This is a genomic window from Streptomyces sirii, assembly GCF_045690365.1.
In the GTDB taxonomy this organism is placed as follows: domain Bacteria; phylum Actinomycetota; class Actinomycetes; order Streptomycetales; family Streptomycetaceae; genus Streptomyces; species Streptomyces sirii.
The window spans coordinates 8,213,874-8,270,852 of sequence record NZ_CP147982.1 but is presented as its reverse complement, the minus strand read 5'-3'; the positions used below and the strand labels follow the sequence as shown (position 1 = coordinate 8,270,852).

The 56,979-nt window shown below is 71.6% G+C and carries 49 protein-coding genes and 1 pseudogene (2 of these 50 running past the window's edge); 21 read left to right on the top strand and 29 right to left on the bottom strand.

The genetic code is table 11. The features are described 5' to 3' along the window. Positions 1–427, top strand: the end of a protein-coding gene (locus WAB15_RS36680) for a GNAT family N-acetyltransferase (protein WP_407288944.1). Its footprint begins 1,004 nt before the window's first position; only the last 427 of its 1,431 coding nucleotides appear in the window; its start codon lies beyond the left edge, outside the window; its stop codon occupies positions 425–427. A gap of 65 nt (positions 428–492) precedes the next feature. Here WAB15_RS36680 and WAB15_RS36675 read toward each other — a convergent pair whose 3' ends face one another. Next, complete coding sequence (locus WAB15_RS36675; RefSeq protein WP_407288943.1) at positions 493–975, bottom strand: rhodanese-like domain-containing protein; 483 nt, start codon at positions 973–975, stop codon at positions 493–495. Positions 976–1,069: 94 nt separating this feature from the next. Between WAB15_RS36675 and WAB15_RS36670 the strand changes: the two genes are divergently transcribed. Continuing rightward, complete coding sequence (locus tag WAB15_RS36670; protein ID WP_384435717.1) at positions 1,070–1,516, top strand: Lrp/AsnC family transcriptional regulator; 447 nt, start codon at positions 1,070–1,072, stop codon at positions 1,514–1,516. 33 nt (positions 1,517–1,549) lie between these two features. Here the strand turns inward: WAB15_RS36670 and WAB15_RS36665 are convergent, their stop codons facing one another. The 4 genes from WAB15_RS36665 to WAB15_RS36650 form a co-directional block, all read right to left on the bottom strand. Next, the gene (locus WAB15_RS36665) at positions 1,550–4,702 is read right to left on the bottom strand and encodes an AAA family ATPase (RefSeq protein WP_407288942.1); all 3,153 of its coding nucleotides are present in this window, start codon (positions 4,700–4,702) and stop codon (positions 1,550–1,552) included. Next, positions 4,699–5,865 (bottom strand): exonuclease SbcCD subunit D, encoded by a 1,167-nt coding sequence (locus tag WAB15_RS36660; RefSeq protein ID WP_407288941.1) that lies wholly within the window; start codon positions 5,863–5,865, stop codon positions 4,699–4,701. Before WAB15_RS36660 ends, WAB15_RS36665 begins: the two co-directional genes overlap by 4 nt. A gap of 242 nt (positions 5,866–6,107) precedes the next feature. Further along, on the bottom strand, positions 6,108–6,905 hold the full coding sequence (locus WAB15_RS36655) for a hypothetical protein (protein ID WP_399147292.1): 798 nt from the start codon (positions 6,903–6,905) through the stop codon (positions 6,108–6,110). 198 nt (positions 6,906–7,103) lie between these two features. Further along, on the bottom strand, positions 7,104–7,463 hold the full coding sequence (locus WAB15_RS36650) for a hypothetical protein (RefSeq protein WP_399147293.1): 360 nt from the start codon (positions 7,461–7,463) through the stop codon (positions 7,104–7,106). Positions 7,464–7,862: 399 nt separating this feature from the next. On the opposite strand from WAB15_RS36650, the gene WAB15_RS36645 reads away from it, so the two are divergent. Further along, positions 7,863–9,446: an alpha/beta hydrolase gene (locus WAB15_RS36645; RefSeq protein ID WP_407288940.1), complete on the top strand. Its 1,584-nt coding sequence runs from the start codon at positions 7,863–7,865 to the stop codon at positions 9,444–9,446. A gap of 139 nt (positions 9,447–9,585) precedes the next feature. Here the strand turns inward: WAB15_RS36645 and WAB15_RS36640 are convergent, their stop codons facing one another. Then, positions 9,586–10,614: an SMP-30/gluconolactonase/LRE family protein gene (locus tag WAB15_RS36640; RefSeq protein WP_407288939.1), complete on the bottom strand. Its 1,029-nt coding sequence runs from the start codon at positions 10,612–10,614 to the stop codon at positions 9,586–9,588. A gap of 238 nt (positions 10,615–10,852) precedes the next feature. On the opposite strand from WAB15_RS36640, the gene WAB15_RS36635 reads away from it, so the two are divergent. Continuing rightward, a complete protein-coding gene (locus WAB15_RS36635; protein WP_399147296.1) occupies positions 10,853–11,293 on the top strand; it encodes a MarR family winged helix-turn-helix transcriptional regulator in 441 nt (146 codons plus the stop codon). Positions 11,294–11,840: 547 nt separating this feature from the next. Here the strand turns inward: WAB15_RS36635 and WAB15_RS36630 are convergent. The 3 genes from WAB15_RS36630 to WAB15_RS36620 all read right to left on the bottom strand — a co-directional run bounded on the left by WAB15_RS36630 (position 11,841) and on the right by WAB15_RS36620 (position 16,085). Next, positions 11,841–12,857: a hypothetical protein gene (locus tag WAB15_RS36630; RefSeq protein ID WP_407288938.1), complete on the bottom strand. Its 1,017-nt coding sequence runs from the start codon at positions 12,855–12,857 to the stop codon at positions 11,841–11,843. 405 nt (positions 12,858–13,262) lie between these two features. Beyond that, positions 13,263–14,585, bottom strand: a complete 1,323-nt coding sequence (locus WAB15_RS36625; protein WP_407288937.1) for an MFS transporter — start codon at positions 14,583–14,585, stop codon at positions 13,263–13,265. Between the two features lie 96 nt (positions 14,586–14,681). Continuing rightward, positions 14,682–16,085: a M20 family metallopeptidase gene (locus WAB15_RS36620; protein ID WP_407288936.1), complete on the bottom strand. Its 1,404-nt coding sequence runs from the start codon at positions 16,083–16,085 to the stop codon at positions 14,682–14,684. A 175-nt stretch (positions 16,086–16,260) separates the two neighbouring features. Here WAB15_RS36620 and WAB15_RS36615 point away from each other — a divergent pair, with 175 nt between their 5' ends. Continuing rightward, positions 16,261–17,169, top strand: coding sequence for a LysR family transcriptional regulator (locus WAB15_RS36615; RefSeq protein ID WP_399147300.1), 909 nt, complete (start codon positions 16,261–16,263; stop codon positions 17,167–17,169). A 109-nt stretch (positions 17,170–17,278) separates the two neighbouring features. On the opposite strand, the gene WAB15_RS36610 is transcribed toward WAB15_RS36615, so the two are convergent. Next, positions 17,279–18,967, bottom strand: a complete 1,689-nt coding sequence (locus tag WAB15_RS36610) for a mycolysin (protein WP_407288935.1) — start codon at positions 18,965–18,967, stop codon at positions 17,279–17,281. Positions 18,968–19,507: 540 nt separating this feature from the next. Here WAB15_RS36610 and WAB15_RS36605 point away from each other — a divergent pair. The 4 genes from WAB15_RS36605 (at position 19,508) to WAB15_RS36590 (ending at position 25,628) form a co-directional block, all read left to right on the top strand. Further along, positions 19,508–21,265: a sensor histidine kinase gene (locus WAB15_RS36605; RefSeq protein ID WP_407288934.1), complete on the top strand. Its 1,758-nt coding sequence runs from the start codon at positions 19,508–19,510 to the stop codon at positions 21,263–21,265. Then, entirely contained in the window at positions 21,258–21,956 is a 699-nt protein-coding gene (locus WAB15_RS36600) for a response regulator (protein ID WP_407288933.1), read from the top strand. The genes WAB15_RS36605 and WAB15_RS36600 overlap by 8 nt, the downstream gene beginning before the upstream one ends. A gap of 192 nt (positions 21,957–22,148) precedes the next feature. Then, complete coding sequence (locus WAB15_RS36595; RefSeq protein WP_407288932.1) at positions 22,149–22,937, top strand: ABC transporter ATP-binding protein; 789 nt, start codon at positions 22,149–22,151, stop codon at positions 22,935–22,937. A gap of 99 nt (positions 22,938–23,036) precedes the next feature. Next, a complete protein-coding gene (locus tag WAB15_RS36590) occupies positions 23,037–25,628 on the top strand; it encodes an ABC transporter permease (protein ID WP_407288931.1) in 2,592 nt (863 codons plus the stop codon). A gap of 28 nt (positions 25,629–25,656) precedes the next feature. On the opposite strand, the gene WAB15_RS36585 is transcribed toward WAB15_RS36590, so the two are convergent. From WAB15_RS36585 to WAB15_RS36575, 3 genes are read right to left on the bottom strand one after another with little or no spacing between them, the layout of a single operon-like run. Further along, positions 25,657–26,145 carry a hypothetical protein gene (locus WAB15_RS36585; RefSeq protein WP_407288930.1) on the bottom strand — a complete coding sequence of 163 codons (489 nt, stop codon included), beginning with the start codon at positions 26,143–26,145 and terminating at the stop codon, positions 25,657–25,659. Between the two features lie 18 nt (positions 26,146–26,163). Further along, positions 26,164–26,370, bottom strand: coding sequence for a hypothetical protein (locus tag WAB15_RS36580; RefSeq protein WP_407288929.1), 207 nt, complete (start codon positions 26,368–26,370; stop codon positions 26,164–26,166). Beyond that, positions 26,367–28,325 carry a terpene synthase family protein gene (locus WAB15_RS36575; protein ID WP_407288928.1) on the bottom strand — a complete coding sequence of 653 codons (1,959 nt, stop codon included), beginning with the start codon at positions 28,323–28,325 and terminating at the stop codon, positions 26,367–26,369. Before WAB15_RS36575 ends, WAB15_RS36580 begins: the two co-directional genes overlap by 4 nt. A gap of 488 nt (positions 28,326–28,813) precedes the next feature. On the opposite strand from WAB15_RS36575, the pseudogene WAB15_RS36570 reads away from it, so the two are divergent. Continuing rightward, positions 28,814–29,026, top strand: a pseudogene (locus WAB15_RS36570) (GNAT family N-acetyltransferase); the annotation flags it as partial. 139 nt (positions 29,027–29,165) lie between these two features. On the opposite strand, the gene WAB15_RS36565 reads toward WAB15_RS36570, so the two are convergent. The 3 genes from WAB15_RS36565 to WAB15_RS36555 form a co-directional block, all read right to left on the bottom strand. Continuing rightward, entirely contained in the window at positions 29,166–31,634 is a 2,469-nt protein-coding gene (locus WAB15_RS36565) for a SpoIIE family protein phosphatase (RefSeq protein ID WP_407288927.1), read from the bottom strand. Positions 31,635–31,970: 336 nt separating this feature from the next. Further along, positions 31,971–33,479, bottom strand: a complete 1,509-nt coding sequence (locus WAB15_RS36560; protein ID WP_399147309.1) for an APC family permease — start codon at positions 33,477–33,479, stop codon at positions 31,971–31,973. Between the two features lie 220 nt (positions 33,480–33,699). After that, positions 33,700–34,326 carry a YigZ family protein gene (locus WAB15_RS36555; RefSeq protein ID WP_407288926.1) on the bottom strand — a complete coding sequence of 209 codons (627 nt, stop codon included), beginning with the start codon at positions 34,324–34,326 and terminating at the stop codon, positions 33,700–33,702. Positions 34,327–34,587: 261 nt separating this feature from the next. On the opposite strand from WAB15_RS36555, the gene WAB15_RS36550 reads away from it, so the two are divergent. The 3 genes from WAB15_RS36550 to WAB15_RS36540 all read left to right on the top strand — a co-directional run bounded on the left by WAB15_RS36550 (position 34,588) and on the right by WAB15_RS36540 (position 36,427). Beyond that, a complete protein-coding gene (locus tag WAB15_RS36550) occupies positions 34,588–35,376 on the top strand; it encodes a type VII secretion system-associated protein (protein WP_407288925.1) in 789 nt (262 codons plus the stop codon). Positions 35,377–35,502: 126 nt separating this feature from the next. Then, positions 35,503–35,910, top strand: coding sequence for a CoA-binding protein (locus WAB15_RS36545; protein ID WP_407288924.1), 408 nt, complete (start codon positions 35,503–35,505; stop codon positions 35,908–35,910). Positions 35,911–35,935: 25 nt separating this feature from the next. Further along, the gene (locus WAB15_RS36540) at positions 35,936–36,427 is read left to right on the top strand and encodes a GNAT family N-acetyltransferase (protein ID WP_399147313.1); all 492 of its coding nucleotides are present in this window, start codon (positions 35,936–35,938) and stop codon (positions 36,425–36,427) included. Here WAB15_RS36540 and WAB15_RS36535 read toward each other — a convergent pair. The 3 genes from WAB15_RS36535 to WAB15_RS36525 form a co-directional block, all read right to left on the bottom strand. Next, entirely contained in the window at positions 36,392–36,727 is a 336-nt protein-coding gene (locus WAB15_RS36535; protein ID WP_407288923.1) for a barstar family protein, read from the bottom strand. The two genes, WAB15_RS36540 and WAB15_RS36535, sit on opposite strands and share 36 nt — an antisense overlap. Before the next feature lie 64 nt (positions 36,728–36,791). Beyond that, positions 36,792–37,349: a YbaK/EbsC family protein gene (locus WAB15_RS36530; protein WP_399147315.1), complete on the bottom strand. Its 558-nt coding sequence runs from the start codon at positions 37,347–37,349 to the stop codon at positions 36,792–36,794. 43 nt (positions 37,350–37,392) lie between these two features. Then, on the bottom strand, positions 37,393–37,965 hold the full coding sequence (locus tag WAB15_RS36525; protein WP_399147316.1) for an XRE family transcriptional regulator: 573 nt from the start codon (positions 37,963–37,965) through the stop codon (positions 37,393–37,395). 106 nt (positions 37,966–38,071) lie between these two features. Here WAB15_RS36525 and WAB15_RS36520 point away from each other — a divergent pair, with 106 nt between their 5' ends. Continuing rightward, positions 38,072–38,941 (top strand): EamA family transporter, encoded by an 870-nt coding sequence (locus WAB15_RS36520; protein WP_399147317.1) that lies wholly within the window; start codon positions 38,072–38,074, stop codon positions 38,939–38,941. Positions 38,942–39,025: 84 nt separating this feature from the next. Here the strand turns inward: WAB15_RS36520 and WAB15_RS36515 are convergent, their stop codons facing one another. Further along, positions 39,026–39,778, bottom strand: a complete 753-nt coding sequence (locus WAB15_RS36515) for an acyltransferase (RefSeq protein WP_407288922.1) — start codon at positions 39,776–39,778, stop codon at positions 39,026–39,028. A 145-nt stretch (positions 39,779–39,923) separates the two neighbouring features. Here WAB15_RS36515 and WAB15_RS36510 point away from each other — a divergent pair, with 145 nt between their 5' ends. Beyond that, the gene (locus WAB15_RS36510) at positions 39,924–40,463 is read left to right on the top strand and encodes a gamma carbonic anhydrase family protein (RefSeq protein ID WP_399147319.1); all 540 of its coding nucleotides are present in this window, start codon (positions 39,924–39,926) and stop codon (positions 40,461–40,463) included. A 163-nt stretch (positions 40,464–40,626) separates the two neighbouring features. Here the strand turns inward: WAB15_RS36510 and WAB15_RS36505 are convergent, their stop codons facing one another. Beyond that, complete coding sequence (locus WAB15_RS36505; RefSeq protein WP_407289354.1) at positions 40,627–41,622, bottom strand: alpha/beta hydrolase; 996 nt, start codon at positions 41,620–41,622, stop codon at positions 40,627–40,629. Between the two features lie 295 nt (positions 41,623–41,917). Between WAB15_RS36505 and WAB15_RS36500 the strand changes: the two genes are divergently transcribed. After that, positions 41,918–43,975 (top strand): ATP-binding protein, encoded by a 2,058-nt coding sequence (locus WAB15_RS36500; protein WP_407288921.1) that lies wholly within the window; start codon positions 41,918–41,920, stop codon positions 43,973–43,975. Positions 43,976–44,116: 141 nt separating this feature from the next. Further along, a complete protein-coding gene (locus WAB15_RS36495; protein ID WP_393490684.1) occupies positions 44,117–44,326 on the top strand; it encodes a hypothetical protein in 210 nt (69 codons plus the stop codon). 28 nt (positions 44,327–44,354) lie between these two features. Here WAB15_RS36495 and WAB15_RS36490 read toward each other — a convergent pair whose 3' ends face one another. Both WAB15_RS36490 and WAB15_RS36485 read right to left on the bottom strand, forming a co-directional pair. After that, the gene (locus tag WAB15_RS36490; protein WP_399147321.1) at positions 44,355–45,005 is read right to left on the bottom strand and encodes a DedA family protein; all 651 of its coding nucleotides are present in this window, start codon (positions 45,003–45,005) and stop codon (positions 44,355–44,357) included. 215 nt (positions 45,006–45,220) lie between these two features. After that, complete coding sequence (locus tag WAB15_RS36485; RefSeq protein WP_399147322.1) at positions 45,221–45,676, bottom strand: DUF4442 domain-containing protein; 456 nt, start codon at positions 45,674–45,676, stop codon at positions 45,221–45,223. Between the two features lie 127 nt (positions 45,677–45,803). Between WAB15_RS36485 and WAB15_RS36480 the strand changes: the two genes are divergently transcribed. After that, positions 45,804–47,177, top strand: a complete 1,374-nt coding sequence (locus WAB15_RS36480; protein WP_407288920.1) for an MFS transporter — start codon at positions 45,804–45,806, stop codon at positions 47,175–47,177. A 70-nt stretch (positions 47,178–47,247) separates the two neighbouring features. On the opposite strand, the gene WAB15_RS36475 is transcribed toward WAB15_RS36480, so the two are convergent. From WAB15_RS36475 to tuf, 3 genes are all read right to left on the bottom strand, one after another. Continuing rightward, positions 47,248–48,102, bottom strand: coding sequence for a spermidine synthase (locus WAB15_RS36475; protein ID WP_399147511.1), 855 nt, complete (start codon positions 48,100–48,102; stop codon positions 47,248–47,250). A 164-nt stretch (positions 48,103–48,266) separates the two neighbouring features. Then, positions 48,267–49,118, bottom strand: a complete 852-nt coding sequence (locus WAB15_RS36470; RefSeq protein WP_407288919.1) for a patatin-like phospholipase family protein — start codon at positions 49,116–49,118, stop codon at positions 48,267–48,269. Between the two features lie 228 nt (positions 49,119–49,346). Continuing rightward, complete coding sequence (gene tuf, locus WAB15_RS36465; RefSeq protein WP_407288918.1) at positions 49,347–50,519, bottom strand: elongation factor Tu; 1,173 nt, start codon at positions 50,517–50,519, stop codon at positions 49,347–49,349. A 412-nt stretch (positions 50,520–50,931) separates the two neighbouring features. On the opposite strand from tuf, the gene WAB15_RS36460 reads away from it, so the two are divergent. The 3 genes from WAB15_RS36460 to WAB15_RS36450 all read left to right on the top strand — a co-directional run bounded on the left by WAB15_RS36460 (position 50,932) and on the right by WAB15_RS36450 (position 53,348). Next, on the top strand, positions 50,932–51,708 hold the full coding sequence (locus tag WAB15_RS36460; protein ID WP_399147326.1) for a TVP38/TMEM64 family protein: 777 nt from the start codon (positions 50,932–50,934) through the stop codon (positions 51,706–51,708). Between the two features lie 222 nt (positions 51,709–51,930). Next, complete coding sequence (locus WAB15_RS36455) at positions 51,931–52,803, top strand: undecaprenyl-diphosphate phosphatase (protein WP_399147327.1); 873 nt, start codon at positions 51,931–51,933, stop codon at positions 52,801–52,803. A gap of 257 nt (positions 52,804–53,060) precedes the next feature. Beyond that, complete coding sequence (locus WAB15_RS36450; protein ID WP_399147328.1) at positions 53,061–53,348, top strand: peptidoglycan-binding protein; 288 nt, start codon at positions 53,061–53,063, stop codon at positions 53,346–53,348. A gap of 133 nt (positions 53,349–53,481) precedes the next feature. On the opposite strand, the gene WAB15_RS36445 is transcribed toward WAB15_RS36450, so the two are convergent. From WAB15_RS36445 to WAB15_RS36435, 3 genes are all read right to left on the bottom strand, one after another. Further along, a complete protein-coding gene (locus WAB15_RS36445) occupies positions 53,482–55,077 on the bottom strand; it encodes an FAD-dependent monooxygenase (RefSeq protein ID WP_407288917.1) in 1,596 nt (531 codons plus the stop codon). Positions 55,078–55,312: 235 nt separating this feature from the next. Beyond that, positions 55,313–56,164, bottom strand: coding sequence for a serine hydrolase (locus tag WAB15_RS36440; protein WP_407288916.1), 852 nt, complete (start codon positions 56,162–56,164; stop codon positions 55,313–55,315). A gap of 428 nt (positions 56,165–56,592) precedes the next feature. Next, a protein-coding gene (locus tag WAB15_RS36435; protein ID WP_407288915.1) for a VanZ family protein crosses the window boundary here: on the bottom strand, positions 56,593–56,979 show its 3' end. 1,020 nt of this gene lie beyond the right edge of the window; the window shows 387 of its 1,407 coding nt (coding positions 1,021–1,407); its start codon lies beyond the right edge, outside the window; the stop codon is at positions 56,593–56,595.

Here is a 56,979-nt window from a genome sequence, read left to right as displayed (position 1 = left end):
GATCGACACCGCCCCGCCCCCGACCACCTCCAGCGGCGCCGAGATCGCCGTACGGGCCGCCGCCTCCGGTGGCTACCGCCCCGGCTGGGGCGTCTTCGTGCTCACCGACACGGCGAGCGGCACGGCGCTGGGCAGCATCGGCTTCCACGGCCCGCCGGACGACACCGGCTTCGTGGAGATCGGCTACGACCTCTCCCCGTCCGCACGCGGCGCCGGATGGGCCACCGAAGCGGCCCGGCTGCTGGCCGGCTGGGCGGCCGCCCGGCCCGAGGTACGGACGGTGTGCGCCCTGACCGAGCCGGAGAACACCCCCTCGCAGCGCGTGCTGGAGCGGGCCGGCTTCCGTTTCGTCGGGGAGCGGGAGGGACTGCGCGCCTACGAGATCGACGCGTCCGCCGAAGCACCCCAGGCCGCCCTCAACGCCTGAGGCCGCCCGCGGAGTTGACGGCCTCGACGGTGAGGCGGCAGGGGGTGGCTGCAGAGTCGGGAGGCTCAGCAGCCGCAGTCCTCGGCCCCGACCGGTGCCGTCAGCGGGTCGGCCGGGCGGCGTTCCGTGCCCTGCCAGGTCTCGACCTCGTACCCCTCGCGGATCCAGTACTCGATGCCGCCGAGCATCTCCTTGACGCGGTAGCCGAGCCGCGCCAGCGCCAGCGCGGCGCGGGTGGCGCCGTCGCACCCGGGGCCCCAGCAGTACACGACGACCGGGACCGCCGGGTCCAGCAGCTTCCCCGCGTCCTCGGCGATGCGGGCGGTGGGCAGATGTACCGCGCCGGGGACGTGCCCCTGGTCCCAGGCCGCGGGGCTGCGGGAGTCGAGGACGACGAAATCGGCGGCGCCGGCCGCGAGCGCGCCATGGACGTCGGCGACGTCGGTGTGGAAGGCGAGGCGGGCGGCGAAGTACGCGGCGGCGTCGGCGGGCGCGGCCGGCGGGGTGGCGAGTACGGCGCTGGTGGGCTGCGGCTTCTGTGTGATCATGACCGTTAATCTATGGTTCGCCGCTCCGGCCGGAAAGCGATGATCACCGGCAGAACCCTTGATCTGCCGGTGATTCCACTGCTAGACAGCCCGGATGACCGGTTATTCCCCTGACGCCACCGACTGGCGCATCCTCGACGTCCTGCAGCACAACGGCCGCGCGGGCTACGCCGAGCTGGCCCGCGCCGTGAGCATGTCCGCCAGCGCGGTCACCGAACGGGTCCGCCGCCTGGAGGAGGCCGGGGTGATCTCGGGATACGCGGCGGTGATCGACCCGGAGCGGATCGGGCTGCCGGTCCTGGCCTTCGTCCGGCTGCGGTATCCGAACGGCAATTACAAGCCGTTCCACGATCTGCTGGAGACCACGCCCGAGATCCTGGAGGCGCACCACGTCACGGGCGACGACTGCTTCGTCCTCAAGGTCGCCGCCCGCTCCATGCGGCACCTGGAGGAGGTGTCGGGCCGGATCGGCGCGCTCGGCTCGGTGACGACCAGCGTCGTCTACTCCTCACCGCTCCCCCGCCGCCCGGTCAGCCAGTGACGGGCGGCCCACCGCCGTCCGCCACGGGCCGGCTCAGCCGGGCACCCGGTGGCGGACCGTGGAGCCCGACCGGGCCTTGACGACCTCCAGCTGGGCCGGGATGCGCGTCTTGAGGTCCGCGACATGGCTGACGATGCCGACGCTGCGGTCGCGTTCGCGCAGCGAGTCCAGGACGTCCAGCACCTCGTCGAGAGTCTGCTCGTCCAGGCTGCCGAAGCCCTCGTCGATGAAGAGGGTGTCCAGCCGGGTGCCACCGGCCTCGTCGGTGACGACATCGGCGAGGCCGAGCGCCAGGGCGAGCGAGGCGAAGAAGGTCTCGCCGCCGGAGAGACTGGCGGTGTCGCGCTCATGGCCGGTCCAGGCGTCGATGACGTGCAGGCCGAGGCCCGATCGGCGCGCGCCGCCGGCGCGTTCGTCGGAGTGGACGAGGGTGTAGCGGCCGGCCGACATCCGGTGCAGCCGCGCGCTGGCGGCGGCCGCGACCTGTTCGAGCCGCGCGGCCAGGACGTACGACTCCAGGCGCATCCGGCGCTCGTTCTCGGCGGAGGTGCCCGAGGCGAGCGCCGCGAGCCGGGCGATGCGGTCGTGATCGGCGCGCAGCGGGGCCAGTCGGCGGGCGTCGGCCTCCGCGCGGGCAGAGAGCCGGTCGAGTTCGGCGCTGCGTTCCCGGGCCGTCGCCAGGGCCGTCGAGGCGCTGCGCAGCCGCGCGGCGGCGTCCTGGTGCGCCGCCTGCGCGGCGTCCGGGGCGGCGGGCGGCAGCTCGGCGGCGGCGCGGGCCGCGGGGTCCGCCAGCTCGGCCTCCACGGCGGCCGTTTCGCGCTGCCAGTCGTCGAGCCGCTGCTGCAGCGCGCGCCACTCCTCGTCCCGTAGCAGCGCTTCGGCGGCGGCCTGCGGGGTGTCGAATCCGGCCCGGAAGGCGGCGTCCGACGCGCCGGCATCGGCTTCCTTGATCCGCTCGGCGCAGGAACGCGCCGTACCGGACGCCTCCGCCGCGGCGGCGAGCAGCGCCACCTGCCGCTCCAGCCGCCCGGCCCGCTCGGTGACGCTGGCGCACTCGCCCCGGGCCCGGGTCAGCTCCTCGTCGAGGGCGGTCCGCTCGCGCTCCAGCGCCTCACGGTGGGAGGTACGGGCGGCCGCCCGGCGCTCGGCCTGCTGCTGCTCGGTCCGGCGCCGCTCGTACTCCCGCTCGGCGCGTCCGAGCGCCTCGCGGGCGGCGTGCAGGTCTGCGCCGCGCGCATGGTCGCGGGCGTGCTCGGCGCGCAACTCCTCGGCCTGTGCGGCCAGTTCGGCGGTCGGGGTGTCGCCCGCCGCGGCGGTCGCGGCGGCCAGTGCCTCGTTGACGGACCGGCCGTGCGCCTCCGCCTGCTGCCGGGTGTCCTCGGCCCGGCGGTGGGCCGCCAGCGCGGCCTCCTCGGCCGCCCGGTCGACATGGCCGGCGCCCGCCCGGGCCGGCCGGGGGTGCTCGGTCGCGCCGCACACCGCGCACGCCCGGCCCTGGCTGAGCTGCTCCGCGAGCTCGGCGGCGATGCCACGCAACCGCCGGTCCTTGAGGTCGAGCCAGTGCTCATGGGCGGCCGCGGACCGCTCCCTGGCGGCGAGCAGCTCCCTGTCCGCGGCGGCCGCCTCGTCGCGGAGCCGGTCGCGTCGGCGGGCCGCGGCGAGCCGTTCGGCGGCCGGTTCGATCCGGGCGCCGAGCTGTTCGGCCCGGGTCGCGGCCTCCTGAGCGGTCTCGATGCGCTGCTGGTGGGCGCGCCGGGCACCGTCCCAGGAGGCGAGCCATTCGGCGGCGTCCAGCAGCGTCTGCTCGTCGGCGCGCGCCTCACGGTCGAGGGCGGACCGCTCCTGGGCGATGTCCTCGGCCCGGCGCTCGGCCCGGCGAGCCGCCGTGAGGGCCCCCAGCTCCTCCCGCAACGTCCGTTCCATTGCGGCGAGTTGGTCGGGGCCGGCGTCCGCGAGGTCGGGCGGCAGCGGGGCCCGGCGCTCGCGCTCGGCGCGCTGTGCCGCGTCCAGGTCGCGCCAGGCGGCGTCGCGCAGCGCGAGCGCGGGCGCGACCTCGGCGGCCGCGCGGGCCCGTGCCAGCCGGTCGCGGGTGCGCTCCCCCTCCTCGGCGTACACGTCGAGCCGGGCGGCCCGGCGCCGGGCGTCGGCGTACCGCTGCTGGAGCCGGTCGCGCTCGCGGGCCTGCTCCAGCCGCCGGGCCGCCGACTGCTCGGCGGCCTCGGCGGCACCTGCCGCGGCCTGGGCGACGGTCAGCCGCTCCCGTGCGCCTACCCGGGCGACGGCGGCCCTGACCAGCACCGCGTCCGCGAATCCCGGGTCCCCGGGGCCGGGTGCGGGCGAGTCCTGCGCGGCCGCGGCGGCCGGCCGGCCGCGCCCGCCGCGCCGGGCGGCACCGGTCTGCGCCGGTACGGCCGCGGTCGCCGCCGGGGCCCGGCCCTGCGCCGGCACCGGCAGGGCGGCCAGGTCGGCGAGCCCGCTCAGCTCGTTGAGGTCCGCGCTCTCCCCGGCCGCCTGCGCCATCCGGTGCGCCAGCGCCAGCAGCCGCTCGTCGCCGGCCGCGACCTGGTCGGCCGCGCTCTTGCGGCGCGCGTTGAGCTGCTCTTCGAGCGCGGCGAACCGCCGGGTGTCGAAGAGCCGTCCCAGCAGCCGGGCCCGGGCTTCCGCGTCGGCCCGCAGGAAGCGCGCGAAGTCCCCCTGCGGCAGCAGTACAACCTGGCAGAACTGCTCCTTGCTCATGCCGAGCAGCTGCCCGATCTCCTCGCCGATCTCCTGATGGGAGCGGCTCAGCGCCTTCCACTGCCCCTCGGCCCCGGTGCCGGCGGGCACGAACTCCCGCAGCCTGCTCTGCGCCTTCTCCTTCGTCGTGCCGCTGCCCCGCTTCTTGGGACGCGGCTGCTCGGGCAGCCGGGTGATCTCCAACCGCCGTTCGCCCACGGTCAGTTCGAGGGTGACCTCGGTGAGGGTCGGCGGGTCCGCCAGGTCGCTGCGCAGCGCCTGGCCGCCCTGTCGCGCCCCGGGCACCGAGCCGTAGAGCGCGAAGCACACCGCGTCCAGGACCGAGGTCTTGCCCGCGCCCGTCGGCCCGTGCAGCAGGAACAGGCCGTCGCGGGTGAGCCGGTCGAAGTCGATGGTCTGGGTACCGCCGAACGGCCCGAAGGCGGTGACGGTGAGCCGGTGCAGCCTCATCGGGCCACCTCGGCGACCATGTCGTCGACGCGCACCTCGTCGATCGCCGAGCGCAGTTCGGCCCGCTCGTGCTCGTCGGCGCCGCGGCCGGACCGTACGTGCTCCACGAAGTCCTCGGCGATCTCCTGGTCGCTGCGGCCGCGCAGCCGCTGCGCGTACGACGCCAGCGAGCGGTCGGGCCCCTCGTCGGGGTCGAAGACGAGGCTGACGAGGTGCCCGAAGCGCTTGGCGAGACGCGCCATCGGCTCGTGGGGGCGGGCGGAGTCCGTGAGCGTCGCCTCCACCCAGGAGTCCTCGTGCCGGGCCAGCGCCGGATCGTCCAGCAGCCGCTCCAGCGGTCCGCGGATCCGGGCCAGCGGACGTGGCACCGGAGCGTCCACCCGCTCCGCGCGCACGGCGCCGTCCGCGTCGAGGTCGACGAGCCAGGACGACTTGCGGTGGTCGGCCTCGGAGAAGGAGTACGCGAGCGGCGATCCGGAGTAGCGGACCCGTTCGGTGAGGGTCTGGCAGCCGTGCAGATGCCCGAGCGCGGCGTAGTCGACGCCGTCGAACACCGCCGCGGGCACGGAGGCCACCCCGCCGACGGTGATATCGCGCTCGCTGTCGCTGACCGTGCCGCCGGTGACGAAGGCGTGCGCGAGGACCACCGAGCGGGTCCCCGCGGGGCGGTCCGCCAGATCGGCCCGGACGCGGTCCATGGCCGCGCCGAGCACCGCGGCGTGGTCGGCCCGGGGCGCGCCGAGGGCGTCGCGCACCATGGCGGGTTCGAGATACGGCAGTCCGTAGAGCGCCACCGGGCCATGCGCGTCGGTGAGGAGCACGGGCGTGCCGCAGCCGACGGGATCGGTGCGCAGATGGATACCGGCCCGCTCCATCAGTCCGGCGCCGACGCCCAGGCGGCGGGCGGAGTCGTGGTTGCCGGAGATCATGACGGTGGGCACGCCCAGCTCCGCGAGCCGGTGCAGCGCCTCGTCGAAGAGCTCGACGGCGGCGAGCGGCGGCACGGCCCGGTCGTAGACATCGCCCGCGACCAGCACCGCTTCGACGCCCCGGGCCCGCACCGTCTCGACGAGGTGGTCGAGGTAGGCGCGCTGGGCGCCGAGCAGGTTCACACGGTGGAAGGACCGCCCCAAATGCCAGTCGGAAGTGTGCAGAAGCCTCACGACACCGCTCCGACCTGCATGTTCTCCCTCTCCGTTGGCTTCGAGTCAGCACCGAACCGGCACGAGTCTACGAGTCGTCACGAGTCACGTGGGTCGTGGCAAACACCCCGTCCGTCACGGGCCTCATTCTCGCACCCGCGCCTGGAGCCAAGTGACCGTAGCGCTACTGGCAAAGCGGAGATGACCAGGTGCTCACCGTCGCCCAGACCGAGCCAGCCGGGCAGCAGGTCGAGGCTGCGGGTCTACCGAGGCGACGACAGGACCTGGATCACGTCGCGCAGCGGCTCCGGAGATGTCGAGAACTCACCCAGGAAGGGATACGACAGTTCCGTGACGAGGAACAGGTTGGCGGCTACGAGGACGCTGACCGCCCCGACCATCCCGTAGTGGATCAGGGCACGCTCGGAGCCGAAAACGACGGAGAACCCGAGGATCAGTCCACTGGTCAAGAGGACCGCCATCCACAACGACGAGGGCGGACCGATGTTGGTGCGCGCCTGGAGCAGCCGTTCCGTGCGTGCGCCGCTCATTTCCCTCAACGACGACAGCGAGCTGGCGAGAAAGGCGCGCTGGGCGTCGTTGCGGGGCCTGATGGTCCCGTAGGTGCTGTGCAGGCGGTCCAGTGCCTGCTCGGCCTCGGGCGCGGTACGGCCGGCCGCGGCGCCGTACCACTCGGCCTCCGCCGCGCGCCCGTACGCCAACAAGCCCTGCCGGATCCGTGCACCCTCTTCCTTGCCGAACACCTCGAGGCCCCTGGCCATCTGCACCGCCATCGCGCCCTCGGTCCGCGTCGTCTGGTCCGCCGTGTTCACCTGGCCCCAGAGCGCCAGGACGATGAAGCCGACGAGGAACCCGTAGACGACCGCGACCACGGGGAACAGGAACGTCGCGATCTCGTTCTGCTCACCCCGCCTGAGGCCGGGGAAACGGTGCCGAACCCACGCCTGGACGGCTGCCGTCCCGCCTGCGACACCGACGACGAGCCCTACCAGCAGCAACCAGGAAGGCACGTGGATCACGATCCAGCGAGTCACGGTCACTGACTCACAGTAACATCAGTCATACCAGGAGTAGTGGTCGGGTCAGGGCGCCGGACCGGCCCACAAGGCCGCTTGCCCCTCTGCGCTGACGCGGTCCACGGTGGGCGTGCCGCGGCGGGAGGTGACCGGAGCCGGGGCTCGGTGCCGCGCCCATCCCCTCCCTCCGTTCCCGCCGTGGACCGCGGCGCCGGCGGAGGCTCAGCAGGTGACGACCTTGCCGTAGGAGCCCCTCCCCCAGTGCCAGGTCCAGGCCTCGCCGTTCTGGTAGGTCAGACACCGCGAGTCGGGCCCCCAGTCGATGACCACCTTCAGATGCATGGCCCGGCCACAGTCGTTCCCCACCGTCACCTTCTTCTCGTGCTTGATGACGTCCCGCCGGACACAGGCCGGGGCGGTGCCCAGGATGCCCGCGCCCTCCGTGGCCTCGGTGGCGGTGCGGTCGCCGGGACCCACCTGTGCGGGCGCGGCCACCGCGGACCCGGCCGGCAGGGCGAGCCCACCGCCGAGCGCCGCCGCGGCGGCGGCCAGTGCGAGACGCTTACGGAGCGCGTTCCTCATGACGCGGAGTCCTTTCCTCTGGTGCTCTGGCGTTCCCTGATGTGAGGGAGGGCGGCGGGCCACGCCGCCCGAGCTACGCCATCGAGCGTGCGAGTCAGACCACCGCGATGGCCATCCCCGCCGTCGAACTGCCGCACTCCTGGGACGACCCACCCGCTGACCAGCGCGAACAGCCTCAGCCGGGACGCCGACGTGGGACGCCGCGGGACCATCCGCTCCATCCGGTCCGCCGTGCCCCACCCAGCTCTTGCCACTGCCGGCCCCCCCCCGGTTGATCGCGCTGCGCGTTTGCCCGACGGCGCCGCGTATACCTCACACCACGACTGTGACGGAGCCGATAGCGGGCTGGTCTCGCCCAGGCGCATGCTTCCCAGGGAGAGCGAGAGAGCGAGAACGGTGATGCCCATCCCCCGCAAGTCCATACCCCTGACCGCCGGTGCGGCACTGGCAGCCGCCACGCTGGTGGTGACGGTCTGCGGTGTCGGCGGCGTCGCCGCGTCCCAGCCCGACGACGTCAAGGGCATGAAGACGTCCGTCCCGGCGCTGCCCGCGCACTTCGCGCAGCAGAAGGTCCAGTGGACGGCCTGTGGCGCGGACGTCACCCCCGACGCAGCGCCCGGCGCGCAGTGCGGCTGGGTGAAGGTACCCGTCGACTACGCCGCCCCGAACGGGGAGACCGTCAAGCTGCGGGTGTCGCGGGTTCCGGCCAAGGACCACGGTCGTCGGTTGGGGTCACTGCTCTTCAACCCCGGCGGGCCGGGCGCGGGCGGTGCGGCCGACGTGGCCAACGGGAACTGGCAGGCCGGCGGACAGGCTCGCGCCCGCTACGACCTGGTCGGCTTCGACCCACGAGGCATAGCCGGTTCCGGGCAGATCAAGTGTCCCGACGGCGTGGCGCAGGGGCCCGAGAACCCGCCGCGCACCGTACCGGAGGCGGAGAAGACGTACGCCGATGCGACCAGGCGTGCCCAGGCCTGCCGGAAGGCGAGCGGCGCCGTCCTCGCGCACATGGACAGCGTGAGCGTCGCACGCGACCTGGATGTACTGCGTACGGTCCTGGGGGACGCCAAGTTGAACTACACCGGCGTCTCCTACGGCACCTTCATCGGCCAGCAGTACATGAAGCTGTTCCCCGGCAAGGTGGGCCGGATGGTGCTCGACGGTGTCGTCAACCCCGCCGCCGACATGCGGCAGGTCGCCCGGCTCGACGTCAAGACCGCCGATGACGCGATGCGGCGATACGCCCAGGACCTCGTCACCCGCGGAGACGACCGCCTGGGAGCCACGGCCGGGGAGATTCTGCGGAGGCTCACCGAACTCGGCCGGAAACTGGAGCGGGAGCCGCTGCGCGGGACCGACGGCGAGGAATTCACCGACGCCACCTTGTCCGCGTATCTGGCGACGGCCGTGACGGCCGAGGAGAGCTGGAAGGACCTGACCAAGGCGCTGGTGGCCGCCCTGAAGGGGGACGCGGCCGCCTTCGAGCGCCTTGGGGCCGAGATGACCGGCGAGAGCGGTGGTCAGAAGCTGACACCGCAGGAGGAGCAGGCCGAGGAGAACGTGTCCTTGAGCATGCCGGCGGTCTTGTGCCTGGACTCCCCGTCCGCGCCGAAGTCCCCGAAGGAGATGCTCGACACCGCCGACGCGTTCGCCAGGCAGTCGCCGCTCTTCGGACGCTACTACGCCTGGCAGATGATCGACTGCGCGACGTGGCCGATCGCCCCCACCGGTGCGGTCGAGCCGATCAAGGCATCCGGGGCGGCACCGGTGCTGCTGGTGTCGTACACCGACGATCCACTGACTCCGCTGGCGAACGCGCGGGCGGTGCACCGACAGTTGGACAACAGCTCGCTGCTGGTACGCAAGGGCCAGGGACACGGGGCGTACGCCGCGGAGGACCCGTCCACGTGCACCGACCGTGCCGTCGACACGTATCTCGTCGAGGGAAGGCTGCCCGACCAGGCCGCCGACTGCCCGCGCTGACATGTGACGGCCGGCCGAACCGCAGGCCGAGGCCGTCCTTCTCCGACCAGGCGGTGATCCGTTCGGCCAGGGTGGCTCGGTCGGCTGCGGGGCGCACCACCTTGAACGGCGAGAACCGGCGTTTTGAGCCGTACCGACGTCAGATCCCGTCCACGGCCGCGACGGAGAACGGTGTCTGCGGGGTGCCGGGGCCCATGGGGCCGCCCTTGTCGAACTGGGAGCGGACCACCAGGGTGCGGCCGTGCTGCCGTACGAGGGTGGTGGGGACCTGGAGGGCGGCGTCGGTGACCTGACGCTCCATACGGGCGGCGGTGCCGTCGGCGAGGAGGCGCCAACGGCTCACCGTGTTCCGGGTGTTGTGAGCCGCCCACAGGGTGCCGTGGCGCAGATCGAGCCCGTCGGCCAGGAGCATGCTGCCGCCGTGGAGGGCGAGGCGCCGAATGGCGCCGGAGGAGAGCCCGATGCGGTAGAGATCGCCGCCGTTCGAGTCGACCACCAGCAAGAAGCGGCCGGCGGGGTCGGCGACGATGCCGTTGAGGGTGTAGCCGTCGGGGGCGTGCGGGGAGAGGACGCCGGAGAGGTCGGCGTACCGGGTGAGCGTGCCGCGGCCCGTGCCCGCCGTGACGCGCGCGAGCCGGTCCGGGGTGACACGGTAGATCACGGCGCGGGCGCTGTCGGTGAGGTAGGCGCTGCCGTCCGGGGCGATGGCCAGGTCGTTGACGAAGGTCCGGGCGTCGCCGGGGACGGCAAAGCGGGCGAGGAGGAGGTGCCGGCGCAGGTCGTACACGGCGACGCCGGCGGTGGAGTCGATCACCCACAGGCGCCCCGCTCGGTCCACCTTCAGGCCGTTGGCCGTGTGGCGGCCGTCCGCACCGGCGGGCAGGAAGACCTTCGCGGCGCGGTGGCCGGGGGTGATCCGGTAGACGGCCCCGCTGGCGTACGAGCCCACGTAGAGGTCTCCGGTCCGCCGGTCCTCGGCGATGCCTTCCGGGTAGGCGCGGTCGTCAGGCAGGTCGTGGACGGCGTGGACCCGGGGGTGGGGGCCGCTCCGGGGGCCGTGCCCCGCCGCGTCGGCCACGGCACCTGAGGTCGCGGTGGCCGGCACGGCGGTGGTGAGTGTGAGGGTGAGCGCGGCGAGGGCGGTGAGGCGGCGTCGCAGGCGAGGCATCGTGGGCCTTTCTCCTGGGACCGACGGAGCGTCGGCGGCTGTGTGGTGAGGGCCGTCGGTGGCGTGCAGCGGATCGCGGATCGTGGGCCACCGGCGGCTGAGCGCCACCATAGGTTAGAGCTCTAATAGTCGTCAATGAACTAACTAAAGCTAGGGAGCTAATGATGAGTAGTGGGCTCATCTCGTCGGGGCGCACGCGCCATCGCTGCCTGTCCGGCCGGCTCGTTACGATGCGGGGATGACCTCCATGCCCGCCGACGAGCGTCTCGGATCGCATATCAAGCGCGCCGAACAGGCCCTCAATGCGACCAAGTACGCGGTGCTCAGACCGGCCGGCCTGACCGTCGCGCAGTACGCCGCGCTGCTGTTCCTCACGGAGCAGCCGGGGATCTCGGCCGCGGCGCTGGCCAGGGCGTGCGGGGTCACGCCCCCGACCATGAACACCGTGCTGAAGAACCTCCAGGAGCGCGGGCTGATCGAACGCACTCCGCACCAATGGCACAAGAACGTCCTGGAGACCCGCCTCACCGACGAGGGCAGAACGGTCATGGCCGACGCGGACGCCCGCGCCATCCGGGTCGAGCGGGCCCTCGCGGCGGAGTTCAGCGACGCGGAGCGGGAATCGCTCGTCGCGCTCCTGGGCCGGTGCGTGGATCTCCTGGAGTCCGTCCGGCCCTAGATCCCGTCGTCACGCACCCCCCTCACCGCTTCCGCGCCGGTCGCCCCCGTGTCTTTCCAGTCGCCAAGTCGCTTACAGGGAAGCCGCGCTGTTCCACTGGCCCTCCTCGTCTTCGCCCGTGTGACACCCGTAGTGCGCAGCACGTTTCGTTGTTTCGGGAAAATCGAAATGATCTAGGGGATGGCCGTGCCGGTGCTCGCCACCCTTGCCCGCGTCCGCGTACGCCCCAGAACGTCCCCGCTGTGTACTGCTGAGACAACCAGGTACCGGCGTGGAAGGGAGCGTGAGCGCCTTCGGCCCGTAGCCTCCGTCGGTCGCGACTGCCACGACGGCGGATTCACCCCGGCAGATCATCGGAGCGGGGTGCGGCTCCAGGAACCGCACCCCGCGCGTCAGCGGCTCGCTGCTCACCGAACTCGGCGCAGGGCCGATGTACGTCGGCCCTGCCCTCGTCGGGTATCAGTGCGGATCCGACACCGCACTCTGCGGGTCGCCCCTCCGGGGCATCTCGGATGTGCCGGTGGCCGCACCGGGCTGGGCCGGCCTGCTACGCGGCGGTGAGCCGCTTGACCCAGGTGACCGAGCTGCTGCTGCCAGGGGCCTGGATGAAGACCCGTGCGGGAATGGCCACGACGTGCTCCTGGTTGCTGCTGTCAAGGTCGCGGACGACGATGTAGCCGGTGTAGGTGGCGCCGTTGGCCCGGCCCTCCAGATATCCCTTGTTGCCCTGCGGCACGCTGATCTCGACGTCCGACTCCCGGGTGTTCTGGACCTTGGTGGTGGAGGTGGAGCTGTAGCTGTAGGTGAAGCTGGCCTCGCCGCCGACCGAGGCGCCGTCGCCGCTGATCGTCGGCGTGATCTTGCCGCCCACCTGCCAGCCTTCGGTCGTGCTCTGCTCGTCGGCGACGGACGCCGTGACCTTGTAGGTGAGCTTGCCCTCGCCCGTGAGACCGTCACTGGCGCCCCGCTGCGGGTACTTCTCGTCGACCTTCCCGACGAACATGCAGGGCGCCGCCTGGCCGTAGGACGGGCTCTGCGAGTCGGTGTTGGTCATGTTGCAGTACTGCTCGGCGCTCTGCCCGCCGGACAGCGCGTTGTCCTTGGTGTTCTGGCGGATCTCGGTGCCGCCGGGCTTGGTCGCATCGGACCATCCGTCGGCCAGGTGCTTGGCGCTCTCCCGCAGTGGAGCGGAGTGCTTCTCGTCGGCGGCGTACTGCGTCGCCGCCGTCTGGGCGTCCTTGACGGCCTGTTCGGGGTCGTACTTGCTCTGCACGTCCGCCAGGGTGAACACCTTGACGTTGCCGTCCTTGTCCTTGTCCAGCCCGGCCGGATAACCCATGGAGGATTCCGAGGCGTTGACCGGATCGGTCTTCTCCATCGCGGCGAGGACATCCTGGTCGGACTCGTAGGTGCCATCGGCGACCTTCGCAGGCTGACCGTCGTCGGCGAAGGCGGGGGTGCCGATCAGGGATATGCCGGTGAGGAACGCGGTGGCGAGTGCCCCGGCCACCACACTGCTCTTGCGCCGGCCCGAAACGAGCTCGGTCTGCAGTTGCGTTGACACACGGTCTCCTATCAGTTGGGCATCGGCCGCTTGGGGCCGCGCCGATTCGTGGGGGGAGTGCGGCGCACCGGGTTCGACGCAGCTCGCCAGGCCTGATTCCTGATTCCCAGAGCGGGAAGCCCAGGGCCTGTCGATATGTGCGGTGAAACAACGGAGTTGGCGTTCCGAATGGGGTGGTCGCGGCAAGAACCTAGAAAGCTACTATTGCGTTCATCCGTAACATTTGTAACAGCCGTTGCTCATTCGCACCGCGGGTCGCATATGCGGGCTGCGCCATGCGTCGCCTTCAGGCGTCGGTCATACGTGGGTTGACCCGGCGTCACGCAGTTCCGGTCGCGGTGCCGGATCCGCGCGAGCCATGGAGACTGGGCGGATTCCTTCGGGCACCCACCTGCGAAGGACCGCTCAGCGGATACCGCGGATCCGGTACCCGCCCACCAGTGCGGCGATGCTCAGGGCCCCGACGGCCATCAGGTAGTAGCTCGGTGAGACGGCGGAGCCGGTCGCCGTGACCAGTGCCGCGGCGATGGTGGGGGTGAAGCCGCCGAAGAGGGCGACCGTGGTGTTGTAGCTGAACGCGAGCCCGGTCGCGCGGGCCTCCACCGGGAAGACGTCGGACATCACCGATGGCAGCGCGCCGAAGTACGCCGCTTTCAGGAGGCCGAGCACCGTCATGCACAGCGCGAGCACCGGGAAGGACGGTGCCTTGGTGAGCCAGAGGAACAACGGGAGGGCGCTCAGGCCGATGAGGGCGGCGGCCGGCACCATGATCCGCAGCCGCCCGAAGCGGTCGGCGAGCAGACCCACGACCGGAGTACCGAAGGTGAGGATGACGCCGGTGATGAGCAGGGCGGTGAACGACAGCGAGTCGTCCAGGCCGAGTTCCTTGATCGCGAAGGTGGGCAGGTACTGCAGGGTGTAGTTGAGGGCGGTGGAGACCATCAGTGCCCCGCCGGCGATCAGGAGGCCGCTCCAGTGGCGGCGGAACACCGAGCGGACCGGTGAAGACGTCTCCCCGCGCTCCCGCACCGTCGCCGGTCGCTGCGCCATTGCGGGCGACTCCTCGACACAGCGGCGTATGACGTAGCCGGCCGGGCCGACCAGGAGGCCGAAGACGAACGGTATCCGCCAGCCCCAGGCCGTCATCTGGGCGTCGGACAGCGTCGCGGTCAGGCCCGTGGCGAATACGGAGGCCATCACGGTGGCGAGCCCCTGGCTGGCGAACTGGAAGCTGCCGAAGAAGCCCTTGCGCCGGCTGTCCTGCTCGACCAGGAAGGAAGTGGCGGCGCCGAATTCGCCACCGGCCGCGAAGCCCTGGATCAGCCGCGCAAGCACGATGCCGAGCGGCGCGAGGAACCCGAGCGTGGCGTAGCCGGGCATGAACGCCATCAGCGCGGTGCCGAGCACCATCAGCCGGATCGACAGCATCAGCGCCTTCTTGCGCCCCCGCCGGTCGGCGTACGAGCCGAGCAGCAGGCCGCCGACCGGGCGGACGAGATAGGTGATGCCGAACACGACGTAGGTCTGGATGAGCTGGATGCCGGGGTTGTCGTCGGGGAAGAAGGTCTCGCCGATGTACGTCGCCATCAGGGCGTACAGGGCGAGGTCGAAGAACTCCAGGGCGTTGCCGATCGTCGCCGCCGCTATCGCGCGCTTGGCGGGCGCGCGTCTCGGGGGCGTGGCCGGGGTCGTCCCCGGCCGGGTGGGTTGAGGGGAGGCTTCGGTCATCGCGGATCCTTCCGGCGGGCGCCGGGCTGACGGTCATCAGGCCGAGCGGGGTACGGGGAGCGGGAGGTGGCCGGGGCACGTACGGGGAGTGGAGGGTCAGCCGTTGCGTGGGGGGAGCGGGAGGCCGGCCGGGGCGTGGCCGAGGGCGTGGAAGAGCGTGGCCGCCAGCACGATGCCCTCGCGGGCGATCGTGCCGAGCAGGTGCTCGTCGGGCGCGTGCTGCAGGCAGCCGGGGTAGGAGTGCGGCAGCCACAGGGTGGGCAGGCCGAGGATGTCGGTGAAGACGTGGTTGGGCAGTGAACCGCCGATGTTGGGCAGGACGGCGACAGCGCTGCCGGTGACCTGCTCCAGCGTGGCTTTGGCCCAGCGCACCCACGGGTCGTCGAGCGGCGTACGGCTGGCGGGAAAGCTGTTGTGGAGGGTCACGTCGACCATCGGGTAGCCGTGGGCGGCGAGGTGCTCGGTAATGGCTTCCCGCACCCGGCCCACCTCGGTGCCGGCGACGTACCGCAGCTGCAGCAGAGCCCGGGCCCGGCCGGGGATCGCGTTGACCGGGCGGTCGATGTCGGCCGAGCCGAGCGAGAGGACCTCAAGGGTGTTCCAGCCGTAGAGCCGCTCGGCGAGGGTCAGGCCGGGCTCGCCCCACCCCTCGTCGGGGCCCGGGTCGCCGGAACCGCCCCCGACCGCGACGCCGGTGAGCGCCTCCCGCACCTGATCCGGGAGGCCGGGCGGCAGCAGTGCGGGGACTTGGATGCGGCCGTGCCCGTCGACCAGGCTCGCGATGGCGCCGGCCAGGGTGGTGGCGGGATTGCGCAGGACGCCGCCCCAGTTGCCGGAGTGGTACGAGTCCGGCCGCAGATCGACGTCGAGCACAAGCCTGACGCCCCCGCGCGCCCCGAGGAAGAGCGTCGGTGTCGTGGCGTCCAGGCGCGGCCCGTCCGAGGCGATCAGGACGTCGGCGCGTAGCTCCTCGCGGTGCGCGGCGGCGAAGGTGGCAAGGCCCGGTGAGCCGATCTCCTCACCGGTCTCGAACAGGAAGGTCAGGTTGAAGCCGAGCGACCCCTGCTCGGCCAGCAGCAGCCGCAGCGCCGCGAGGTTGACCAGGTGCTGTCCCTTGTTGTCGGCCGCCCCGCGGCCGTACCACCGGTCGCCGTCGGCGGTCAGGGTCCATGGGTCACGACCGTTGCTCCACTTGCCTGCGTGGCCGTCCACCACGTCGGCGTGCCCGTAACACAGCAGCGTCGGGAGCTCGGGGGACTCGACGCGGGTGCCGACGAGGAACGGGCCGCCGGAGGAGTCCGGGTTGGCGTATTGGGCTACGGAACATCCGAGGTCGGTCAGCGCGGGAGCGAGCACCTCCTCCAGGTATGCCTTAACGGCAAGGTAACTTTGCGGTCGGGCGCTCTCCGTCGGATACGCGACCATGGTGCCCAGATCGGCGAAGAAGGCGCCGGAGTCGACGTACTCCTCGGCCCGCCGGACGAGATTTTCGGGGATCACTGGCGATTGCTCCTGAGCGTGGTGCAGGTACGGGTGCACGGCACGCGCCGTGTTGACTCAGCAGCGTAAGGGCGCCTCTCCACCCTGACTATTGCCGTTTGTGCTGGCCGGCGTTCTCATTTCGGCAAACCGGCGTCCGTGTCAGACGGCACGCCGTCCAGTCCCAGGAGGTCCTATGCAGCTCATGCCGGTGAGCCTGGCGTACTTTCTCGAAGTCGCCCGTACGGGGGCGGTGAGTGAGGCCGCCCAGAGCCTGCGGGTCGCCCCCTCGGCGATCAGCCGGCAGATCGCCAAGCTCGAATCCGGGGTCGGCGTCCCTCTGTTCGTCCGGCATCCGCGCGGGATGACCCTGACGGACGCCGGGTCGCGCCTGCTGGCCCATGCCCGCCGCAGCGAGGCCGAGTCCTCCGCGCTCCTCACCGAACTGCGCACGGGCAGCGGCGCGGACGCCCGCAACGTCACCGTGGCCTGTTCGGAGGGATTCGCACGCCGCCTCATCCCACGCGCGATGGCGGCCTTCCGGCGCGACCACCCGGACGTGACGTTCCAACTCGACCGCGTGCCCCACCAGGAGGCGACCCGCAGGGTCGCCGAGGGAATCGCCGACATCGCCGCCACCTACGCGATGGGCCCGCGGCATGACGTGCGGGTGGAGTGCTCCGTCGCGGTGCCGATGGCCGCCATCGTCCCACCCGGCCATCGACTCGCCGGCCGGGAACGGGTCGGCCTGGCCGAAGTGTGCGAGCACCCGCTCGCCCTGGCCCCGGCCGGAACCACCCAGCGCGACCTCTTCGACATCGGCGTGCAACTGGAGGACCTGGCCGTCCGGCCGGCGTTGGTCTGCGACGCCATGGCGACGAAGTACGAGTTCGTCCGCTCCGGCGGCGGCATCGCGCTCGTCGGCAACCTGGGCGCCCCGGACCCGGTCGACGAAGGCGTCGTCTACGTACCGCTCGACCACCCGGTCTTCCGCCGCCGCGAGGCCCAGGTGCAGACGATGCTCGGCCGTCGACTCCCCTGGGCGGCAACCCAGTTCACCGGGTTGCTGGTCTCACTGCTGCACTCCTCAGGACCCGCGTCCTGACCGTCCGGGGTCTCGTCCTGCCGCCGCCTGGCCGGTACACCCTTACGCGCATGGACCGGGCCGACGGTCGGCCCGGTCCATGGCGCTGTCCCGCTGACAGCAGTCGGTATCAGTACTGGATGGTGTGGTTGTAGAGGATGTTCCGGGCCGTCGAACCGCTGTCCAGGCCGTAGTCGGGCCGGTCGGTGACGAAGTACTCGCGGAAGCTGGACTGCCTGGTCTTGGTCATCATGGTGTTGCTCTTCAGCCAGCCGCCGTCGACCTGGGACCACAGGTCGACCAGCGCGGTGGCGACGCGGGCCTCGCAGGCGTCGCCCGGGTCGATGCCGGTCGTGGAGCGGTCGTTGGCGAGGTTCTGGGAGCTGCCGTTGCCCCAGTAGTAGGTGGTGTCGTTGAACGTGTGGAACGCCACCGCGTTGGCGAAGCCCTCGGTCCAGCCGCAGCTGGTGGAGGAGGTGCGGCTGACGTAGTGGGGCGAGCAGTTGCTCACGTTCGGCCACCAGCCCTTGTAGAGCTTGCCCATGAGAGCGTGGCCCGCCTCGTGGACGACGGTGTGCTCGGCGTCGGGGTCGTTGTCCGCGAGGTGGATCTTGTCCTCGTTGACGGTCCAGTAGGTGCCGTCGGTGGAGCCGGGGTACCACTGGACGGTGATCGGCGTGCAGTGGCCGTCCTGCTGGCTTCCGGACCAGCAGTTGTTGGTGGAACCGCGGTTCCACCAGAGCTTGTTGAGGGTGTCGAGGGCGTGCCAGGCACGACTCTGCCCGTCATTGGCGTACACGTTGCCCAGGCTGGTGCTGCCCGAGACGTTGTCCTGCGAGTAGGTGGCGGTGGTGTAGGGGCGGCCGTTGCCGTCGACCACGGACCACGACTGGCCCGCTCGGGTCTGAAACTCCACCCAGACCTTGGAGGTGACGGAGGTGGTGGGGGTGTAGCAGAGGTTGAAGCTGCCGTTGTTGTTGCCGGTCATCCCCGTGGCGAGCTTCTGCGTACCGCTGTTGGCGGTGGGCCGGCCCCACAGGGTGACGTTGGCGTTGTGGACCGGCTCGTCCCGGTTGGCCTTGCCGTTCCAGCTGCCGCCCTCGGAGGACTGGAAACGGTTGCGGTAGGTGCCGCTGATGCAGATCTGACCGTCAGCCCTGGCCGGGCCGGCGGCGCGCGGGGCGGCCGGGCCGGAGGCGGCCGGGGCGGGGGCGGGCGCCTTGGGAGCGACCGGGCGTGCCTTGCGAGTGCCGGGCGCGGGATGGTGGACCGGGGCCGGGCGGGCCTTGGTGACCGACATGCCCTTGTCGGAGGAGCCGTTGGTCTTGCCGACGGTGAGCTCGACCGAGTCGTGTCCGGCGCGGCGCGGGTCGGGGTGGTCGATGTCGCTGATGTCCGCCTGGATCTGGGCGGGCCCGGCGGCGACCGCCTTGACCTTGAGCTTGACCGTCCGGGTGCCGGGGGTGAGGGCAAGCGTGCGGCTGGTGCGCTGGCCGAAGGTGTCCGTGGTGGGCGCGGCGAGGCCGGCGCCTGCGCCGTCGGATATCCGGAGTGCGGGCGGCAGTTGGAGGGACAGTCCGGCGCGCTTGACGTCGGTCTGCGCCTTGACGTCCACGGTGAGGGTGGCCTGCTCGCCGACGGCGGGGAGGTGGTCGAGGGAAGCCGTGACGCCGAGACAGCTCAGCGGTGCCTCGGAGTTCTTCTCCGCAGGGCGGATCGTGCAGGTGCCCGCCGGTGCGGGGCTGCCGGCCTGAGGGGAGCCACCCGCGAACGCGGACGGCACCACGACGGCTGCCAGGCAGACGCCCGCGCCTGCCATGGCGGTCAGAGCGGCAGATCTGGGAACCCGTTTCCGGGACCGTATTCGGGACATGGGCATGCCTTCCTGCGGCGTGCACAGCCGACTTCGGCGCACGCCGACAAAGCGTGAGGGGGGTAAGGCACCAACCCTGGGCGCTACGGCCGGCCATCAAGCATTGGCCATAGCTGCACCGTGGGTGACGGTGGCCGGAACGATATACCTCACGGCTCGCACATGTCACTGCCATCGGAGAAGAGAACGAGGCACGGGATGCGCGGGGTTGGCAGATGCCGGCTGCCGCCGGACTCATCCGACCGCAGCGCGACGTACGGAGAACTCCTGCGCGTCGATGCCGGCGAGCTGAGGCGATCTGCCCTTGCAGCACGGCCCGTTGACGGTCGGCGATGCCCGTTGCCTGGGACCTGCCAGCGCCACTTCACCACCGCAGACACCTGGTGGGCCGGGCGGGGCCGCCGGCCGTGCCTCTGCCTTCCGGTAGAGGGAGCGTCGTCCGTAGGTCGCAGGGGGGCGGCCCAGGTGGGACCCATAATCGGCGGTATGTCGTCCAGTGCTCCGCCAGCCTCCGCGCCCCGTCCGGCCGCCCGGGGCCCCTTCGCCGGGCCCGGAGAGGAGGGGCCGCGGTTGCGGCGGGCGGCGGGGGAGGCGGTCCTCGCCGGGCTGTTGGTGCTGCTCGCCTACGTGGCGCTGGACTGGTACCGGGGTGTCCCGTCGATGCTCGGCATGACGCTCGACGGCGGGGTCATGGTGGTGCTGGCGCTCGCCGGAACCGGGCTGGTGCTGGTGCGGCGCCGGTTTCCGGCGGGGAGTGTGCTGGGGCTGTCCGCGCTGATGGGCCTGTTCCCTGCCACGGGGCTGCTGACCGCGGTGGCCGCCTACACCGCGGCCCGGCAGACCGAGGCGCGGCGGCGGCGTGCCACCCTGCTGCTCGCGGGCCTTGCACTGGCCCCGCTGGTCTGCTTCGCGTCGGCGCCCGTCACCGGGCTGGGCGGCAGGCCGTACGGGCTGGTGCTGGGTGCGGTGCTGGCTGCGACCACGGTCCTGGTGCCGGGCTTGGTAGGCACCGCGGGTGGGCAGCAGGATCGGCTGGTGCGGGCGTTGCGGGAGCGTACGGCCGCCGCCGAGGAGGCACGGCGGCTGGCCGACAGTGTGGCGCGGATGCATGAGCGCTCGCGTATCGCGGCGGAGATGCACGACCTGGTCGGGCACCGGCTCAGTCTGATCTCGCTGCACGCGGGTGGCCTGGAGATGGCCCTGCGGGCGCAGTCCCCCGAGTTGCGGGAGGAGGCGGCGCTGGTGCGCTGCGCCACCCGCGATGCGATGCGGGAACTGCGCGAGGCGCTGGGGGTGTTGGGCCCGCTGGGGCGGGACACCGGAACCGACGCGCTGACCGACGCGACCGGCACCCGCGCGGACATCGAGGCGCTGGTGGCGGAGTCACGCAGCGGCGGCATCCCCGTCGAGTTCTCCTGGGAGGGGGACGATCTGGATGCGCGGCCGGCCCGCGTGCGGCGGGCGGCGCACCGCGTGGTGCGCGAGACGCTCACCAACGTCCACCGGTACGCGACCGGGGCCCAGGTGACCGTCGCCGTCACCCACACCGGGCAGCGGGTGGAGATCCAGGTGCGCAACGGCGCTCCGCCCGTGCCGCCCGCCGCCTCCACCGGACTCGGCTCCGGGCGCGGGCTGACCGGTCTGCGGGAGCGGGTGGCCCTGCTCGGCGGCACCTTCGAGGCGGGCGGGAGACCGGGCGGCGGATTCAGCGTGACGGCCGGTATCCCCGCCGACCCGGCGGACACCGCGGGCTCGGCTCCCGGGGCGCGGGCTGCGGACGCGGCTCCAGCAGAGGAAGGGCCGTCGGGCACCGGCGACCAGCCCAAGCCGAGCCGGCGGCTGGGGCACTTTCAGCGGGGCCTGACGAGCACGGCCACCGGGCTGCTGGGCCTGGTGGGTGTGGGGGCGATGATGCTGTTCGGGGTCGTCTTGGTGGACAAGGCGAAGCCCACCCCCGCTTACCACCCCTTCGAGCCCCGGGTGGGGATGACGTGGGAGCAGCTGCGACGCGTGGGGATCTCCGACTACGACGTGACGCGTGCGGCCGCCGCCGGTCGGGAGCCGCGGCGCCCTCGGTCCGCCACGGACTGCATGTACCCGTGGGTGGACGACACGGCCAAAGGCGGGCGGCTTCAGATCGTCCGTTACTGTTTCCGCTCCGACGTCGTGATCTCGATCGACCGTTTCACCGTGCCTGTAGTCACCGAACCGCAACCGCCACGTGGGAGTCGCGCACATGACTGACCGGGCCGACACCGCGGATGCCACCGCCGGCTCCGCGATCCGGGTGTTGCTCGCCGACGACGAGCAGATGATCCGGCACGGCGTCCACCTGATCCTCCGGCACGCCGAGGGCATCGAGGTGGTGGGCGAGGCCGCCAACGGGGCCGAGGCCCTGCGGCTCACCGCCGAGCACCGGCCCGATGTCGTACTGCTCGACATCCGCATGCCGGTCCTCGACGGGCTCGCCGCCATCGACCGGCTCCTCATGCTCGACCCCGTGCCACAGGTCGTCATGCTCACCACCTTCGGTGACGAGGAGAACGTCCTGCGGGCCCTGGTGGCCGGGGCCACCGGCTTCCTGCTCAAGGACGAGGGGCCGGAAGAGTTGATCAGGGCGGTACGGGCGGCGGCCGCCGGGGACGCGGTCCTCTCCCCCGGTGTCACCGGGACCGTCATCCAGAGGATGCTGAGCGGTGGCGCAGCCGGTGGCGGGTCCGCCGCACCGGACCAGCGGCTGGCCGGCCTGACGGCCCGGGAGCGCGAGGTGCTGGCCATGCTGGGGGAAGGGCTGTCCAATCTGGAGATCGGCAAGCGGCTGGGCATCGGGGTCGGAACGGTCAAGACCCACGTCCGATCCATCCTGGAGAAGACGGGCTCGGACAGCCGGGTACAGGCCGCACTGCTCGCGCACCAGACGGGCCTGGTGAGCTGACGAGTGGGCGCGCCCGGACCGCGGAGTCTTCCTTTGGGCAGAGGCGCTCTGTTCCTCGGGACATAGGACCGGCCGAGGGCTCTGCCGTTGGGCAGGCCGCCGATCCACGACCTGAGGGCGACGGATCGGACCACCTGCGCGACCACGATGGAAGCGAGTCGAGAACCCCTTCCATCAGTCCCCGGAGTCCCCATGTCGCAGGCAGCAATCCACCCCACGACCCCCCAGGCCCCGGCCCCCGCCGAGGCCGCCGCGCGCGCCACCGGACTGAGCAGGGTCTACGGCGAGGGCGAGACCCGCGTCGTGGCCCTGGACTCGGTCTGCGTGGACTTCGGGCGCGGCCGGTTCACCGCCATCATGGGTCCGTCCGGCTCCGGCAAGTCGACCCTGATGCACTGCATGGCGGGGCTCGACACCATCTCCGGTGGCTCCGCCCGGATCGGTGACACCGAGCTCTCCCGTCTGAACGACCGACAGCTCACCAGGCTCCGCCGGGACAAGATCGGCTTCATCTTCCAGGCGTTCAACCTGCTGCCCACGCTGACCGCCCTCGAGAACATCACGCTGCCGATGGACATCGCCGGCCGCAAACCCGACCAGCAGTGGCTGGACCTGGTCGTACAGACCGTCGGCCTGGCCGGTCGGCTCCGGCACCGTCCCTCGCAGCTGTCCGGAGGCCAGCAGCAGCGGGTCGCCGTGGCCCGCGCACTGGCGAGCCGACCGGAGATCATCTTCGCGGACGAGCCGACCGGCAACCTCGACTCCCGCTCCGGCTCGGAAGTCCTGGGCTTTCTCCGGGACTCCGTAAGGGAGTTGGGGCAGACGGTGGTGATGGTCACCCACGACCCGATGGCCGCCTCCTACGCCGACCGCGTCATCTTCCTCGCCGACGGACGCATCACCGACGAACTGCCCACCCCCACCGCCGAAGACGTCCTCGACCGGATGCGGCACTTCGATGCCAAGGGCCGTACGAGCTGACACCCGCGCCCGCGCAACCACTCTCACGCATCCGCTCTCACGCAACCCACCACCGCGTACCCCGGTCTCCCGCCGCGTACCTTCAGGACTGACACCACCATGCTGCGTACCGCCCTGCGCAACGTCCTTGCGCACAAAGCCCGATTGATCATGACCGCGCTCGCGATCCTGCTCGGCGTCGCCTTCGTCTCCGGCACCCTCGTCTTCGGCGACACCACCGCGAGCGCCTTCCGCAACGCGTCCGCCCAGAGCCTCAAGGACGTCGCCGTCTCCGTCCGGGACGAGCAGGCGTCCGAGGCCGACCCCGCCGCCGTCGGCCCGACGAACCCCAGCGGCGACCGGCCGACCATGCTGGACACCAGGCTCGCGAACAAGATCCGCGCGCTGCCCGGCGCCGCCTCGATACGCGCCACAGTCAACGGCCAGGCCACCCTGGCCGGCAAAGACGGCCGCCCCGTCAACGCCGACAGCAGCTGGCAGAACCTGGCCACCAACTACCTGCCGGGCAAGGACGGCAAGGACAGTCACTTCCCGCTGAAGGAAGGCCGTGCCCCGGCCGCCGGCGGCGAGCTGGCCCTGGACGCGAAGACCGCGCGGACGGCCGGCTACCGGATCGGCGACACCGTCCGCTTCGCCACCGACGGACCCGCGCTGACCAAGAAGCTGGTCGGCATCGTCACCACCGACGACCCGCGCATCACCGCCGGCGGCACCCTCACGCTCTTCGACACCACCACCGCGCAGAAGCTGTTCCACACCCCCGGCCACTTCCACGAGATCGCCGTCGCCGCACGGCCCGGCACCGACGAGCGCGCACTGACCGCCCAGGTGCAGACCCTGCTCCCCGAGAAAGGCGCCATGGCCACCAGCGGCGCCGACCTGGCCGCCCAGCAGTCGAAGCGGATCGCCGAGAACACCACCCGGCTGACCAAGACGCTGCTGGCCTTCGCGGGCATCGCCCTGTTCGTCGGCGTGTTCCTCATCGCCAACACCTTCACCATGCTCATCGCCCAGCGCAGCCGCGAGATCGCACTGCTGCGCGCGGTGGGCGCCTCCCGCCGCCAGGTCGTCCGCTCCGTCCTCATCGAGGCCGCCCTCGTCGGACTCGCCGCCTCCGCCGCCGGCTTCGCCCTCGGCCTGGGCATCGCCACCGCCCTGCGCCCCCTGCTCAACACCACGGGATCCGAACTGCCCGACGGCCCCCTGGTCATCTCGCCCACGGCCCCGCTGGCATCGCTGGCGGTCGGCGTCGTGGTCACCGTCCTGGCCGCCTGGCTACCGTCCCGCAAGGCCGCCAAGATCGCGCCGGTCGCGGTGCTCAGCAGCGCCGGCCTGGCACCGCCCGCCCGCTCCCTGAAGGTCCGCACCGTCCTCGGCACCCTCCTGACCGGACTCGGTGTGGCGGTCATGCTGTACGTCTCCACGCTGAAGGCCAGCAAGGAGTCGAACCTGATGATCGCCATGCTCGGCTCCGCCCTCACCCTCCTCGGCATGATCGTCCTGGCCCCGCTGCTCTCCCGGCCACTGATCACCCTGGCCGGGAAGCTCACCACCCGACTCTTCGGCGTCAGCGGCAAGCTCGCCAAGGAGAACGCCCTGCGCAATCCGCGGCGCACCGCCGCCACCGCCTCGGCCCTGATGATCGGCCTCACCCTGATCACCGGCCTCACCGTCGGCGGGTACTCCACCCAGCGGGCCATGGACCAAGAGGCGACCCAGGGCCTGGCCGCCGACTACAAGGTCTCCAACAGCTCCCTCCACGGCCTCGACACGGCCGCGTCCGACAAGATCGCCAAGCTCCCCGGGGTCGCCGCGGCCGCCCCCGTCGCCTCGTCGAGCCTCGAATCCCGGGGCGCCTTCGCCACGATCACGGGCACCGACCCGAAGGCGTTCGGCAAGACGGCGGAGCTGACATTCCAGGCCGGGTCACTACACGCCGTCGGCCCCGGCAAGGTCGCCGTCTCCGACACGTTCGCGCAGCAGGCCGGGCTGCAGGTCGGCGACATGATCGACGCCGACATGAGCACCGGCCAGGGCGACAGGACCAGGAAGAAGCTGGCGGTGGTCGGCATCTACGCCAAGACCCGCGCCGTATACGACGTGTTGGGCACCGTGGCCGACGTCCTCCCCTCCACCGACACCCACACGCTCGACGACGTCCTGGTCAAGGCCGAACCCGGCAAGGCCGCGGGACTGGAGCCGCAGATCCGCAAGGCCCTCGGCAACAGCCCCCTGCTGAAGGTCCAGAACCAGGAACAGCTCATCACAGCGGACAGCGGATCCCTCACCACCGTCCTCAACATGATGTACGGACTGCTCGCCATGGCCGTCGTCATCGCCGCCCTCGGCGTCGTCAACACCCTCGCCATGTCCGTCTTCGAACGCACCCGGGAGATCGGGATGCTGCGGGCCGTCGGCCTCGACCGCGTCGGCATCAAGCAGATGGTCCGGCTCGAATCAGTCGTCATCTCCCTCTTCGGCGCGCTGCTCGGCATCGGCACGGGCATCTTCCTCGCCTGGGCGGCAGGCGGCATGACGACGTCCGCGATGCCGCTGTACCAAACGGCCCTGCCCTGGCCCAAGCTCGGGCTCTTCCTCGCACTGGCGCTGCTGATCGGCATCCTGGCAGCCATCTGGCCGGCCCACAGGGCCGCACGCCTGAACATGCTCCGGGCGATCCAGGCCCACTGAGAACCACACAGGCCGCAATCGGGAAGGCCTATCCACGCGTTCTGACGGTGCGGAGGCGGAACAACAGCAGTCGGGTCTCCACCGCGTGGGCTCGCCATGCGCGGAAGAACTTGCCGTGGGCGAGGGCCGAGCTGGTGAGGCGTTCGCGTGGTGTGTGCGGTCCGGGGTCGTCGAGTTCCATCGTCGACCAGGCCATGCTCTGTACCCAGAACTCCGCCACACGGTCGGTGAGGTCCTCGTCGTGTTCCAGGACGAAGCCGGCGGCCTCCGCGGCGCGGGTGTATTCGGAGACCGTGCCCAGGTGCGTCTTGTAGTAGTCGTCGATGAAGGGACCCCACGAGGCGTCGACCAGGAAGTGTTCCTCGATCCCGAACCAGCCTTCGGGGCGCAGGGAGGCCGCGACGGCCCGGAAGAGTCGGTCGCGGTCCATGTAGCCGCTGCTCTCCAGGGCCACTGCCGCATCGTGGAGCGGTGGGGTGTCGAGGACGTGGATGTCGGTGTGGAGCGTGGTGACCATGTCCGATACGCCGACATGTCAGGCGAGGTTACGGATGACGGGAACGTGCGGTTGCTGGTGCAGGTCGAAGAGTCCCAGATGGAAGTGGATCCGGGGCCCGGGGCCGTACTTGCGCACGATGTCGGCCGTCTTCCCGGTGTAGTAGGCGTGCACGTCGCCGTCGTCGAACGCGTCGCCCGCACCCATGTGGGCGCGTTCCCGGTCGGGAGCGTGGGCCTTGGTCATGACGCTCCTACCAGTCGAGGGTGGTTGTGCCCGCGTTGTGCCACCGGCGTTCCGGCGTCGGCGTGGCGGGCGGTGCGCAGCGACCACCCCAGGTCGCCCGCCATGAATGCCTTGAGGGCGTCGACGTAGGCGCTGACGCCCTCGCGGGTGGCCTCGGTGGCGTCGAGGGCGTCGAGGGTGACGGGAAGTCGCTCGGCGAGGGAAGCGAAGGTGCGCAGTCGTTGCGAGACGAGTTCGTTGATGTGCTCCACGGCGGTCTGGAGGTCGTATCCGAAGGTGTGTTGGGCGATGACCAGGCTGTTGGTGAGTTCGCCTTCGTAGGCGATCTCCTGGTGGTAGGAGAAGATGTCGTTGCGCAGCAACGCGCTGTCGATGACCGCGTCGGCGATGCCTCGCAGGTGCTCCGTGTCCAGGAGCGAGGCGGGCACGGCGTCGCCTCCGGCGTAGCGGGCCAGGGTGACGAAGAATGCCCCGCCTCCCGTCCTACGACGTGTGTCGATGTACTCGATCGGGTCGGGGATCCGTTGGTGTTCGGCGTTCGCCAGTTCCCACGTCCAGCTGTTCACCATGTCGAGCGTGGCTTGGTAGAACCGGTCGCGTAGGGGCTGGGCAAGGGCTCGGGCACTGCGGGGGAAGAGGTCCGCCAGTCCTCGTTCCACGCAGTTATAGGGGTGGAAGTCCCTGGTCGGGGAGGCGAACAGGGAGGTGACGCGGTCGATCAGGCGGTACGCGCCGTCGAGGTCGTGGCCGTGCTTGAAGGTCTTGGCTATGAGGTCGTCGAAGTGGAAACCCCACACGTACCAGTCCGTGATGAGGTCGAGTTCGTCCCTCGATGCCTGGGGATGGGTCATGGCAGTGAACAGAGGGAAGTTGATCGCGTCATATCGGGACTCGCTCCAGGCCGGCGGTGCCCCCGGGGCGAGCCCATCGGTGAACAGGCCCATCCGTCGCGCCCATGCCCTGGTGTGCTCGGCCGTCGCATCCAGGTGGGGGTTTTCCCGCTCGGGGTACGGCATGAGGAACTCGGGCACGGTGAACGTGCCGAAGGCCGTGGGCCCCAGGGGACGGACGGACAGGCCCTGGGCGCGCGGGGCGGGTGCGGGCGGTTCGTGCCGGCCACGCCATCGGGTGTCGGCGTCCAGAAACACCCGCAAGCCCTCGGCGTAGCGGTGGAAGCCTTCACAGCCTCGCCGTGGTCCCTCGGTGCCGTGTGGGGCGCGCGGTGGCGTCTCGGCGATGTGGGCGAAGTACTGAAGGCGGGAGTCGAGTACGCGAGTGAGGAGCTCGGCGTGGCGGGGGGAGGGACGGAGTGGGAGCGGGGCGCCGCGGCTCAATGCCTGGCGCAGTCCCAGCACGTCGGCGAACGCCTCGGTCAGCGATTCGACCGGCTCGTCGAAGGCCGGGTCCGCCGAAACGTCGATCCCCAGGGCGTGCTCGACCAGGCGGGCGGCTACTTCGCCGCCGCCGGCCGCTCGCTGTCGCCGCAGGTACTCGATCGGGTCGGGGAACTCCCCCGCCGCGGCATCGCGGCATTGCAGGACCAGGGCCCGGTACTGGTTCGCCAGGGCCTCGGCGAACTGATCCGCCCAGGCGGTCGATCGGAACGCGACGGTGCGTGGCCACAGCTCGGCGATGCCACGACGCAGTGGATCGCTCGTGTCCACCGAGCCGCAGGAGGCCCGCGCCGAGGTGGCTGTGAACGCGCTGAGCCAGGGTATGGGCTCTCGCGCCTCCGCGGAATCGATGCCGGACGCGATCCGTCGGCGGATCTCTCGGTCCAGGTGCCATGACCACCTGTACCAGCCCACCTGCAGGTCGAGTTCGTGAGCGGAAACGGCGGGGTGGACGGTCCGCGCTGCTGGGATGAGGTCCGCCGACGGCGCGACAGGACCGATCCCGGCGCGCTGGTGAGCGTCAACATCCTGGAGCCGGTGGTGCGGGAAGTGAGATGCCACGGTTGTCTCCTCCGAGCGGGACGACACCGCGTACGCGGTATCGGAACAGCGGGACGGTGGGGCGCTCGTGCATCGATGCGAGGTAATGCCGGATGTCAGTGGCGCAAGTTCTTCCGGGCCGCGCTGATCGGTCGCCTCGAAGTTCCCTGGTCGCTGCCTCCACACCGAAGGATCCTCGAACAACGAGAGCAACCGCGAACAACCACCCACGTCACCAGAGTCACCCGTTCGTGCGCAACGGCGCGCGGTGGCGACGACGATACTTCCACCAGACCACGTGCCCTCCAAGTGCCGCACACGCGTCATCTCGCGCTCTACCCATGCGGCGACACACTGTCCCCGAGTGCCGGCGATCCGGATCGGCCTCGTCCGGGCTCGCGGCGGACCACCCACATTCATGCCGCGCGCCCGGCAGAGCCCGTATCGAGGCCTCGCCGCAGCCGCCGACGCACCGGACTTGAGGTCAAGACGATCCGGTCCCAGTACTGGGCCACGTGGTCCTCAAGATCGATGCCCCTGACACCTCGTCCGCCGAGGTCGGCTACTGGACCGCGGCGCATGCGCGCGGCCGAGGAGTGGCTCCCCGCGCGCTACAGAAATTGACCGACTGGGCCTTCACTACCTTCGCTGGTGATGGATTGACGCGCCGGGAACTCCTGCACCAGGTGGACAACGCGGCCTCGTGCCGTGTCGCCCAGAAGGCACCAACCCAGCACGGGACCGGTGATCACGGGTACTGAGGGGCAGATCCAGGTCGGCACCGAGTCCGCGTGTCGGCGCGGCCCGCCGTGGGTAGCCGCCGGCCCTCCGCCCGGCACCGGCCTCGTGCGCGCCCGCGGCTCAGGACGCGGCCGCGGTGAGGGCCTGCTCCGTCCAAAGGACCTTGCCCCCGGTGGTGTAGCGGGTGCCCCAGCGCTCGGTGAACTGGGAGATCAGGAAGAGTCCGCGGCCGCCCTCGTCGGTCGTACGGGGGTGGCGCAGGTACGGCGAGGTGCTGCTGCCGTCGGACACCTCGCAGATCAGCGACTGGCCCAGGATCAGCCGCAGCTGGATCGGGCCGGTCGCGTAGCGGATCGCGTTGGTGACCAGCTCGCTGACCACCAGTTCCGTGGTGAAGGCCAGCTCCTCAAGGCCCCACAGCTCCAGCTGCCCGGCGGCGTCGGCGCGGGCCTCGGCGACGATCGCGGGGTCGGCGGGCAGGTCCCAGAAGGCGCAGCGGTCCGCGTCCAGTGCACGGGTCTCGGCCAGCAGCAGCGCCACGTCGTCCTGGGGCTGTGTGGAGACCAGCCCGTCGATGACATGGGCGCAGAGCCCGTCGAGCGTCAGGCCCGGTGCGGCGAGAGCGCTTTGCAGGCGCTCCTTGCCGCTGTGCCCGCCGAGGCCGGAAGCGGAACCGGACAGCAGGCCGTCGGTGTACAGCGCGAGCACGCTGCCCTCGGGCACCGCCAGTTCGAACGATTCGAAGGGCAGACCGCCGACGCCCAGCCGCGGGCCCACGGGCAGTTCGACGAAGCCGACGGTGCGGTCGGGGGCGACCACGGCGGGTGCGGGGTGCCCTGCGCTGGCCATGGTGCAGGTGCGGCGGACCGGGTCGTAGACGGCGTACAGGCAACTGCTGCCGCGGGTCCCGGGCCCCGGCCGGCTGTCGTCCCTCTCCTCCCGCACGACCCGGCCGACGACGTCGTCGAGGTGGGCCAGCAGCTCCTCGGGGCGAAGGTCGAGGGCGGCGAGGGTCTGTACGGCGGTGCGCAGCCGGCCCATGGTCGCGACGGCGTCGATGCCATGGCCCGTCACATCGCCGACCACCAGTGCCACCCGGGCCCCGGAGAGCGCGATGACGTCGAACCAGTCGCCGCCCACGTCGCCCAGCTCGTTCGCCGGGCGGTAGGCGGAGGCCACGCGTACCGCGTCCTGCTCGGGGGAGCTCTGCGGCAGCAGGCTGCGCTGGAGGGCGAGCGCCGCCTCGCGCTCCCGGGTGTAGCGGCGGGCGTTGTCCATGCACACCGCGGCCCGCGCGACGAACTCCTCGGCCAGCCGCAGATCGTCCTCGGTGAAGGACTCGTCGCCCTGGCTGCGGAAGAAGGTGGCGACGCCCATGGTGATGCCGCGGGCGCGGATCGGGATCACCATCGAGGTGTGCAGCCCCAGTTCCATGCGGTGCGGGTGGCGTCCGCCCGGGGGGTCGGCCGCCCACTGCGGAGCCAGCGGGTCCAGCCGCTCCGACCGCCACGATCCGCCGCCGGCCAGACAGCGGACGGGCGGCGACCAGGCGTGGTAGCTGACCAGGCCGCCGGTCTCGGGGGCGGCGCCGGGTGCACCGTCGCGCAGCGACCGCAGCCCGCCCCGGCGCAGCGGCACCATGTCCGCGTCGCTGAGCGGTCCGGGCAGCGGTTCCTCCCCTCTGACCACGGAGTCCAGCAGATCCACGGCGACGAGGTCGGCCAGCTCCGGCACCGCCACGTCCGCCAGGTCCTGCGCGGTCTGCAGGACGTCCAGCGTGCGCCCGATGTACTCGCCGGCCCGGTCCAGCAGGGCCATCTGCCGCCGTGAGCGGTAGCGCTCGGTGACGTCGATGACCGTGTAGCACACGCCCAGCGGCCGGCCTTCCGGGTCGTCCAGGCGGACGAAGGACATGGCCTGGGCGCGCTCGTGGTAGGGGTCGGACACCACGCGGCCGCTGTGCTCATAGCCGGTCACGGGGATGCCGCTGCGCAGTACGCGCCGCATCTGCGCCTCCAGCGCCTCCGCGTCCAGGCCGGGCTGGATCTCGCCCAGCCGCCGCCCGATGCGCTTGAGCGCGGGCGCGCCGCCGAACTGCTCCAGCGCCGTATTGGACCAGACGTAGCGCAGATCGGTGTCCACGATGGCCATGCCCACCGGCGACTCCGCCACGATCCGCTCCAGCACCGGCCGGCTCATCTCCCAGCCCGGCACCGGTGGCACGTCGGCCGCCAGGACCAGCCAGTGCCCGCGCCCGGAGCCGTCGGTCACCGGCGCCACCTGCACCTGGACGGCGATGCGGTGGCCGCCGGTGCGCCGCGCCGACACCAGCCCGGACCAGCCGCCCCGTGCCTGGCACTCCGCGGCGAGGCCGGGTAGCCGCGCCGCGTCGTCGGGGGCGAGCAGCTCGCCGACGGGGTGGCCGACGGCGTCGACGGCGAAGTGTCCGAGCAGTCGTTCGGCCGCCACGGGCCAGCTCTCGATCCTGCCGTGAGCGTCGAGCAGCAGCACGACGGCGTCCGCAACGTCGAACGCCGCCTGCCGTCCGGTAAGGCCGTCCGTCGGGCCGCCGGCCCTGTCCGCTGCCATGTCCGCTTCCGTCCCTGTCAGCCGTCTCACATACCGTATCGCTCAGATTCACTCGCTTCTGCCATTATTTGACCAATCAAGCGCAGTATGTGCCTGTTAGCGCGCAGTCGGTCGCACCTGGCCGTCCACCAGGTCGTCGACGGCGGCGCACGGAAGTCCGCACGGGCCGAGGGCGCTCTTCATGGGCGAGGGAGTTTCCCGCCGTTCGGACCCGGGAGCCGACGGCCGAACGGCTCGGCCACGATGTGCCGTTGTCCGCTGTTGTCTGCCGAAGTCCGCGGACGCATCCGGCCGGGCGCTCGGCCGGGGCCGGGGCCGGGCCGGTGCCGCGGCCGTTCAGCCGGGCGACCCGACCGTGCCCTCGGTGCCCTCGGCGGCTCCCCTGGCCGCCTCCCCGTGCGCCCGCTCGGTCCCCGGATGCGCGCCGTGCAGGTACTCCTCGCTGATCCGCTTCGGCCCGAACGGCCACTCCTTCTCGTGGCGGGCCCACAGCAGAAAGGCGACGACGCCCACCGCGACCCAGGCCAGGGACCATTCGATGGGGTGCCTGCCGGGCGAGTTCTCGTCCGCGTAGCCGTAGATCACCAGCCAGCCGACCAGCGCCACGATGCTCGGCAGCGGGTAGAGCCACATCCGGTAGGGGCGGCGCAGCCCCGGCTGGCGGCGGCGCAGCACCGTGACCGCGGCGACCTGGGCCAGCGCCTGCACGATCACCATGACGGTCGTCAGCAGCTGGATGACGGTGGCCAGGTCGGTGTGCCGCCCGATGAGGAACCCCGCCGCCATCAGGGCTCCCATGGTGAGCAGCCCCAGTACGGGGAAGCGGTGGCGCGGGTGGAGTCTGCCGTACGGACGGAAGAAGACCCGGTCGCGGGCGGCGTCGCAGGGCACCCGGGAGCCGCCGAGGAGTCCGGTGACGACGGAGGCGACGGCGGTGATCAGGATGAGCACGGTGACCGTGTCGGCCGCTCCCCTGCCCCACGCCTTCTCCAGCACCGCCGAGGCGACGGACGACGACGCCGTGGAGTGCGGATCGAGCATGTCCCGCCAGTCGACGACGCCCAGGGTGCCGATCTGCAGCAGCAGGTAGATCGTCATGATGCCGAGGATCGAGGTGATGACGGCGCGCGGGATGGTGCGGCCGGGCTGTCTGATCTCGGCGCCCATGTACGCGATGGTGTTGTAGCCGAGGTAGTCGTAGATGCCGATGGTCAGGCCGGCCGCGAAGCCGACCCAGAAGTGACCTGACGTCAGCTCGAAGGCGCGCGCGGGATAGCTGAAGGCGCGCTCGGCGCTGAAGTGGGTGAAGGCCGCGACGACGACCAGGGTCACGGAGGCGATCATCACCGTCCACAGCACGACGGTGAGCCGGGCGACGTTCTCCACCCGCCGCCACAGCAGCGTGATGACGCCCGCCGTGACGACGAGTCCGACCAGGTCGCCCTGCCCCTGACTCATCCCCGGCCACAGATAGCCCAGGTACTGCACGAATCCGATCACGCCCGTGGACATCCCGAGCGGGATGAACAGCATGGCCGTCCAGACGAACAGAAACGGCATCAGCTTGCCGGTGCGGTACTGGAAGGCCTGCCGCAGGTAGACATAGCTGCCGCCCGCGCCGGGCAGCGAGGCGCCCAGCTCGGCCCAGATCAGCCCGTCCGCGAGCGCCAGGACCGCGCCCGCGAGGAATCCGATGACGGCCTGCGGCCCCCCGAAGGCGGCGACCATCAGCGGGATGGTCACGAAGGGGCCGATCCCGCACATCTGGCTCATGTTGATGGCGGTGGCCTGGAACAGGCCGATCCGACGGACGAATCCCACCCGCTCGTCGAGGAGTTCAGGCACGGCCCGCCCCTTCTCGTGCCGGCCCGCGCACCGGGCCGGCGGCCCTTTGCCGCCGCGCCTCAGGCTGGCACGATCGCCGCGCCGGCGCACCGGTCCGGGCGGTACTTTCCGGGGGGGGGCGGCCGACGCGCCTGCCTGGAGTGCGGCCGGCAGACGGGCGGACCGTCCCACGGCGATCCGGCTCGGGCGATCCGGCTCGGGCGGGCCGGGCCCCCGCCGGTCACAGCTCCCCGTACGCCTCCCCGCCGAGCTCCAGCCGCGCCGTACCGGCCGTCGTGTCCGCGAGCCAGGCGCGGAAGGCGTCCAGATCGGCCTCCGGAAGCCCGACCTCGATGCGCACCTCCGCTCCGTACGTCACCTCGCGCACCGCCCGTCCCGTCGTCCGCAGGTCGTTCTCGACCCGGCCCGCCCGTTGGTGGTCGACGGTGACGGTCACCAACCGGAAGCGCTGCCGGGTGACCGTGCCCAGCACATCCAGCGCCTCGCCGACGACGCCGCCGTAGGCACGGATCAGGCCGCCGGCACCGAGCTTGACTCCACCGAAGTAGCGGGTGACGACGGCGACGACGTAGCGCATCTCGCGGCGCACCAGCATCTGCAGCATCGGCACGCCCGCGGTGCCGCCCGGCTCGCCGTCGTCGCTGGCCTTCTGGACGCCGCCGTCGGCGCCGAGGACGTAGGCGAAGCAGTGGTGGCGGGCGGTCGGATGCTCCTTGCGGACGCGGGCGACGAAGTCCTGCGCCTCGGCCTCGGTCGCGACGGGCGCGAGCGCGCAGAGGAAGCGGGACTTGTTGATCTCGATCTCGTGGACGCCCTCGCGCGCGAGCGTGCGGTACTGCTCCTGCATCCGACCAGCCTATGCGGCCGCACCGACAGGCCGACCGCCGGCCGTCGGCGGCCCGCGCCGCGCTGGGCTGTCCGCCGAACGGGCGCGGGTGCCCGCCGTACGGGCGCGGTCCGCACGGCCAGGCGGCGTACCCGCACCGTCCGCACGGTGCGTCGGGGCGACGTCGGCGCCGCCCGTGGGCACTGTGAGGCCAGTGCGAGAGCCTCGTGTTTCCGGGGCCCCGCTCGTAGATCAGGTACCGGCGGGTTGGCGGAGGGCTGCATGGAAGAGAGCACACAGTCGGAGACGACGGCGGGCGTTCCCGTGACGGGCGAGGAGATGCCCGAGCCCCCGCCCGAGGTCGTCGAGGCGGCACGCAACGCGCCCGACCACTGGCTGGCCATGGTGGATCTGACCTGGCAGGGCGAGGGGCAGCCGCCCCTGTGGGCGCTGATCGGGCAGTGGCGGTCGGGCCCGACGGGCGAGATCGAGGAGTGGCGCGACAATCCGGAATACCGTCCGTCACCGCAGATGCTGGACTGGCCCGAGCCGACCGACCCGGTCGACCACGCGCTGCAGCTGGCCGCGACCGGCTACGGTCCGGGCCACGAGGTCTCCGAGGCGCTGGCGCACGCGGAGGTCGCGGTCCTGGTCACCGCGACCGGCACCCCGCTGGCCGCCGCCTCACCCGAGGGAACCCCGGTCATCCCCGTCTACACCTCGGAGAACTACCTCGAGTCCGTGGGCCGGCTGCTGTACGACCGGCGCCCGGTGAGCGAGCTGGTCGAGCAGCTGCCGCCGGGACATGCGCTGTACCTCAACCCCACCGGGCCGGTGAGCATGCTGGTGGACACCGAGGAGCTGCGCGCGACGCTGGCCGGAGTGGAGGAGACGCCGGACGAGGCCCAGGACGCGGCCGGAGCCGGGGCGCTGCGCCCGGGTACCGGGGCCGGCGGAGCCGAGCCGGTGGGCGGCGGCCGCGCGATCGGCAAGCCGGCCCGCGCCGCCAACGGCAGCACCGTCGTCGGGGCCGGTCTGGCCGGCAGCGGAGTGGCCCACGGGGCGAACTGACCCGCCGGCCCATCGAGCCCGCCCCGCCCGCCTTCCCCTTCGGGCGGGGCGTCTGCCGTACGGGAATCTTCCGGCGACACCGGCCGTTGATGCGCACAGGACCCTTCCCTTCGCAGGAGGCAGCGCGTGTACGGCGATCCCCGAACGATCCGCAGGATCCTCAACGAGCTCGGTGACACCTGGGCGGTGGTGGGCCTGTCCGCCAACGAGCGGCGTGCGGCCCATGGCGTCGCGGACGTGCTCCAGCGCTTCGGCAAACGGATCGTGCCGGTGCACCCGAAGGCCGAGACGGTGCACGGCGAGCCGGGCTACCCCTCGCTCGACGCGATCCCCTTCCCGGTCGACGTGGTCGATGTCTTCGTCAACAGCGAGCTGGCGGGCGGTATCGCCGACGAGGCCGTCGCGGTGGGGGCGAAGGCCGTGTGGTTCCAACTCGGGGTGGTCGACGAGGGGGCCTGGGACCGGGTGCGCGACGCCGGTCTCGACATGGTGATGGATCGCTGTCCGGCGATCGAGATACCCCGTTTGGGCTGAGCGGCGGCTGCGTTAGCGTCCGGGCATGATCACGATACGGACCGCCGTTCCCCAGGATGCCGCCGAGCTCGTCCGGCTGCGCCGGCTGATGTTCCACGCGATGAACGGGCGGGACGAGCCCGGGAGTTGGGAACGGGACGCGGAAACGGCGGCGGGCCGGATGTTGGCCGGGCCGGATCCGCGGCTGGGCGCGTTCGTGGTGGCGGGTGACGAGCCCGGCGCGCCGCATCTGGCCGCCTGCGCGGTCGGGACGGTCGAGGAGCGGCTGCCGGCTCCGGGCCACCCCTCGGGCCGCTTCGGCTTCGTCTTCAACGTGTGCACCGACCCCCGCTACAGGGGCCGCGGCTACGCCCGCGCCACGACCGAGGCGCTGCTCGACTGGTTCGCCGGCCAGGGCGTCAGCCGCGTCGATCTGCACGCCACCGACGGCGCCGAGCCCCTCTACCGCAGCCTGGGCTTCGCCGAACACTCCACACCACTCTCACTGGATCTGCGCTGCCGCACATCCACCCGCTAGCGGGCCGGGCACGCGACGGGCCTCAGCGAACGGTGGCCTGTGGTTCGGCACCCCGTCGGCGTCGAGTTGAAGGTTGGCCTTCCAGGCTGCCTGGCAGAGCACCGAGACGAAGAGTCCTAGGAAGTCGGCATCCCTCAGGCCGTCGGCATGCTCGATCAGGACCACCACGTCATCCGTGTGGCCTTCGTGTCCGTGCCGGTCGTGAAGGCAGTCCACGAGCGCGTCCCAGTTGTGACCGCGTGATCCTGGCACTCGCCTGAGCGCCGTCGCCACCCGGATTGCCGGCTCGTCGTTCGACATGTGTCGTTGACCGGCGCGCAGTGTGCGCGTAGCGAGCCCGTGGAGGCGATCCCCAGGAAATGGCTTATGCGACTCCGAGCCCCTCCAAAACGACGGCGCCGGGGAGTTCGGCCAGCGCCTTGCCGGGGACGATGAGCTTGCCGCGGCGGCTGCCGCTGCCGATCAGCGCGTACGGGACATCGGCGACGGCGGCGTCCACGAGCAGCGGCCAGTCGGCCGGCAGCCCGATCGGGGTGATGCCGCCGTACTCCATCCCACTGTCGCCGACGGCCTGCGTCATCGGCGCGAACGACGCCTTGCGGGCGCCGAGTTGACGGCGCACCACTCCGTTGACGTCGACGCGGGTGTGCGAGAGGACGACACAGGCGGCCAGGGTGCTCTCGCCGCCGCGCTTGCCGGCCACCACCACGCAGTTCGCCGACTGCTCCAGCAGCCAGGGGCCGTGGTGCGCGACGAGGGTGGCGGTGTCCGCGATGGCCGGGTCGGTGTCGACATAGCGCAGCTCCTGGACCGGTACGGATCCGCTCCAGGTGCGGATCACGGCGGCCACGGGCCCGGTCAGCAGGTCCAGGCACTCGGCGGCGGGCCGGACATCGTCGAAGGCATCCATCGGCACAGGCATGTTCGCCAAGTTAACAGCCGCGCCCGGTCGTCGGCGGGCCGTCTCAGCGGGCGAGCGGAATGATCACCGACATGGTCATCTCGACCGGCTCACCGCCGTCGTTGCGGTAGCCGTGCGCGACCTTGGCCTCGAACGACGCCGAGGCGCCCGCCGGCACCTCGTGCTCCACTTCGTCCACGACCAGCGTCAGCGTCCCGGCCCGGACGTGGATCAGCTCCACGGTGCCGGGCGGATGGGGGTCGGAGGCGCTGCTGTCGCCGGGCATCAGCCGCCAGTCCCACAGTTCGTACGGCCCCGGCGCCTCGGCGCCCACCAGGAGCATGGTGTAGCTGCCGGCCTCGGTGGACCACAGGCGGACCGCCTCCGCCGAGGGCACGATGCGGACCTGCGGCCCCTGCTCGTAGTCGAGAAGCGTGGTGATGCTGACGCCGAGCGCGTCGGCGATCTTGACGGTGGTCCCCACGCTCGGGTTCGTACGGGCCTGCTCGATCTGGATGATCATGCCGCGGCTGACCCCGGCACGGGCGGCCAGCGCATCGAGGGTCAGGCCGCGCTCGGCGCGCCAGTGCTTGAGGTTGCGAGCGAGCGACTGCGTGAGCTGGTCGAGATCCGTCACGGTCCGTCCACGTCGTAGGCCAATATATTCGATACCGCAGTTCAATCTGCTGCACTACGGTGTGGTGTACTCAATCGTTCGGTTCACTGTACTGCGAGGTTTCACCATGACTGCGGTCTTCGCCCTGGCCACCAGCCTCCTGTGGGGGCTCGCCGACTTCGGCGGCGGACTGCTCACCCGACGATTCCAGGCACTGACCGTAGTAGTCGTCTCGCAGACCCTGGCCGCCCTGGTGCTGGGCGCCATCGTGGTGGCCACCGGAGGCTGGCGGGAGGCCGGACCGCAGCTGTGGTTCGCGGTCGGCGCGGGCGTCGTCGGGCCGGCGGCCATGCTCTGCTTCTACCGCGCCCTGGCGCTCGGCCCGATGGGCGTGGTCTCCCCGCTCGCCGCGCTCGGCACCGTCCTGGTACCGCTCGGCGTCGGCATCGTGGCGGGCGAGCGGCCGGGCCTGCTGCAGGCCGCCGGCATGGTGGTGGCCGTGGTCGGCGTACTGCTGGCGGGCGGTCCCCGGATAAGCGGCGCGTCCGTGGCCCGCCAGACGATCGTGCTGACGCTGGTCTCGGCGCTCGGATTCGGTGCGGTGATGGCGCTGATCGCGGAGGCTTCCACCACCGTCACCGGGCTGTTCCTGGCGCTGTTCGTCCAGCGGGTGTGCAACATCGCCGTCGGCGGCGCCGCGCTGTACGCATCGGTGCGGCGGGGCACCCCGGCGCTGCCCGAGGGCGGGTTCCCGGCCCTGCGCGGCTCGCTGCCGATGCTCGCCTTCGTCGGTATCGCCGATGTCGCCGCCAACGGCACCTACGCGATCGCCGCCCAGCACGGTCCGGTGACCATGGCCGCGGTCCTCGCCTCGCTCTACCCCGTCGTCACCTCGCTCGCCGCGCTCGGCGTCCTCAAGGAGCGGATGCGGGCGATCCAGGCCGCGGGCGCCTCCCTCGCGGTGGTCGGCTCGCTGCTGCTGGCCTCCGGCGGCTGACGACCGGCCCGAGCGGGCCGGGGGCCGTGCGGGCGGAGCCTACCCCCGGATGACAGCCGCTCAGGAGGCCGCTGCGGACACGCCCTACCCCTCCCCCGCCGCCGCGTCCTGCCACGCTTCGAGCGCGAGCAGGTCCTGCGGAGTGACCCCCTCGGGGATCGGCACCGGCGTGGGCGTACGCAGCGGTGGCTGCCAGCCCTGCTGCGGGTCCCAGCGGCGCACGATCCTGGCGGGCGCGCCGGCGACCACCGCATGGTCGGGAACCTCGCCGCGGACCACGGCCCCGGCCGCGACCACCACGTTCCGGCCCAGCCGCGCGCCGGGCAGGATCACCGCCCCGGTGCCGATCCAGCCGCCGGGGCCGATGGCGACCGGCTCGCTGCGCGGCCACTGCTTGCCGATCGGGACTTCGGGGTCGTCATAGCTGTGATTGGTGGTGGTGACGTAGACACCGGGGCCGAAGAAGCAGTCATCGCCGATCGTCAGCCGGACATCCGCGATCACATGGCTGCCGCGGCCCAGCACCACCCCGTTCCCCAGCGTGAGGATCGGCTCCGGGCCGAGATCGAGGTCCGGCATCATGCCCGCCGTCAGCGTCACGTCCCGGGCGATGATGCAGTAGTCGCCGATCTCGATCCATGGATCGCCGAAGACCGTGCCCTGCGGAAAGGCGAGCCGGGTGCCGGGGCCGATCCGGCGGAAGCGGTACGGGCCGGGACGCTCGGCCGAGACGGCCGCGGCCTCTCTCACCCAGCGCGCACCGCGATGGACCGCACGCGACACGGCCCGGCGCCGCCAGGCCGCGACGGATGAGAACACGTTCTGGTTTATCGGCACCCGCACACCGTAATCGGCCCGCCGGGAGACCGGCCGCACGCCGGGCTGTGATCTTCGCCCCACCGGCCGCCGCACCCGCCCGGCGGTGCGGCCGTCGTCTACGGTGCTGGTGGCGCGGCCCACAAGCGGCAAAGGAGATCCAGTGATGGCGGAGCGGGCGTTGATTTCTCAGGTGGGCGGCAAGGAGCCGAGCATCGATCAGGCGGCGTTCTGCGCCCCCACGTCCGTGGTGCTCGGCGAGGTCACGCTGGCCGCGGGCGCCAGCGTCTGGTACCACGCGGTGCTGCGGGCCGACTGCGGCCCGATCGTGCTCGGCGCCGACAGCAACATCCAGGACAACTGCACCGTTCATGTCGACCCCGGCTTCCCGGTGACCGTCGGCGAACGGGTCTCCGTCGGACACAACGCGGTGCTGCACGGCTGCACCGTCGAGGACGACGTGCTGATCGGCATGGGCGCCACGGTGCTCAACGGCGCCCACATCGGCGCGGGCTCGCTCATCGCCGCCCAGGCGCTGGTCCCCCAGGGCATGCAGGTACCGCCGGGGTCCCTGGTCGCCGGGGTGCCGGCGAAGGTCAAGCGGGAGCTGACCGACGAGGAACGCGAGCTGATCAAGGTCAACGCCGCGATGTATCTGGAGCTGGCGGCGCAGCACCGGGAGGCGACCGGGAGCGGCCAGGACTGAGCCGCGGCGCGCGCCGGCAACGGCCAGGCGGCGGACGGGACTTCGTTCCACTGTTCCGCCAACTGCCCTCAGCCGTCAGCGGTGCGGCACTTCGTGGGCACAGGCGATCCCGCCGACGAGGCGCCGCGCCGACGGCTGTGGCACCGAACCGACCGCGACGGCGTCACGCCGACGGCATGGGTCCCTGCATCTGCTCGCTGATCCAGTGCAGCGACTCGGCCATGCGCTGCATATAGGTCTGCGCGCTGTGCACACCGTCCGGTATCTCGAAGAGCGTGGAGTGGACCGGCCCGCCGGTGTAGTCCTTGACGAAGCCCTTCACATCGGGCACCGCGGCCTCCAGGCCGCCCAGCTCGAACGCCAGGTACACCGGCGGGCCCTGGCGCTCGGCCAGCCGCCGGGCCAGATGCCGCGGGTCGTTGGCGCGCATCTCGGCCGGGTGGCCCCGCCACAGCGGCGAATCCGGCGCCGTGTCCGGGCCGTTGACGATGGCCGCCTTGAATTTCTCCGGCTGCTTGAGCACGGCCTTCAGCGCGGCGAAGCCACCGGACGAGGACCCCATGAAGGCCCAGCCGTCACGGCCCGCGTACGTACGGAAGTTGGCCCGCGCGAAGTCCGGTACGTCCTCGGTCAGCCAGGTGCCCATCTTCGGCTGCCCCGGGATGTCGCTGCCGTCGTAGTACCTCTTGCCGGGATTGAGCACCGGCATCACCACGATGAACGGCAGCGTCTTGCCCTGCTGCGACCACTGCGCGATCCGCTCCTGCAGCGCGAACGACGCCCCGGCCCAGTAGTTGGACGGATAGCCGTAGGCGCCGGGCAGCGCGATCAGCACCGGGAAGCCGCTCTTGGCGTACCGCGCCTGGTGGTACTGCGGCGGAACCCAGGCCCATATGTCGCCGGTGAAACCGGACTTGCGCCCGTGCCACCGGGTCCGCACCACCTGGGTGCCGTCGTCACCGGTCGTACGGAACGGGGCGAACGAGGAGCGTGGGCCACGGGGCGGGACCACCTGCGGCTTGCCGTTGGCCGCGTCCGCGGGCTGCGCCCTGAGCCGCGGCACGCTCGAGGCGTCGACGGTGTCCATGCCGGTGCCGCATCCGGCCAGCAGCCCCAGGGCCACCGCACTCACCGCGGCACCCCACCGCAGGCACTTCATCGGGACGTTCTCCTCGGGTCCTTGGGCCGGTGCCACGGGCAGCCACGGTGCCACCGCCATACCGGTCGAAAGACACCACTCTAAGTTCGGCCGGAGCGCCCTCGACGCCGACCCCGGCCTTGTGACCTGCGGGTCCGTTCTCCAGCCGACGAGAAGACGGCCCTCGCGTCAAGCGCACCGGCCGGGTTTTCCCTCGTTCGATGCGGCCTCCGCCTGTTTACCGGTAGGTCGGTTCTGGCATGGTTGGTTCCCCCATCGGAAGGGCGCGGCGCTGTGCCGCGGTTGGGGATGACCGATGACCGCGTGGGCCGATCGAGGGCCGCTGTCCGGCGTAGTGGGGCGGACCGTTGAGCACGAGCAGGTGTCCGGCCTGCTGCGCTCCGCTCCGCTGGTGACGCTCACCGGAGCCGCCGGGGTGGGCAAGAGCGTCCTGGCCCGTGCCGTCCTGGAGGAGCACACCGCCCGGCACGGCGGCACGGTCCTCCGCATCGCCTGCTGGGACGGTCTGACCGAGGGCGGCCTGACCGACGGGCTGCTGCGGGCGGCCGGACTACCGGACGCCGCCCGCCGGTTCACCGCACGGGCACTCGCCCGGCGCAGCGCGCATCCGTGCGTCGGCAGGCCGGCGCGCGGTTCGTCGGGCGGCGGGTGCTCCCCCACGGACGATCCCGCAGAGGCCGACGAGGTCGTCGCGGCGCTGGCCGCGCACTGCCGGCGGCATCGGGCGACCGTGCTGCTGGACGACTGCGACCCGATGCTCGGCGAGTGCGCGCAGCTCGTACGGCGATTGCTGCGGGCCGATCCGGAGCTGCGCATCGTGGCGACCGCGCGGCGCGCGCTGGGGCTCGCCGAGGAGCGGGTGTTCGGGCTCACGACGCTGCCGGTGACACTGGGCGAGGGGATCGCCGGACCGGCCGTCGAGCTGCTGGCCGCGCGGACCGGACCGGCCGCCCCGGAGCTGCTGGTCGCGGTCTGCCAGGCGCTGGAGGGTTCGCCGCTGGCGATCGCGCTGGCGGCGCACCAGCTGGACCGGCTGTCGCTGCCCCAGCTCGCGGCCGAGGTGGGCGCGGACGGCGCGCTGTTCTACTCGGGGCCGGCGGTGAGCGTGCGGCACACCTCGCTCTACGCCGCGCACGCCGCCGGATATGCGCTCTGCTCGCCCGTCGACCGGCGGGTCTGGGCGAGGCTCTCGGTACTGCCCGGCGATTTCGATCCCTGGCTGGCCGGCTGCGTCTGTACCAGCAGTGACGTTCCTGCAGGCGCGGTCGACGGCGCGCTGGAGCGGCTCCGCACTGCCTCGGTCATCGATTGCGTACGGGACGCCGGCGGCCCCCGGCACGGCACCGAGGCCATGCTGCCGCCCCGCTACCGGCTCGCACGCGCCGCCCGCGACTTCGGCCGCACGCAGCTGCGCGAGGCGGGCGAGGAGGCCGCGGCGCTGCGCCGGTTCCGGCAGGCCTGCGCGGCGCTCGCGGCCGAGGCGCAGATCGCCTGGCAGGGCCCGAACCAGCAGGTCGCGGTGCGTCTGGTGGAGGACGAACAGCACAACCTCGACGCCGCGCTGACCCATCCGCCGCAGGACGCGGACGATGCGCTCGGCGCGCTGGAGATCGCGGTCTCGCTGTGGTTCCACTGGGCGGCCTGCGGCTTCCGCCATGAGGGGCGGGCGCACCTGGACCGGTTGCTGCTGCTCTCCCGGGAGGGCACCGCGCTACGGGCCCGGGCACTGTGGCTGGCCGGCCATCTGGCGGCGCAGGAGAACGCGCTCGGCACCGCGGAGCGGCTGCTCGACCAGGCGTGGACGGCGGCGGTGATGCATGCGGACGCCGACGGACTGGCCCGTATCGCGCATGCGCACGGTGTGGTGGCGCTGTACCGCGAGGACACCGGGGCGGCCGTGGCCGCTCTGGAGGAGGCCGCCGGGCACCGCTCCCAGGATCCCTGGTTCGGGCCGGGTCCGGCGCACAGCTGGGCGCTGCTGGCCATCGCCCTCGCGCCGATCGACGCGGAGGGGGCACGGGCGGCGGCCCGCAGCGCCTGGGCGGGCCGGCACTCCGACGGAGACTTCTGGCTGTACTCGACGGTCCTGTACGCCGAGGCCATGATCGAGCGGGCCCACGGTGAGCCGGCGGCGGCCCTGCGGGCCTGCCGTAAGGCGCTGGCGGCGAAGAAGGTCGTCGGCGACCCGCTGTTCATCGCGGGGGCCCGCAACCTGCTGGCCGGTCTGCGGCGTGCGGTACGCGGCGGCGCCCCGGTGCCGGACCTCGGCGAAGGCGCTCCCTGGTGGCAGCGCGGCGGCAACGGCGCCACCAGGGGGCAGCGATTCTTCTCCCGGCTGCGGGCGGGTTTTTGATCACGGGCGGACGGGCGCACCCGGAGCGGGCGGGCGGCGCGAAGACGGGCTCAGGGCGCGTCCCCGGGCCGTGAACACACCGGGTGACGTACCGACCGCGCTCGGGATGCGGGAGCCAGGGGCCGGTCGCATCCTGGGGCCATGAAGCGTGCCCCCGTGATCGTGCATCCGCCGTGCACCGGCGGCCGGCGTGTGACGCTCCACGGACAGGATCTGGGCCGGGCGCTGCGCCCCGGTGACGTGGCCGCGATCCTGCGCCGGGCAGGTTTCTGCACCACGAGGTTGGTCTGGGACGACACCGGCGTCTTCGAGTGGCGGGACGGCGGGCCGGACATCTGGCAGATGCCGTGAGCCGGCGAACGGGCGGCTTGGGACGCCGTCAGTCGACCGTCGCGGCGACCGGGGCCTGGGCCGCCTCACGTGCGGCGGCCGCCTTCTTCGCCCGGTGCTTCATGAGGAGGAACGAGCCGATGCCGAACAGCACGGCGGCGACCAGCCCCCACGTCGAGAAGCGCTTGAGCCACGGCTCGGCGACGATGCCGACGCTGTAGATCAGCGCGGTCGTACCACCGGCCCAGACGATGCCGCCGAGGACGTTGGCGATCAGGAACTTCCAGTACGGCATCTTCAGCACGCCGGCGAGCGGACCGGCGAAGATCCGCAGCAGCGCGATGAAGCGGCCGAAGAACACGGCCCACATGCCCCACTTGTCGAACTTCGACTCGGCCATGGCCACATGGTCGGGGCCGAAGTGCTTGGGGAACTTCCGTCCGGCCCACTGCAGCAGGGGCTGACCGCCCTTGCGGCCGATCAGATAGCCGATGGAGTCGCCGACGATCGCGCCGACGGACGCGCAGGCGCCCAGGACGAACGGATCGATGTGGTCCTGGGTCGCGGCCAGGATCGCCGCACTGACCAGGACGATCTCGCCGGGCAGCGGAATGCCCAGGCTCTCCAGGCCGATGACCACCCCCACCAGGAGGTAGACGCTCACGGCCGGTACGGTCTCGAGCCACTCCTGGATGTGCAACGCCGATTCCTCCGCTGGTCTTGGGCCCCCGTGGGCCGTCGCCCCGGCCGTCCGTGACGCCGGTGCCGGTCGTTCCCCTGACACGCCGCAGCGCGCCCGGGAAGCGTACTCGATCGCACCGACCGAGAGCCGAATTCACGTGCGGTACGCGACATCCGGCTTCTCGGCGGAACGATTCAAGCCCCGACGGCCCCAGGGTGGGCCCACTCAGCGGCTCACTTGTTGGGGCGCAGGGTCCACACGATGCTCATCTCGCCGGTGACCGCGCCATCCTCACGCGTGATGGAGATGTTCACGGGGAACTCCGGGCGCTCACCGGCGTCCAGCTCGGCGACCACCTCGGCCACCGACCGGCCCAGCTCCGCGGTGGCGGTGACCGGTCCCATGGCGAGCTTCTTGTAGCCGATCTCGGCGCGCACGGCCAGCGGCACCGCACGGCCGAGCTGGTCGCCGAAGGCCGTCATCACGATCGCGCCGCTCGCGGACTCGGCGAGGGTGAACATCGCGCCGGCGTGCGGACCGCCGACGTGGTTGTGGAAGTCGGACTGGTCGGGCATGCGGACCACGGCGCGCTCGGCGGTGGTCTCGGTGAACTCGAGGTTCAGGGTGCGGACCATCGGCACGGATGCCGCCATCATTTCGCCGATCGACGGCAGGGTCTCAGAGGACATGCGATGATGTTACCTATCGGTAGCTTAGCTGTGAAGAGTCGGGCCGGACGCGGCAGCGAGGACGCCCGCGGCGGCCGGGCCACGGCGCCGTACCGGCCGTCCGCCCCGCCGCATATCGTTGACGCCCATGGGGTCGGGACAACAGCACATCGGCGACGACAGGGCAGCGGGCGACGGGCGGAAGCGGCCCGGCCCGACCCGCCCGAGCTGGGCGGGGCGCAACTACCTGCTGCTCACGGGCGCCACGGTGATCGCCGGCCTGGGCAGCTCCGGCGCGCTGATCGCCACCGCCTTCGCCGTCCTCGCCACCGGCGGCTCCGCCACCGACGTCGGCCTGGTCGCCGCCGCCCGCACCATCCCGCTGGTCCTGTTCCTGCTCATCGGCGGCGCGGTCGCCGACCGGCTCCCCCGGCACCGCGTCATGGTCGCCGCGAACGCCCTCAACTGCGCCTCCCAGGGACTGTTCGCCGTGCTCGTCCTGACCGGGGAGCCGCGGCTCTGGCAGATGGCGGTGCTGGCGGCACTCGGCGGCACGGGGCAGGCGTTCTTCGCGCCGGCCTCCGAGGGGATGGTGCTCGCCAGCGTCTCCGGAGCGCAGGCGGGGCGCGCCTTCGCCGTGTTCCGGATGGGCATGAACGGCGCGAACATCGGCGGCGCGGCGCTGGGCGGCGCGCTGGTCGCCGCGGTCGGCCCCGGCTGGGTGCTGGCCGTGGACTCGGCCGCCTTCGCGCTCGCGGGGACGTTGCGGGCGTTCCTCGACGTCAGCGAGGTCCCCGAGCGCGCGCCGCGCGGCGGGTTGCTGCACGATCTGCGGGACGGCTGGCGCGAGGTCGCCTCCCGGCCCTGGCTGTGGGCGGTGGTGGTGCAGTTCTCCGTGGTCAACGCGGTGGTGTCGGCGGCCGAGGCGGTCTACGGACCACTGGTCGCCGAGCAGCACCTGGGCGGCCCCGGCCCGTGGGGGCTGGCGCTGGCCGCCTTCGGCGCCGGCACCGCGGGCGGCGCGCTGCTGATGACCCGCCTCAAACCGCGCCGCATCCTCCTTACCGGCACCCTGTGCGTCTTCCCGCTGGCACTGCCGTCCGCCGCGCTCGCCGTACCTCTGCCGGCCGCCGGACTCACCGTGCTCATGTTCGGCACCGGCATCGCCATCGAGGTCTTCGCGGTGATGTGGATGATGGCCCTGCACCAGGAGATTCCCGAAGAGAAGTTCTCCCGGGTCTCCTCCTACGACTGGTTGGGCTCCGTGGCCATGGTCCCGGTGGCCACCGCCCTGGCGGGCCCCGTACAGGACCTCATCGGTCGGACGACCGCCCTGTGGGGCTGCTCGGCCCTGATCGCCCTGCTGACCGCGGCGGTGCTGTGCGTCCCCGACGTACGCCGCCTGACCCGCCGGGAACCCGCCACCAGCGCCGAACCGACCGCCCCGTGCCTCCGCGACCACCCGGACGACACGCCGTCCAGCGGCTCGCTCTCCCCTTCGGCCGGCCCGCCCGGGCCGTGAGGCGGCCGGCCCGCTCCCGTGAGCGGCCGGCCCTCGACCGATGCGTCCTCGGGTTCGTACGGCCCGCCCGTCAGCCCACGCTGAACGCGCCGTCGGGCGGCACCGGAGAAGCCACCGCCTCGGCGTCCCGTACGGGTGCCGCGTCCGCGATCAGCCGCCGTAGCGCCGCACCGTGCTCGACCCGCGCCGGGAACGCGTCGGCGGCCGCCCGCCGGGCCAGCGCGGCGATCGGGAGTTCGGCGCGCGAGGCGAGCAGCACGGCGTTGCCGAAACGCCGGCCGCGCAGCACCGAGGGCTCGGCGATCAGCGCGAGATGCTCGAAGAGCGTGGCGAAATTGGCGAGTTGGCCGCGCAGAAAACCGAAGGGCGCGCTGTCCGCGAGGTTCGCCGCGTAGCAGCCGTCCGGGCGCAGCACCCGGGCGGCGGCCTGCGCGTACTCGACCGAGGTGAGCTGGGCCGGCACCCGTGAGCCGCCGAAGACATCGGCCACGATGACATCGGCGCCGGCCGTCGGCGCCGCCTCCAGCGCGCTACGGGCATCCTGCGGATGCACCGCGATACCGCAGGCGTCGGGCAGCGGCAGATGCTCGGCCACCAGGGCGAGCAGCCCGCGGTCGGCCTCGATGACGTCCTGCCGGGAGCGCGGGCGGGTGGCGGCCAGATAGCGCGGCAGCGTCAGCGCCCCGCCTCCCAGGTGCAGCACGTCGAGCGGCTCTCCCGGGGCGGCCACCTCGTCCAGGACATGGGCCAGGCGCCGCACGTACTCGAACTCCAGATGTGTGGGCGCGTCGAGGTCGACGTACGACTGGGGTGCGCCGTCCACGGTGAGCAGCCAGGCGCGGGGCCGGTCGACATCGGGCAGCAGCCTGGCGGTGCCGCAGTCGACGGGCCGGGTGACCGGTATGGGCTCCGGTGCCTCGGCCATGGGCTCGGTCACCGCGACCGTCGGTTCGGGCGCAGGGGGCGTCGGCTCCGCCAGGGCGGGGGTCGGCTCGGGGGGTTGTTCCACCGTCCCATTGTGCCGGTGGCGCCCTTGGGCGGGTGGACGGGTGGACAGGTGGCTGCGCGCGGGAAGACGGTTGGGCGGGATCAGTCCGTGCCCATCCAGACCCGGTGGATCTCGGCGACATGGGCGGCCGACTGCCGGTGCCCGGCGCGCGCCGCGGCCGCCCTCTTGGCGGGATCGAGCACATTGCGCCCGAACGCCGACCGGGACGCGCGGTCGGGGGTGATCACACACACCCGGGCACCCTGTCGCGCCAGCCCCTCGCCCTGTGCCCGGGGTCCGGCGATCGGTCCGCCACTGACCGCCATCGGCGCGACGACCACCACACGGGAGTATCCGGCCGCCAGATCCGCGTTGGCGCTGGAGTGCACCCCGCCGTCGATCCATCGGGTGCCGTCGATCGTCACCGGCGGATAGACGCCGGGGACCGCGCAGCTCGCGCCCACCGCGTCGAGCAGCGACACACCGCTGGTGTCGTCGAAGGCGGTCCGCTGCCCCGTCGCCGCGTCCACCGCCGTGACCATCAGCCGGCGGGCCGGCCAGTCGGCCAGGCCGCCCAGGGTCCGGGCGATCGCCGCGCGCTGCTCCGCCTCCGGGGCGGTACGGGCCGCGAGCGCCAGCCTGCCCATCCGGGCGCCGAACGAGACCGCGTCCCGTGAGCGCACCGCGATGGCCGCGAACCGGGCCAGCGCGGCCGGGCCCATCCGGGCGGCGGACCCGCCCCGGGGCAGGGCGAGCTGGTGCTCGTACAGCTCCTCCAGGGTGCGCTGCTCCGCGGTGAGGTGGGCGGCGACGATCGATCCGGCGGAGGTTCCGATGACGACATCGGCATCGGTGAGATCGATGCCCTCGGCCGCGAGACCGGCGAGCACGCCGACCTCCCAGCCGATCCCGGTGAGTCCTCCACCGCCCAGGACCAGCGCCGTACCCGCCATCAGAGGTCCTTCCCTCGTCGAGCCGTGCCCGCTCCGACCGATGCGACCGCCGGGCGACGTCCGTCCGACGCGCCCGCCGGCCGGCTGGCCGTCCGGTCGTTCGTCCGCGGCCCGTCATCCGCCGGACCGTGCCGGGCGAGCAGTGTCGCACTCCTCGCGCCCGTGCGACAGCACGGGACCGCGCCCCGCACCTGGCAGGTCGGGGCGCGGCCGCATGTCATGCGGTGCTCACTCCTCCACAGTGCGCACCGTGCCGGCACCGACCGTCCGGCCGCCCTCGCGGATGGCGAAGCCGAGGCCGGCCTCCAGCGGCACGTCCCGGCCCAGTTCGACCGACGCCGTCACCGTCTCACCGGGGCGGGCGACGCCTCGCTCGCCGAGGTCGAGGTCGCCGACCACGTCCGCGGTACGGATGTAGAACTGCGGGCGGTAGCCGCTGGACACCGGCGTACGACGGCCGCCCTCCTCGGTGGAGAGCACATACACCTCGGCGGTGAAACGGCGCCGCGGTGTGACGCTGCCGGGCGCGGCGACCACATGCCCGCGCCGCACCTGGTCCCGGTGCAGACCGCGCAGCAGCAGCGCGACGTTGTCCCCGGCCTGCGCGGACTCCATGGGCTTGCCGAACGTCTCGATCCCGGTGACGGTCGTCTCGGCCTCCGCGCCGAGCACCGCCACCCGGTCGCCGATCCGCACCGTGCCGCGCTCGACGGCCCCGGTGACCACGGTGCCGCGCCCGGTGATGGTCAGCACGTTCTCCACCGGCAGCAGGAACGGCGCGTCGATGTGGCGGCCGGGCATCGGGACGTAGGTGTCCACCGCGTCGAGCAGCGCCTCGATCGCCTCCGTCCAGCGCGGGTCGCCTTCCAGGGCGCGCAGCCCCGAGACCCGTACGACGGGTACGTGCTCCCCGTCGTAGCCGTGGGCACTCAGCAACTCGCGCACCTCCAGCTCGACCAGGTCGGTCAGCTCCGGGTCGCCGGCGTCGGCCTTGTTGAGGGCGACGACGATATGCCGTACGCCCACTTGCTTGGCGAGCAGCACATGCTCGGCGGTCTGCGGCATGATGCCGTCGAGCGCGGAGACCACGAGGATCGCGCCGTCGAGCTGGGCCGCGCCGGTGACCATGTTCTTGATGAAGTCGGCGTGGCCGGGCATGTCGACATGGGCGTAGTGCCGGGTGTCGGTCTCGTACTCGACGTGCGAGATGTTGATGGTGATACCGCGGGCGGCCTCCTCCGGGGCCCGGTCGATCCGGTCGAACGGCACGAAGGTGCCGCTGCCCCGGTCGCTGAGGACTTTGGTGATGGCCGCGGTCAGGGTGGTCTTGCCGTGGTCGACGTGGCCCATGGTGCCGATGTTCAGATGCGGCTTGGTGCGTACGTATGCCGTCTTCGGCATGGTGTTCTTCCTCGCAACGATGCGGTGAGAACGGCGCGTTGGCGCCGTGGGGACCCCTGGGCCGGGCCGACCCTCCCCCTGCGGGGTCCGCCGGACGATCCGGAGAGGGTCAGCTTCGTGCGCCGTCGGTGGCTGCGGCGAGGGCCGCGAGGAAATCGGCGGCAGCCTTCGGCGCATCCGCGACTGCGGACGACAGCGAGAGGAAGGCGTACCGGAACATGCGTCATAGAGTGCCGGGCGGCGGCCCCGACGTCGAACGATTTACTGCGCCGGTGCTCGTCGTCGTGGACGCTTGCCGCTTGGCAGGAGCATGACTCCAGTCGCCCGGGGGCGCTCGGCCGGGAAGCCCCATTTCGGAACCATGCGGACAGGATGCCGCTTCCCCGACAGCCGGGTCGGTTACGCTCCCGGGATGCTCGACCCCGCCGCAACGCCCGACGGCCTCGCCGCGCGCTGCACGCGTGTGCTGTTCTCCCCCTGGGCCCGGCTGGGCCTGCTGCTCACCCTGCTGGCCTGCGCCGCGGCGGCAATGCTGATGTGGCATCCGCAGCGGCTGCTGATCGGCGGCTGGCCCTCGCAGCTGTCCGGCCCGACGGCCTTGATGGCCTTCGTGCTGGCGTACGGGGTGTGCGCCAGCGCCTTCGTCCCGCGCTCGGTCCTCAGCTTCGGCGCGGGCGCACTCTTCGGCAGCGCGATGGGGCCGGTGGCCGCGCTCGCCGGCACGGTGCTGGGCGCGGCGCTGACCTTCGGGCTGGGCCGACTGCTCGGCCAGGACGCGCTGCGCCCGTTGCTGCGGACCCGCTGGCTGACCGCCGCCGACCGACAGTTGAGCGAGCACGGGTTCCGCTCGACGCTGATGCTCCGGCTCTTCCCCGGCCTGCCGTTCTGCGCCACGAACTACTGCGCCGCCGTCTCCCGTGTCGGATGGTTCCCCTATCTGCTCGCGACCGCGCTCGGGAGCATCCCCAACACCACGGCCTACGTGATCGCGGGCGCCCGGGCCTCGACACCCACGTCGCCGGCCTTCGTCCTCTCCATGGCCTTCATCGTCCTCAGCGGGCTGGCCGCGCTGGTGGTGGCCTGGTGCAAACGCAAGTCGCTGCGCGGAGACGAGCCGGAGGCGGCAGCGGGAACCGAAGCGGGTACGAGAGTGCAAGCGCGAGCGGGAGCGGACCAGGCCGGGAACTGACAGGGGTCGATCGCGGGTCCTCATCAGACAGGGCGGGCCCCAACTCACGCACTGTGACTCCTACCACAGCGGGCGAGCACGGTTCCCGCAGGACCCCTTGGTCACCCGGACATCTTCGGACGTTACGCTGCCCCGGTCGGCAACGACCCATGTCCCCCACCGGCGTCCGCTGTCCCCACTCGCGCAGGCAAGCGCTCGATCACCCTTGGATCGCGTAATTCCATGACTTGGTTTGAATCTTTCGTCCTCGGACTCGTCCAAGGGTTGACCGAGTTTCTGCCCATCTCCTCCAGTGCGCATCTCCGCCTGACCGCGGCGTTCGCCGGCTGGCAGGACCCCGGTGCGGCCTTCACCGCGATCACGCAGATCGGCACCGAGGCGGCCGTCATCATCTACTTCCGCAAGGACATCGGGCGGATCATCTCGACATGGTGCCGGTCACTGTTCAACCGTGAGCTGCGCCACAACCACGACGCCCAGATGGGCTGGCTGGTCATCGTCGGCTCGATCCCCATCGGCGTGCTGGGCATCACATTCAAGGACGCCATCGAGGGACCGTTCCGTGATCTGCGCCTGATCGCGACCACCCTGATCGTGATGGGTGTCGTACTCGGCATCGCCGACCGCCTGGCCGCCCGCGACGAGACCGGGGGCAAGCACCGGGCCGTCAAACAGCGCAAGACCCTCACCGACCTCAGCGTCAAGGACGGTCTGCTGTACGGCGTCTGCCAGGCCATGGCACTGATCCCCGGCGTCTCCCGCTCCGGCGCGACCATCAGCGGCGGCCTGCTGATGGGGTACACCCGCGAATCCGCGGCCCGCTATTCCTTCCTGCTCGCCATTCCGGCCGTACTGGCCTCCGGCGTCTTCGAGCTGAAGGACGCCGGCGAGGGCCACGTCTCCTGGGGCCCCACCATCTTCGCCACGATCATCGCCTTCGTGGTCGGCTACGCGGTGATCGCCTGGTTCATGAAGTTCATCTCCAACAAGTCCTTCATGCCCTTCGTCGTCTACCGCATCCTCCTGGGCATAGCCCTGTTCGCCCTGGTCGCGGCAGGAGTACTGGCCCCGAACGCGGGCGAGACGGCGGGCTGAGTTCGGCTCATTCACTGGGAGCCAAAGACCCCGGCGGCAGATCTGCGTTCATCGCGTGCACTTGATGGAGCGGCACCCGTCGGCTCCACGACGCCTTCGTTGCCGAAGTCGACGTCATGCGGCTCGACGAGCGTCCACGCCGGCGGCCGAGCAAGGTGCAGCGATAAGGACCCTCAGGCATCCGCCAGTCGCCTGAACTCACCGAACCGCAAGGGCGTGCAGATGCAGGCCATGGTGGACACGGCTAACTTACAAGTATGAACACATCTGGCTACGTTCCCTTCCCGGGGGCCGAGTGGTTCAAAAGTGAGCCGAACAGCCCGATCATCAGCCTGATGGCAACGCGCCTGGTCGAAGAGGGATGCACCGAATTCGGTCCGGCCGGCCCACCCTCGGCCCACCCTCTCAGTGGACATCACTGGACGACACACCACCGCGACTCCTACGCCAGGTGGCAGCGGAAGCTCGGGTACCAGGGCGCGGACGCGGACGGCTGGCCGGGAGCAACGTCCTGGGCCAAGCTCCGGGTTCCCTATTCGGAGTGAGTCACTCAGCTGCGTCTGCGCCGCACACTGACACCGCCACGAGGTCCTGGCAACGGCGGCGGGTTTCGGGAGGCGATCTCCATGATCGTCTCCTGTTTTTCTCCCCTCACCCGGGGCAACGGCCGCTGGGCGATCAGGGGGACGTCGAGCCGGTGATGGCGGTGAGGGCGTGGTGAAGGGCAGCGTCGCTCGGCGGGTGGTCGCGCCAGCGGGCGGCGATGTGGCCGTCGGGTCGGACGAGCAGTGCTCCGTGCGGGCGGAGGTCGCAGAAGTCGATGTGCTCGCGCGGAAGGGCCTCGACGCCCAGCGGCCAGGGTGCGGCCGCGATGGCTTGTCGCTCCCATCGGGCGGGGTCAGGGGTCAGCAGGGTGAATCGTTCGCCGAAGGTGTCTAGCGTGGAGCTGTTGGGCCTGAGCCAGAGGTGTGGCATGCGATGGCCTGGCTCTGCGGTGGGGACGTAGTCCGTGCCGCTGTCGGGCGGCTCGGGTGGGGTGCCGTCGTCGTTGAGGACGGCGTCGGAGTCGTAGGCGACGCCGAGCACGAGACCCAGTTGGGCGAAATACTCCTCCGACCAAGGTAGTTCGATCCGGTCCGGCGCCGCTTCGGCGCCTTGGAGCTGGTCGCGGCGCCGGTTCTGCACCTGGAGCAAAAGCTGGGTGTTGGCCACTGCTTGGCGGAGAGTCCTGTCGGCGACCGGATGTCGTTCCGTCTCGTACGTCTCCAACAGGCTCGGTCCAGCCCACCCGTGGAGAACGCCCGCCAGCTTCCAGCACAGGTTGTGCGCATCGGCGACGCCCGCGTTCATGCCCAGGCCGCCGATGATGGGGATCGCGTGCGCGGCATCGCCGGCCAGCAGGATCCGGCCGTGGTGGAGGCGTTCGGCGACGAACGCGTTCATCACCCAGTGCTGCACCCGCAGCACCTCGGCCCGTACCTCGGCACTGGGGCCGAGGGCCCGCGAGACGAGACCGGGCCAGTCGGCGCGCGCCGGGTCTTCGGGTGTGGGGGCAAACCAGGCCCAGCCTCCTTCCGGGTAGAGCGGGAGGAACGAACCGTGCGCGGTGAAGTAGACCCCGGCGGGCTGGCGGGCACACCAGCGGTTGAGATCGGCGTCGAAGACGACGGTGGTGACACCCCCCAACGCTCCGGGGCCCATGGTGTCGATTCCCCGTAATTGCCGGACGGTGGAGTTCGCGCCGTCAGCGGCGAGCACGTAGCGGGCACGGACCCGAGTTTCGTCACCGTTGTCACGGTCGACGAGCAGAGCCACGACGCTGTCGGTTTCCTCCGTCAGGTCGATCAGCTCGACCCCGAACCGCACCGGTGCGTCCGCTGCGGCGAGCAGGGTGGGCTCCAACCGGTCCTGCGAGGTGACCACACCGAGCACGGGGCTCTCGGGTACCGGTGCATTGATCCCGACCATCGCCGCAGTGGCGAAGTCCCGGTCGTACAGGGTGTCGCGAAAGCGGATGCGGCCGTACTCCGGCGCGAACGCGGCCGCCGTGATCCTGGTGGCCAGCCCGAGCTGGCGAAAGATCTCCATCGAGCGCACGTTGACCAGCCGGGACCGCGGAAAGGGCGACAACCGGCGATGTTTCTCGACCAGCAACACCCGCACACCCCAGCGTTCCAGCAGCGCCCGGGCGGTGAGCCCGACGGGCCCACCACCGACGATCAGCACCTCCGTGTCGACGTTCGCCAAGGGCATGTCGAAGTTCTGAACCGCCATGAGGCCCATCATCCGCACACGGCGGCCATCGGCAACGTCCGCGCGGCGGCGTACGCCCGAACATGCCCGGATAGACGCACGGCGGCCATTCCCTTCCTTCGCTCACCTCGGCCGGTGGCGAGGTCGGCAACACACGCGTCGTCGAGATTGCAGGGCAGCGACAGAGGCATACACCGACACGCGGCCCCAGCAGGGATGCCGCCCCCCGGGCGGGACCCGGGGCAGCGAGCGTCAGCTACTGACCGTGCACTGGGACCAGCGAGCCGTCGGAGGTAGTCGGCACATTCTGGCTGCGGGCGACCGAGTGTGAGTGGGTGGAGCCGCCGTTGAGGTCGGCGTGCACCTTACGAGCGATACTCTCTATCGCCTTCACGCTGGTAGGCATGCTGCCGTGGTCGGCGGTGAGGACGGCGAGTCCGTAGTCGTGTCCCTCTCCGGTGAACGCGCCGACGCTGTGCACCCGCCACCCGCTGCTGGTGCGTTGCAGCCACCCGTTCTTGAGATGGACCGTCGCCCCGCTCGGCGCGCCGGCGGACACGCCCCAACGCTGGGACGAGATCACCCGGCTCATCAGATCCAGCGCGATTGCACGCGAGTGCTTGTTCAGGACGGCGTTGTTGGACGTGAAGAGCTTCATCAGTGTGAGCTGATCGGTCGCATTGACCTGGGTGAGGCCCCAGTAGCCCTTCTCGTCGGGGGCCGTGTGTTTCATGCCCGCCAGTCGCAGGAACGCCTTGATCCGGCCGAGTCCGAGCTGTTTCCACAGAGCGGTGGTGGCGTCGTTGTCCGACTTCGTGATCATTTTCGTGGCGAGCGCGCGCTGGGTTGAGGTCAGTTCGCGGTTCTCGTCCTGGGCCTGCCGCAGGAGCGTACCCAGGACAATTGTCTTGACGACGCTCGCGGAGTCGTACTGCCGGTCCGCGTCATATGTGCACTGCGTTCCGGTGGTGCGGTCGTACAGGGCGACCGAGGTGTGGCTCTTCGCCCCGGTGTCCGCCACCGCCGCCCTGATGTCCTTGGTGAGTCGGTCGGCGAGACCGGCTTTGGCGGAGGTACAGACGACCCGGGAAAGCGACCGGTCGGCCACACCCGTCGAGGACGCACTCGCCGGTGCGGCTGCTGCCCCGAGGACGGCGCCGGCTGTTACGACAAGAAGTGCCACAGCCCCCGAACTTCGGAAACGCCGAGGTATTGCAGGTAGTGCAGGTATTGCAGGTATTCGCGAAGACACGTCGTGCTTTCTGTTCGCTGTCACGTACTCGCGCTGCACTCGAATCGCGCTGCGCGCTCGGGAATGAGGGATTAGGTCACGCCGATGCCGGCATGTATAGCCGCAACCTGACGTGGTGTGATGAGTCCGCGGCCCGCCGGCTCGGCGGTCTCGGTGAGCCGTTGCTCAGCGTCAGCGATGCTCCGGACTTTCGCATGGCCAGGCAACCTGCTTTCTGTTGATGGAATATGTGGAATTCAGCTGTTGGAGAGCGGGTGATGGACAGACGCCATGAGGTTTCCTTCTCACGGCTGATCGTTGGTTGTGGTCTCCACATCGCCCTCCGCCGGGTCGTCCAGTTTCTCCTTCTGACTGGCGCGGGGGTCAACCTTGCCGGTGGTGGCGTCCACATAGACGGGCGGCATTTGCACGGACGGGTCATCTGCGGCGAAGGCCGTCAGCCATTGGATCCGCCACTTGCCGTCACGCTGAACAGCCAGCAGTTCACTATCAGCGGGGCGGATTCCCTTCGCCTGTGCGGGACGTTCCAAGGAATCAAGCGCTGTCTGCTCGGCCTGTTCCTTCTTCACCTTCAAGGGAGGGAGTCCGCTGGGGTCTTCTGCAGTGCGAGCGAGAAGTTGGGACACCCGGCCGGCAGTATTGATCTGAACATCCAGCCGCATGGGCATCAA

Coding starts and splice junctions, on each gene's coding strand:
- WAB15_RS36675 (WP_407288943.1), bottom strand. CDS start 975: ATGATCACACAGAAGCCGCAGCCCACCAGCGCCGTACTCGCCACCCCG.
- WAB15_RS36670 (WP_384435717.1), top strand. CDS start 1,070: ATGACCGGTTATTCCCCTGACGCCACCGACTGGCGCATCCTCGACGTC.
- WAB15_RS36665 (WP_407288942.1), bottom strand. CDS start 4,702: ATGAGGCTGCACCGGCTCACCGTCACCGCCTTCGGGCCGTTCGGCGGT.
- WAB15_RS36650 (WP_399147293.1), bottom strand. CDS start 7,463: ATGAGGAACGCGCTCCGTAAGCGTCTCGCACTGGCCGCCGCCGCGGCG.
- WAB15_RS36645 (WP_407288940.1), top strand. CDS start 7,863: ATGCCCATCCCCCGCAAGTCCATACCCCTGACCGCCGGTGCGGCACTG.
- WAB15_RS36640 (WP_407288939.1), bottom strand. CDS start 10,614: ATGCCTCGCCTGCGACGCCGCCTCACCGCCCTCGCCGCGCTCACCCTC.
- WAB15_RS36635 (WP_399147296.1), top strand. CDS start 10,853: ATGACCTCCATGCCCGCCGACGAGCGTCTCGGATCGCATATCAAGCGC.
- WAB15_RS36625 (WP_407288937.1), bottom strand. CDS start 14,585: ATGACCGAAGCCTCCCCTCAACCCACCCGGCCGGGGACGACCCCGGCC.
- WAB15_RS36615 (WP_399147300.1), top strand. CDS start 16,261: ATGCAGCTCATGCCGGTGAGCCTGGCGTACTTTCTCGAAGTCGCCCGT.
- WAB15_RS36610 (WP_407288935.1), bottom strand. CDS start 18,967: ATGGCAGGCGCGGGCGTCTGCCTGGCAGCCGTCGTGGTGCCGTCCGCG.
- WAB15_RS36605 (WP_407288934.1), top strand. CDS start 19,508: ATGTCGTCCAGTGCTCCGCCAGCCTCCGCGCCCCGTCCGGCCGCCCGG.
- WAB15_RS36600 (WP_407288933.1), top strand. CDS start 21,258: ATGACTGACCGGGCCGACACCGCGGATGCCACCGCCGGCTCCGCGATC.
- WAB15_RS36595 (WP_407288932.1), top strand. CDS start 22,149: ATGTCGCAGGCAGCAATCCACCCCACGACCCCCCAGGCCCCGGCCCCC.
- WAB15_RS36590 (WP_407288931.1), top strand. CDS start 23,037: ATGCTGCGTACCGCCCTGCGCAACGTCCTTGCGCACAAAGCCCGATTG.
- WAB15_RS36585 (WP_407288930.1), bottom strand. CDS start 26,145: ATGGTCACCACGCTCCACACCGACATCCACGTCCTCGACACCCCACCG.
- WAB15_RS36580 (WP_407288929.1), bottom strand. CDS start 26,370: ATGACCAAGGCCCACGCTCCCGACCGGGAACGCGCCCACATGGGTGCG.
- WAB15_RS36565 (WP_407288927.1), bottom strand. CDS start 31,634: ATGGCAGCGGACAGGGCCGGCGGCCCGACGGACGGCCTTACCGGACGG.
- WAB15_RS36555 (WP_407288926.1), bottom strand. CDS start 34,326: ATGCAGGAGCAGTACCGCACGCTCGCGCGCGAGGGCGTCCACGAGATC.
- WAB15_RS36550 (WP_407288925.1), top strand. CDS start 34,588: ATGGAAGAGAGCACACAGTCGGAGACGACGGCGGGCGTTCCCGTGACG.
- WAB15_RS36540 (WP_399147313.1), top strand. CDS start 35,936: ATGATCACGATACGGACCGCCGTTCCCCAGGATGCCGCCGAGCTCGTC.
- WAB15_RS36535 (WP_407288923.1), bottom strand. CDS start 36,727: ATGTCGAACGACGAGCCGGCAATCCGGGTGGCGACGGCGCTCAGGCGA.
- WAB15_RS36530 (WP_399147315.1), bottom strand. CDS start 37,349: ATGCCTGTGCCGATGGATGCCTTCGACGATGTCCGGCCCGCCGCCGAG.
- WAB15_RS36520 (WP_399147317.1), top strand. CDS start 38,072: ATGACTGCGGTCTTCGCCCTGGCCACCAGCCTCCTGTGGGGGCTCGCC.
- WAB15_RS36510 (WP_399147319.1), top strand. CDS start 39,924: ATGGCGGAGCGGGCGTTGATTTCTCAGGTGGGCGGCAAGGAGCCGAGC.
- WAB15_RS36505 (WP_407289354.1), bottom strand. CDS start 41,622: ATGAAGTGCCTGCGGTGGGGTGCCGCGGTGAGTGCGGTGGCCCTGGGG.
- WAB15_RS36500 (WP_407288921.1), top strand. CDS start 41,918: ATGACCGCGTGGGCCGATCGAGGGCCGCTGTCCGGCGTAGTGGGGCGG.
- WAB15_RS36495 (WP_393490684.1), top strand. CDS start 44,117: ATGAAGCGTGCCCCCGTGATCGTGCATCCGCCGTGCACCGGCGGCCGG.
- WAB15_RS36485 (WP_399147322.1), bottom strand. CDS start 45,676: ATGTCCTCTGAGACCCTGCCGTCGATCGGCGAAATGATGGCGGCATCC.
- WAB15_RS36480 (WP_407288920.1), top strand. CDS start 45,804: ATGGGGTCGGGACAACAGCACATCGGCGACGACAGGGCAGCGGGCGAC.
- WAB15_RS36475 (WP_399147511.1), bottom strand. CDS start 48,102: ATGGCCGAGGCACCGGAGCCCATACCGGTCACCCGGCCCGTCGACTGC.
- WAB15_RS36470 (WP_407288919.1), bottom strand. CDS start 49,118: ATGGCGGGTACGGCGCTGGTCCTGGGCGGTGGAGGACTCACCGGGATC.
- tuf (WP_407288918.1), bottom strand. CDS start 50,519: ATGCCGAAGACGGCATACGTACGCACCAAGCCGCATCTGAACATCGGC.
- WAB15_RS36460 (WP_399147326.1), top strand. CDS start 50,932: ATGCTCGACCCCGCCGCAACGCCCGACGGCCTCGCCGCGCGCTGCACG.
- WAB15_RS36455 (WP_399147327.1), top strand. CDS start 51,931: ATGACTTGGTTTGAATCTTTCGTCCTCGGACTCGTCCAAGGGTTGACC.
- WAB15_RS36450 (WP_399147328.1), top strand. CDS start 53,061: ATGAACACATCTGGCTACGTTCCCTTCCCGGGGGCCGAGTGGTTCAAA.
- WAB15_RS36445 (WP_407288917.1), bottom strand. CDS start 55,077: ATGGCGGTTCAGAACTTCGACATGCCCTTGGCGAACGTCGACACGGAG.